Here is a 57,671-nt window from a genome sequence, read left to right as displayed (position 1 = left end):
GTGGGCGCCTTGCCCGGTATGGCCGAAAGCCGCAACCCGCTCACCGTCGGTTCATCGACAAAAGAAACCGTGTTCGATGGATCGATCTGGCCGGACTTGACGAGGTCATGGATCGGCCCGACGCCGTCGCCGCGTTCGATGGCCGCGACGAGTTCGGATGCTTTTGTCGGGTCCTTGACCGCGAACTGGACCTTAAGGTTTGTCGCGCCGAGGGCGGACTGGATCTGGTCGTAGGTTTCCTTCGACACGATGTCGCCCGGCTGGAGCGTGTCCGTGACGGGCGTTTCGGGGCGCTTCTCGAAACCGATGCGCGGCATCTGATCGACGGCCGCGACATGATTGGCCACGATCGGCAGGCGTATGCCAGCCTTGGTCTCGGTCATGACACGGTCGAACGGAAGCGCGCCTTGCAGCGTGACGTGGCCGGCGCTGTTTTCGGCCGGCACGCCGAAGAAATCATGCTGCCCCGGTGCGAGCGTGGCCTCCTTGCCTTTGAGCGAAGGCGTGTAGCTCATCTCGATCACGATGCCTTCACCGTCCGGCGTCGTTCCGACAATGGCAGCATCCAGGGGCTTGGCGTTGTAGCCGCTCGCATCGCTGAACACCGCCTTGCTGGCTACCGCCGAGAGGTCGCTGCTGCGGACCGGCATGGCCGTCTGGTTGGAAACCGGCCAGACGCCGGCCTGAAGGGCCGTGATGTTCCTGTATTCGCGGGCCCGGAAAGACACTACTCCCTGGGTGCCGAGCGCGTCCTTGAACGGTGTCAGGCTGCGCTGGCTGACGCTGTCGACGATCGACCATCCGACAATGCCGAAGTCGGTCTTGGTACCGACGCCGAAGCCAACGGCGGCAACGGTCGGCGAGCCGATCCCGAACGCCTGGCCCGTGTTCAGCCGGACCCGGAAGGTGACGCCGACACGGAAGTCCGGCAGGGTCTCGCGAAGCGGCGTGCGCGGTATCTGGACCCCGTCCGGGCCGTAGCGTTCGGCCAACTCGCGGCTGGAGTAGTAGCTCTTCTCCTGTTCATAGCGGCTCACAAGTTGCTCGGCGGTCAAGCCGTCGAGATAGGCCGATGGGGTCTTCGGATCCTTGCCGCTGGTGTAGACGTAGCCGCTGGTGTCGGGTTGAGGCATGCCGGCAAAGCTGCGTGTCTCAGGGTCCCAGACGAGGCGTACCGACCCGTCCTTTCCTGTTGGCTCACCCGGCACGACGATGGGGTCGCCGTCGGCGGGGTGCGGTGTGCCGGAGGCAGTCGAGCCGTCAGGATCGCGGCCCGGCTGTGCCGTCGAGCCATTGCCGCTGCCGTCATCGGTCTTGATCACCTCTCCTGGGATCACCGGGTGGCTGGGGTCGTGGAAGACCTGCTTTCCTGTTGGCCGATAAACGCCGTCGGCGCCGATTTCGTACACATCCATCGGACGACCCGAAGGGCCGGGTTCCAGCGCCAGTTGCGACGGTCCTTTGCCGCCGGGCGGCTGCTGGAACGGTCCGTCGCCGCCGGGCGGCGGATTGGCATCAGCGCCGGGAGCGTCGGGGTCCTGCGTGCCCGTTCCCGGCCGCATCGTCCGCAGACCATGGATGCCGAGCCCCGTGCCGGTGATGCCGGTGCCGAGACCCGTAAGCGCGTTGGCAAACTGGAGACCGTTCATCTGGTCTCCGTTGGCGGCGAGATCGTAGGCGGATGTTGCCAGTAACGGTGAGCCGACAATCACCGAACCGACATCCATCCCCCACGCCGCCTTGTTCAGTCCGGCGCTCGACTGCATGTATGTGCGGGTTTCGGCTGCCAACGCCCAGTTCGACCGTGTTGCGCCGATGCTGCCGGCGAAGGCGCGGGGACTGGCGACAACGCCTGCCAAGAATGACTCACTCTTCGCCGCCATGCCGATCGTGCGAAGGCCGCTGGAAGCCATGGGCAGAACCGTGGTCGCCGCACTGGCGATGTTCATCATTGACTCGGTATCGTCCCACTCGCCGCCATGGTCGAGGTGGTTCACCTCGTTTATGACGGCCCTCGTTCCAAGATAGGCCGCGCCCGCATAGGCCAGCGGTGCGGCGACCGGCGCGGCCGGCGTGAACGACAAGATGGTTGCAATGCCGGTGCCGATGCCGACCACCGGATCGACAACCTTGTCCCAGACCGAAACATTGCGCGCTTTCACCACTTCGAGCGCGATCTTGCCGTCGGCGCCCGCCTTCATTTCCAGGTCTTTGGGAACGACGAGCTTGCCGCTCTCGCTAAACTGGCTGTTGTTGTCCTGGAAATCGCCGAGGTCGTCGAACTTCTTGCCGGTCGCGTCGACGTAGCGGGTGTTGCCATCACCGTCGCGCACCGCAAACAGCGTGACCTGCTGCGTTCCAACCTGGTCGTCGACATAGAAGATCGGCACACGACGCACATACGGGTTGTCGCCGCCGATGTCGCGGATCTCGTCCGTCACATTCTTTATCGCGTCGCGGCCGTCATCGGTCGAACTGTCCAGGCCGAGCGTTTTGGCTACCGTAGTATCCAGATCCGTGCCGAGCTGTTGGTGGAACTCCTTGTCGTAGCCTCTGTCGAGCAGCTGCTGGAACCTCGGCTGATAGATGGCGTCGAGCGTCTGCTGTTCGTGCTTGTCCAGATAGGTTTTGTCGACAGTGGTGTTGTCATCGGTCAGCAGAGACGGCTCGCTGAGCCGAAGCTCGTGATAGTCGTTGAAGCCCTGTAACTGTCTGCGCAGATCCTGGATTTGACTTATCTGAAGCCTTGTCGCCTCCAGCCTGAGCTTGGCGACCGCCAGTTCGGGATCGACCCAGCGGCCATTGGGGTCGTCATCCTTGGTATCAAGGTCGATCCAGATCGCCTTCCCGCCCTGGGTCAGCGCATCGATCCCATGCTCGTTGTAGTTGCGGGCAACGTCCGGCGTCACCTTGATCGTCTGTCCGCCGACATTGATCTCGACCGGCTGCACGCCGTCGGGCAACGTGCCTTCGGGAGCATCGACCGATCCCGGCTTGTGATGCGCCAGCGCATTGTCGAAATTGGTCTGCAGGGTCGGCAGCTTGGCGTTCAGATCGGCGAGGCTGTCGCCGAGCTGCCGGTCCAGGACGTCGTTGAGGCTCTTTGCCGCCTGCTCCTCGCTGGACCTCACCGATTGCAGGCCATTTGCCGTGCACATTTTTGCGTTGGAGTCGTAGCCGGCCAGCAGCGCCTGCCAGTCCTTGTTGAGTTGGCGATCGCGATATTCGCCCCTGACATGCTTGTCGTTCAGGCTGTAGGTCAGCTGCTGTTCAGTGGTTCCCTCATCGAAATGGTTGACCACCCAGAGCTGGCCGTCACGGATCTCGAGCGACGAGTTCTTGTAGTGCCCGAGGTAGTCGCCATTGATGCGATTGTACTTCTCGTCAAAATTAAAGTTCTGTTTACCAAGATATTCGGTAGCCAGCTTCTGCTCGAGGTCCGTCTGCCGCGCGTTGACCTGTGCGGCATCGGCATGGGCGTCGAAATAGTTCTGGTAGGCCTGGGCCAGTTCGAGCTGGTTGCCTGCCGTCGTCTGCAGGGCTTTGAGGTCCTTGTATTCCTTGGAGTCCGCGGGGACGCCGGCGAGTTCGGCCTGCCCAACCAGGTAGTCGATGGTTAGCTTGTCGCCCTTGCTCAGATGCAGGCCGACCTCGGAAAACAGCTTGTCGACGGCGCTATGGTCGGCGACGCCCTGGTCGTATTTCGGATCAAGGTCGGGAGTGCCCCGCGCTTTGACCGACGGCGCATTCGGATCGCCCAGAGGAGTGAGCTTGCCTTGCCCGGCAATGGCATCCTTGAGGACGCGCCCGGCATTCTCATACTCGCCTCGGGCATCCTGTGCGTTCTGCAGAAGGGTGTTGGCTTTGGTCAGCCGCGCCTGCGCATCGGCGAGGGTGCCCTTGGGTTTCTGCGGCGTCCATTGCAGGCCGTGAGGCTCCAGTGCCTTGTTTATGATGGTTTGCGCGCCGTCGACGGCATCCTTGTAGGCAGGATCGAGCAGATCGACGTTGAACTGCTCCTGCCGCTGGCCTGCCAGAGCCCGCGTCTCGGTGATGCGCGACAGTGCGATGTTCTCATTGATGATGGCCTGGGCGACCTGGGGATCGACCCACCTCCAGACGCCATCTATCTTCATCGGCGTCCATTTTCCCCCGGAGGGTGCGTTGCCCGGGGGTGGATCGCCAAATGGATCGACAACCCTGTTCTGCCCGTTAAGCTTCGGCTTGGCGGGCGTACCCAGGTCGTATTTGTCGATCAGGTCCTGTTTGTCCTGTCCGGCCTTTTCCGCGGCATCGATCAGACTGGGCAGGGTCTCCCCCGCCAACAGCCCCTCGACGAAGGTCTTCACGACCTCGCCCTCTTTTGCCACCTTGGGGTCGCTGCTGTTGGGGTTCACCGCCAGCAGCGTCCTGGCCAGGGCTTCTTGCGTGCTTCCCGCCTCGATTTTCAGGTCGGTGCCGGTGGTGTTGTTGTGCAGCGTCATGCTGCCATCGGGCTTGGTGGTCAGCGTATAGCCGTTGAATGTGACCTCGACCGTCGTGCGGGTGCCGTTGTCGATGGTAATTTTTTCGCCTGTATGGATTGTGCTTGGGTCGCGCGACGAGCCGAAAAGCTCCGGATTCGTCCGCCTGAGATCATCCAGCGTCACGCCATACTGTTGCGCGATACGGGTCAGGTTGTCGTTCGGCTTGACCTCGTACTCGACAGGCTTGCCGCCATTGATCTTCTCGGTGGTGGTCTTCGTCACCCGGCCGTCTTGGTCGGTGACGGTCTTGGTTTCGGTTCCCTTGCCATCGATGGATACCGACGTTTTCTTGCCGTCCGCCGTGGTCGTGACGGTGCGTACGTCGTGCTGATAATCACAAGAGTAGAGGGTCTTGCCGCCGGTGCGCGGGTCGACGAGCTCAACCGACTGCGCGTCGCTGCTGCTGTTCGTCGTAACCTTGTAGCCGGCGGCTTGCAGTTCGGCGATTACCTGCTGGCTGGTGAGGTCGTTCTCCTTCGCGATCTGGTCGATGCTTTTTCCGTCGGCAAGACCGTTCTTGATATCCTGCGTGCTGTCGCCACCTGGATCCTGGGAGGGCTTCAGAATGGTTTTGCTGCCGTCTGGACCGGTGACGGTGGTCACGGGTAGCGAAGGTCCGGCGCCCGGCGTCACCGTTTCCACCAACGCGCCGTTGGGCAGTGACGTCTGCTCGGTGACCGTCCCTGTCCCCAGATCGTCCTCATAGCGTGTCGTTATGGCGCCGGTATCGGAATTGTATGTGCTGGTTTCCTTGCGCCCGAGCCCGTCCCGGGTCGGCGAGTTGGTCACCGCGCCGTTGGGCTGTGCCTGGACGCTCGTATAGTAGCTATCATGCTGGTAGTCGTAATATTGCGTGACGGTGCGGCCGCCGGCATCCGTGATCTTCGTCGTCTGCACGTCGCCGTTGCCGCTCGTCGGGTCGGTGGTCGACACGGCCATTCCGCCGGATCTGAGCGCGGCGATGACCTGTTCGCCCGTCATGTGACGGGCGGAGGCAATCTGGTCGATGCTCTTGCCGCCGGTAACGTCGTTGACGATGTTGCGCGCAGTGGCCGCGGCAGCAGGATCATCCTTGGCCGGACTTCCATCGAAGTCCACCAGTGTCACGGGAGGCGACGCGAGATTGCTGTGCACATAGACGGCCGGCGCCACCGTAACGCCATTGCCGGATGTGCCATTGCCGGCGTTCACGACACCCGGCGTCGCCGGAGCCGTTGCGGGGTTCGGCTGAAGCGAGTTTAGTTGCGTGTTTACCTGAGCCAGTTCCTGGCGGGCCTGCGCCGCCCAATCGCGCTCGCCCATCCTGTTGGCAAGCCTGATCTGCTCCCGCAGCTCCGCTGCCTGCGCCTCCAGCCGCGCAATCTGTGCCGCGTTTGCCTTGGGATCGACCTTTTGCGACTGAAGCGGCGGCTTGGTGAGCGTTATCGGGCGAACCATCTGCACGACCTCCGGAAATCACTGCTACCGGCAGCCCGGCCGCCGTCACGCCCGCCCCGATCGCAACCCTTGCGTGTTATCGAGGCGGCTTCCAATAAATGCCGAAGGCAGCAAGCTGCTCTTCCGACTGCTTCATTCGTTCCGCGGCATCCGTTTCGGACCGCGCCGCCGTCAGCGCAGCCAGGATTTCGACGGCGGCGAACGCCGGCGCCATGCTTCGGAAGAACGATTGCGAGTTTGAGGTGACGATGATTGCTTCCCGCGCGATCCGGGTCAGCGGCGACACGCTGCTGTCGGTGATCGCCACCACGCTGACCCCCTGCCGGGCCGACTGGCGCGCCACCTCCATCGTCATGCGTTCATAGGGCGACATGCCCACAGCAAGGAGCACGTCGCCGCGCCCTGCGTGCTGAAGCGCATTGAGACCCTGTCCGGCAATCTCGCCGACAAGCATCACCTTGCGCTCAGCGCCAGCCGCAAACGACATGATGTGAACGAAATGGCTCGCAATCGCATAGGCTGAGCCTGAGCCGAGACCGAATAGATTGCGCGCTCCCGCAAGCAGCTCGGCGGCGGCGATGAACTGCATGGCGTTGCCGTACTCGCCAAGACTTGAAATCTGGGCAGCAAGAGAGTCCGCAACGACGCCGGCCGTCGAATATCCCGAATCGCCATCCCGTTCGACACTCTGTCGGGCGGGTTCTCCGGCTATCGTCTCACGCAGCGCGCGCGCATAAAGGCTGCGCATGTCCTCATAGCCTTCGAGGCCGAGCCACCGCGCCAGCCGCATCATCGTGCTGTGCGAAACGCCGGCCTGCTGCGCCTGCTCGCGCATCGACATCAGCGCCACGTCCTCGGGATGATCCAGCACGAAACGCGCCGCCACCCGCAGTTGCGGCGGCATGTTCTCAAACCGTTCGACCAACAGCTCCGCCAAAGGACCTTTTTCCATTCCCGTTACCCCATCCAACCCCGTTGGTCAGGCTACTCCGTGAACGCCCGAAACGCAACAGTTGGAACACACAAGCCTCAAATATTCCAAGTGGACTTTCATTTCCGATCGTCCTGCCCTAAGTTGTTATAGCAAAGTCTCGGGCCGCAGGCCTGGGTCCGGGCTTGCTACCTGAATAGCCCTTCAAGGAGACAATGATGGCTGCCACCCCTCCCGTTACGTCCGGCTCTGCAGGGTCGCCGGAACAGAACCTGGACAAGATGATCAAGCAGCAGGAGCGCATGTTCAGCCTGGAGATCACCAAAGAGATGGCGAAATCCCAGCATGACATGCTGATGAGCACCGCCAAGACGCTCGGCGAGTCGGCTGAGAAGGCTTGACGCAGAGATGCTCGAACCCATGCGCCGCCGCGAGCAATCGGCGGCGTACTTGCACGGCGGAAATTATCGAACGCCATCGTCCGGCTGCATTTGAAATCCTCATCGGCGGGGAGATGAAGTGGCATGACCGCTAGTCCTATCGGCAGATATCTGGATGCCGCGCCCGCGCGGCGGCTCCGGTCGATGCTCGCCCTATCGCCGGCAACGGCGCAATCAGTTGCGCTGAGCGTAACCGAAGGGTTTCATGCCGGTGCCGAACTCAGTCTGGTCGAGCCCCTGTACACGATCGGCTCCAGCACCGAATCAGACGTTGTCCTGAGAGATGCCGGCATCGCTCCGATCCACGCAAGGCTGCGGCGCAAGGGCAGCCAGTTTGAAGTCGAAGCCGTCGGCGGCGATGTCGCGCTCGCCACGGGCGAGATCATCCGTCAAGGACAGGGCAGCCGCTGCAGGTTGCCGATCATCCTAGGCATCGGCGATGCCCGTATCCGGCTGGTCAATCCGGAACGCCCCCCGAACCGGTGGTCGATCGGCAACCGACCGGTGCTGGTTGCGGGCAGCGTTGTCTTTGCCGTTTTCGCTGTTTCCGTCGCCGCCAACGGGTTCTCTCTCGCCAAGCCCGACATTCGCGCGCAGACATTTTCCTCCCAGGACGGCCAGGTCAAAGTGGCTTTTGCCGGCGAGCGGGGCCAGGACGTGCTGGACGATTCATCGCCCGCGCAAATTCAAACCGCCGCCGAAGCGGAAAGCCAGCTCAAATTGCGTCTCGATCAGTCCGGCATAAACACGGTGACGGTCCAGCGATCGCCCGGCCGCCTGGTGGTTTCGGGTATGATCCCGAGTGACAAGAGTGGCGTCTGGACGGAAACGCAATCCTGGTTCGACGAAGCGTTTGGCACTCGTGTCCCCCTGGTGTCCAACGTCATGATCGGCAACGCGCCGCAGGCGCCGCGGCTGACGCTGCAGGCGATCTGGTATGGCGATCGGCCTTATGTCATCGCAGCCAACGGTGCGCGCTATCACGAAGGTGCGTTCACGGATGACGGCTGGACCATCAAGCACATTGGCGAGACGGAACTTCTGCTGACCAAGGGCGGCGCTACGGTCGCGCTGAAATATCCGTGAACCGCCGGCTCGAAGGGCCGCGCCTCGATTCGGCAAGGATGGACACTGCCGGCCGTGACGTCCATCAGGCGGAAGGCGTGCGCAACCAAACCATCAGCCGGCGACGGATGAATGGTGTCGACCAGGCCGCAAAGCGCGCCCAGGGGACGAAAGCGGCCGCTGCCGCAGAGAGGCCTGAGACGGCGGAGTTCCAGGCCTCACGAGATGCGGCGGGCGAATCGCTGGATGACATCCTGATCAACTTCGTCATGCCCGCAATTCCGGAGCCAGCCATCCTGCGTCGCTCCGTGCCCATTCTCCAGCATTTCATAACGAACCTGGTCCCTGAGCTCGAGGGCGGCGAGCAACTCAAGACGCTCGCCAGAGCACTGATCGAGGGTGAAATCGAGCGTCATCGCGATCTGCTCGGGCGCATGCAGGAAGGAATCGAAATCTGACCGACCCGCATGACACGGTCCATCTGCTGCATGTCCTGGGCTATCTCTACGGATGTCATGGGCAGGCCAAGCGGGGTGCGACGTACCTGCTCATCGCCGCACAGCTGGCGCCGGAAAATGCCGGTCTCCTGAGGACATTAGCGCACCTGCTCATACTTGATGGCGAAGCGGAAAAGGCGCTGGCCACGATTGCCAGGCTGGAGACCTTGGAAGGAATGGCCCACCCGGCGCTTGCGTTGCTGAAGAGCCGCGCCCTGCTCGTGGCCGGGCGAAAAACGGAGGCTCACAGCGCCTTGCTGCGCTTCCTGTCGCAACGAGGCGTTGAACGACCATGACCGTATCGGAGCGGCTTCTGCAATTCCTTGCCAGGTTGTCGCGCCGCAGCGATCTGGTCATTGCGGTGCTGATGCTCGTCGCCGTGGTGATGATGCTCATCCCGTTGCCGACGTTTCTCGTCGACATTCTCATCACCGCGAATATCGCCATCAGCGTGCTCATCCTGCTGGCTTCGTTCTACGTTTCTCATCCGCTGCAGTTCTCGTCGCTGCCGTCGGTCATCCTCATCGCCACCTTGTTCCGGCTGGCGATCACGATCACGACCACGCGGCTGATCCTGCTGCAGGCCGACGCCGGCGAGATCATTACCGCCTTCGGCACCTTCGTCGTTGGCGGCAGCATTGCGGTCGGCCTCGTCATCTTTCTGATCATCACCGTCGCGCAGTTCATCGTGGTTGCGCGAGGAGCGGAACGCGTCGCCGAGGTGGCCGCGCGCTTCACGCTCGATGCGCTGCCGGGCAAGCAGATGAGTATCGATGCCGAGCTGCGCAACGGCGATATCGATCAGGGGGAAGCACGCCGCCTGCGCCAGCAGCTGGAGCGCGAGAGCCAGCTGTTCGGCGCGATGGACGGCGCCATGAAGTTCGTCAAGGGCGACGTCATCGCCGGGATCGTGATCATCTTGGTCAACCTTATCGGCGGCTTCGCCGTCGGTACGCTGCAGCACGACATGTCGCTGGGCGATGCGGCAGCGACCTACTCGCTGCTCACCGTGGGCGACGGGCTGGTGGCGCAGATACCGGCACTGCTCGTCGCAGTCGCCGCCGGCACGATGGTGACGCGCGTCGGCAGCGCGGACGGAACCGGCGACCTTGGCCGGCAGATAACAAGCCAGCTTCTGCGCGACTCGCGCGCGCTTGCCCTCGCAGCCGTGATCATGGTCGGCCTTGCCATGGTGCCAGGCTTTCCTTCCATCGTGTTCCTGGTCCTTGGCGCCTGCTTCGGCGCGGGCGCCTACGCCGTCAATCGCCGCAATGCGCAGGACTCCGAACCCCAGGACATCGGCCAGATCGCGATGGAGGAACAGCGGGGCAGTTCCGCCTCGCTTTCGGCAATTTCCACGGGAACGCTGCCTGCCACATATCGCGTGGTCGTACGCCTCGGCTCCGAACTGGCGGACGCGATTCCGGAGCCCGAATTCAGCGCGCTCGCTGACGGCGTTCGCCGCGAACTCTTCAGCGATCTCGGCGTCGACGTTCCGGCCATCGGCTTGCAGACCGACGAGATGCTGTCACCACGAAGCATCCGCATTGACCTGGAAGGCGCGCCCATCCTGGACGCTGAAATTCCGGCCGCCCGCTTTCTCGTCGAAGCCGACCTGACGCACCTCGATCTGCTGGAGGTGACTTACGAAAAAGCTGCTTCGATCGCCGGCCAGCGCAAGTTCGTATGGGTCGATGACCGCCACGTCCCGGCGCTGCAAGAAGCCGGCTTCGCATTTTCCACGCCCGCGGAAACGGCCGCGAAGTGGACCGGAAATGCGCTTCGCCTCTATGCCGGGCATTTCGTCGGCATCCAGGAGACACGCAGGCTGCTGTCGGACATGGAGACGGACTATGCGGATCTGGTCAGGCAGGCTCAGGAGATCGTGCCACTGCAGAAGATCGCGGAAGTGTTTCGCCGCCTTGTCGGTGAAAACGTGCCGATCCGCAATCTGCGCCTTATCCTCGAATCGTTGATCGAATGGGGCCAACGCGAACAGGACGTCGTCCTGCTGACGGAATATGTCCGCACATCCCTGAAGCGCCAGATCAGCTTCCGTTCCGCCGGCCGCAACAACATCATCGCGGCCTATGTGCTGCAGCGGTCGGCCGAGGATGTTCTGCGCAACGCTGTGCAAAGCACATCGACCGGGACATTCCTGAACCTTTCAGATGATGATGCGCAGGCCTTGGTCAGCGAAGTCGAGCGGGCACTGGCGCACAACTCCAGCGACGTCTCGCCGGTCGTCCTTACCGCAATGGATGTGCGCCGTCACATGCGTAGCCTGCTCACGCACAATGCGATCGAGCTTCCTGTCCTGTCCTTCCAGGAACTTGCGCAGGAATTCAACGTCCAGCCGCTGGCCACGATCACCGGCCGCAGCGCAAGAGCCGGCGCACGCGCCCAGGCGCTGCCGTCGGCTCAGACGAAAGCCGCGCAGGAGGCAGCCTCATGACGGCAGCCGGACGAATGGGGACATCCGGGGAATCAGGAGAGGAACAGCATGACAATCCACGATACCGCAGCAGGCGTTCGATCCGCCGCTTCCGCCTGGCGGACGGACATGCGCTGGCTCGCTATCGCGACGGTTGGCGTTTTGCTGGCCTTGTTGTTCACGATTGCCGATGCAACGGCGCAGAACGCATCGCCCCTGCCGAGCAAGCCAACGCTCGACCTGCCGGTCGGGCAAGGCCGATTGCTGCGGTTCAATGAGCCGGTCGAATCCGTCCTGGTCGCCGACACCACGATCGCAGACCTCCAGGTCGTATCGCCAAGCATGGTCTATGTCTTCGGCCTCAAACCCGGCCTGACCAATCTCATTGCGGTCACCGCCGACGAGCGGATCGAGGCGACGGCTCAATTCCGCGTCACACCCGATGTCACGCCTGCCTCCGAAGCCAAACATGCGATGCAGCCGAATTCGGCGACAAATCTCCACATTTTCGGAACCCGCATCGTCATCACGGGTGAGGCACGAGGCGTCGATGAAGCAAAGGATCTGGACAATGTCGCACGCACATTCTCGCCGCCGGAACAGCCGCCGTTGAACAACATGACCGTGCAGGGTTCGCAGCAGGTCAACATTCGGGTCCGCTTCGCCGAGGTCTCGCGCACGGAGTTGCAGTCTTATGGCGTCGACTGGTCCGTCGGATACAAGAGCGGCGGTTTCGAATTCAACATGTTCCAGGACAATGGCGTGCCTTCAGGCGGCGACGGGAATTTTGGTCTGAGTCTCGACCAGGCGCACGGCCTCAATTTCGACGTCCTCATCGAAGCCCTGCAACGCAATGGCGTCGTCAAGATACTGGCCGAGCCGAACCTGACCGCTGTGACCGGACAGACGGCGAACTTCCTCGCCGGCGGGGAAATTCCGGTGCCTATCGCGCAGGGATCCGACGTCACAACCGTTCAATACAAGCCTTTCGGCGTATCTCTCGGTTTCACCCCGACGCTCATCGGCCGCAATCGCATCGCGCTCCATGTCCAGCCAGAAGTCAGCTCTCTGTCGGATGCCGGCGCCGTAACCGCCAACGGCTTTGCCATGCCGAGCTTCGTGGTCCGAAGAGCGGACACGACGGTGGAAGTGGCGAGCGGCCAGACCTTTGCGATCGCGGGCCTTTTCCAGCAACGGACCTCGCGCAACCTGGAGAAATTTCCAGTGCTCGGCGATGTGCCCGTGCTTGGCCCGCTCTTTCAATCGCAGCGCTTCCAGCACGAAGAGACCGAACTCGTCATCCTGATCACGCCGTATCTGGTGGCGCCGGTGCGGGACAGTCTCGCAACTCCACTCGATCGCCCGGCTGCCAAGCGGCTCAATCGCAAGCACGCCAAGGACGCGTCGGCGACCGGTCTGATCATCAAATAGCGGGAAACGACCATGACATTGCGCACCGCTTTCTGCTTCGTGCTTCCCGCGCTGTTTCTTGCCGGTTGTGTGAACAGCCCGCAGCAGCGGCAGGAGTATTCGCCCGGCTACAGCTATGTCTCGACCGAATCCGGCGGCTCCGAGAAGGGCGTCAACGGCTCGATCCTAGCTCCCAATGCATGTCTGGCCGAACCGGCCGACGACGACAACCCCGCCGCCAGGACCGACCTCACTATCGTCTCCGGCGTCGGCTCCCATCTGCCGGCGGGCTGCGCCAATGCCTACAATCTTCAGCGCATGGCCGAAAGCCAGCGTGACCTCGTCGAGGGCCGCCGCATGGGGCCGGCGGCCGCGGCGCCGACGGCGCGCGCGGCCCGTCGTTATCTCGATGGCGAGGAGGCCCCGATCGGCGGCGCCAACAGCGCGCCGGTAGCGCCGCAAACGACGCTTCCAGTCGAGTGAGCCGGCGCTATCATCGCTCGTTTAGAGCGTTTCAGCGATTCATAGAATCGCCGGACCGTTCTAACTATTTGTTTTTACGCAATTCCGGACGGAAGACCGTTACACACTTTTCCGGGAATTGCTCTAGTTCCAGTTTGCGCGGCGGGCTTTGCAAAAGAGCACCTCAGGCGCTAGCCGAGGATGGAGCCGAGCGCCTTGGCTTTGGCCTGCGTACTGCCCTTCGACCGGATGGTTCTGGCACGCGCGAGCAAGGTGGCCACCTCCTTGGTCGTCAGACCGATGGGCGGCGAGGCCCTGACCTGATCGGCCTGGCCAAGAAGTCCATAGACCATCACAATATTGCGCTTGTGGTGCAATTGCGCGTTCGGTGCTCCGGCAACCTTCTGCACCAGCGGCAGTGCGGTGGCGGAGTTGTCCTCGAGGGCCGCCGCCAACGCCATGTTGGTCTCGACGTCCAGATCGCCGGGCGCAAGTTTCAACGCCCGGGCGAAGGTCGCCTGTGCTTCGGCAGTCTGGCCGGCAAACGTCTGCGCCACGCCCAATCGGTTGTAAGCGGCGCTGCTATTGACCAAAGGTGCTGCCTGTGCGAGCGCGCGCATGCCGGCTTCGAAATCGCCGGCCTCTATCATCGCCGAGCCAAGCCCGAGCATCGCTGGGCCGTCGTCGGGGGCTTTTGCGAGCGCGGCCTGGTAGGCTTTGGCGGCATCGGCCGGATATCCCGCCCGCATATAGGCGTCGCCCGCCTTGACGAGCGTGCTCGGCTTGGCGTCCGGCATCGCTGCAGCACGCTGGTAGAGCGCTATCGCGGTATCACTTTCCCCGCGCGCATCGATATCGTCGGCAAGCTTGATCAGTCGATCCGACTGCGAGGCCGGGGGTTGGTCCTTCGCGCTGACCGAGCCGGTTTTGCTCGTCTGGCAACCGGACAGCGCCAACGTGATGACGACAGGCAAGAATACGACATGCGACCGCATATCCACCTCTCCGTATTCAAGCCCGCGCTCACCTTACACAGACCATCGACGGACTGGAACCACGCCAGTGCGGTAAGATTGCAACATGGCCGAAGAAGCTGAGGAAAAGAAACTACCGGCTTCCGACAAGAAGCTTCGCGACGCCCGCCGCAAAGGCAAGGTTCCGCAGAGCCGCGACCTCACCTCCGGCTTCACCTTCCTTGGAGCGCTCGGCTATCTCTATTTTTTCTGGCCGACGCTCTTCAAACGCCATTCCGAACTCTTGCAGACCGTAACAGAGCCTGACGGCTCGTTTGGGGATGTCAGCCTGCGCGCCATCCGTAGTTTCTTCTCGCTGCTGATGCTTGCCACGCTGCCGCTGGTTGGGATCGTTGTCGTTCTGACCGCCGCCTTTGGCATGCTGGGGACGTTCGGGCCAGTCTTCTCGTTCGAGCCGCTCAAGCCGCAACTCGACAACATTAACCCGGCCAAGGGCCTGCAGAAGATCCTGTCGCTCCGCAACGTCATCGAATTCGTCAAAGGCGTGATCAAGCTGGTGCTGCTGGCGTGCCTGTTCGTGTTCGTGCTGATCACATGGCTGCAGCCGCTTTTCGACGCACCGGGTTGCGGTCCCTCGTGCCTGGGCCCGATGATCAAGGCGGTCCTGACGCCTCTCGGAATCGCCGCCGGCCTGGCCTTCGTCGTCATCGGCGTGATCGATGTTCCGGTTCAACGTTGGCTGTTCCTGCGCGACATGCGCATGACGACAACCGAATACAAACGCGAGCAGAAGGATCTCGAAGGCGATCCGTTGATCCGACATGAACAGCAGCGGCAGCGGCGCGAGGTGGTGTTGCAATCCGCGAAGCTGGGCGTGAAAAACGCGGTCATCGTCTTCGTATCCGGCGACCTGGCCGTGGCGTTGCGCTACGTCAAGGGCGAAACGCCGGTACCGGTGATCGTCGGCAAGGGCCAGGGGCGCGTCGCCAACGACATAATGGCCCAAGCCCGCCAGGCCGGCATTCCCGTAGTCGAGGATGGCGCCGTCGCCGAGGCGCTCTTCGAGGGTGCGAATACCGGATCCCATATCGGCCAGCACATGTTTTCGCCGGTCGTTCGCCATCTCGTCCGCCATGGCCTCACTTGAGGCCGAGATTGCCCGCTAGAACGCCGCAGATCTCACGCAAGTGATCCAGCAAGCTGCTGCGCTTGAAGATGTCGGTAAGCTCCCCAGGGCCTAGGTGCTGGCGGGGCGCGCAGCAGCCGCTTCATGCCAGGCTTGGTGTGGGCAACCGCGCCAACACCGCAAGCTTACGGCTCAGCGGTTTAGCTTGAAACGATGACGTCTTGCACCACAACATCGGTTTCTTCAAGGTAGAAGCAACGACGGACATCGATGTCGTTGCCGATTGGCCGGAAGGTTAGAGCACGATGCCACTCATGATTCGACGATCGGGAGCCAGGAATCTGGCGCGCCCGGCGCGACGTCTCGGAGATCTGACTGCGATGTTTATCCTGATTGCCAGGCCGCTCGTATTCGGGATTGCCCTCTTGTTGGCTGGTCCGGCACAGGCGCAGGCGCCGGCGACCGTCCCGCCTGACAGGGTCAAACAGCTGTTCGAGCTGCTCGACGATCCGTCAGTGAAGGCCTGGGTGGCCGAACAGCGAAACAAGGACGCCGGGTCAACGGGAGCGCCTGCCCCGGCAGGAGCTTCGCCGGCCGGCGCATCGTCCGACGCCGTGGCCAAGCCGGGCCAGATGAATACGATGGCATCCTCGACGCTCGATCGGATCAAGCATCATATCGAAAGAATCGTGCGGACTCTGCCTTTGCTGCAAGGTCAGTTCGCGCGCGTTCGGACAGAGACCATGGACGACATGTCCAGCAAGGGCTCTGCCGGCGTATTCATGCTGATCGCGATGTTCATCGCTGCCGGCGTGGCGCTGACCTGGGCAACGTACAGGCTCACCCGTCCGTTTCGTCTCTGGATCATCGGGCAGCCGAAGGATACGCCCATCGGGCGAGCCAAGAAGATTGGTGGTCGCACGCTTTATTCCAGCCTGCTGATCGTCTCGTTCGCGCTGGGCAGCGCCGGCGCGTTCATGTTGTTCGACTGGCCAATGCTTATCCGCGAGATCGTGCTGACATTTCTGATGGCTGCAGTCGTTACAGCGGGTGCGCGCATGTACCTTGCAGCCATGCTCGTCCCTTCCTTCATGAAAGTCGAGAACGCCGTCGAGGTTCGTGCTCTGCCGATCACCAACGAAACGGCTGACCATTGGTTTTATTGGCTACCCCGGATCGTCGGCGTCTTCGCCTTCTTCGCCGCGGCGTTTACCCTCCTGCCGGGTCTCGGCATCGATCCGGACGGAATGCTGGTCCTGTCAACGGGTGCCGATTTCGTACTGCTGTTGCTCTTGCTGCTTGCCGTTTGGCGTCGACCAAGAACACAGCGAGACGGCGCGCACCAAACCGGCCACACGGGAGCGACATGGCTGTTGACTGCCTATTTCGTCGCTCTGTTCCTGCTGCGCATCGCCGGCCTCAACATATTGTTCTGGTTTACCTTCGCCGCATTCTTCCTGCCTTTGACCGTCGTGCTGACGCAGCGCGGGGTCAATTTCGTCCTGCGGCCGGGTTCGGAAGAAGCTGGCCGGCCTACGATCCCGGCGGTGACGATCGCTGTCATCGATCGCGCAGTCCGGATGATCTTGATCCTGACGGCGGCTTATCTTCTCGCGCGTGTCTGGGGCCTGGACATGCAGTCCATGCGCGACAGCGATACGACGACCACGCTCGTATTGCGCGGCTTGATCAATGTCATGGTCATTGCGCTCGCAGCCGATTTCGGCTGGTCGATCATCAAAGCTCTGATCGAACGAAAGCTGGGCATCGAAACGCCGCACGCAGTGACCGACGACGAGGAGGTCCCGATCCTCGATCCCCAACAGGCACGGTTGCGCACGCTCCTGCCGATCATCCAGAACATTCTGCTCGCCGTGATCGTCGTGATGGCGGTGCTGATGATGCTCGCCTCAATGGGTATCGAGATCGGCCCGCTGATCGCCGGCGCCGGCGTCGTTGGCGTCGCTGTGGGATTTGGAGCTCAAACCATAGTCAAGGACGTCATTTCAGGCGTGTTTTTCCTGCTCGATGATGCGTTTCGTGTTGGCGAATACATTACATCCGGCCGTTACGTGGGAACGGTGGAGAGCTTTTCGCTGCGCTCGGTGAAGCTGCGCCACCATCGTGGCCCGCTGTTCACAATACCTTTCGGTGAACTCGGAGCAGTCCAGAACCAGAGCCGTGACTGGGTCACCGACAAATTCAACATTACCGTCGGTTACGACACCGATATCGACTTCGCTCGCAGGCTGATCAAGCGGATCGGCCTCGAACTGGCGGAAGATCCCGAATTCAAACATTGGGTGCTCTCGCCGATCAAGATGCAGGGCGTGCAGGAGTTCGGCGAGTACGGCATCGTGTTGAGGGTCAAGGTCACAACCAGACCGGGAGGCGCCTTCAATATGAAACGCAAATTCTATGTACGCCTCCGCCAAGTCTTCAAGGAGCAGGGCATCGAACTCCCATTTCCGACCGTCCACGTCGAGGGGCTGCAGCATGGGGCAGAGAATGCGCCGTTGGCGATCACCCCCGAGCTAAAAATGGCCGTCGCGCAGTCGCACACCAGTCGGCGCAGAAAAAAAACCAGCACAACGGAGTAGGAAGCTGTGGTATCCGCCGGTCACAGTGCGGCTTTCCAGGCATCGCCAGTGGCGGGGATACTCTCTTATCTTCAACCATTTAAGACGAAAGAGTACCGTTTTCACCGACCGGCGCGAGCGCTTCGCGCGTCGGCGCATTGTGCGTTGGAGCCGATGAACGCGCGGATGGTGAGGCGATGTGCCGCCTCTTGGGTAATACAAATTGAAAATTGCGCCCTCATGTTTCAAAACAGGTCGATAGCCCCAGGATGGTTTCGAAGCCTGCGGGGTCGCCCACGGTCCTCAAGGCAAGATTTTTTAAAAGACGTTCAACAATGACCCATCACGTACAAGATGCTCGAATTCTTATGTACAGCCACGACACGTTCGGGCTCGGCCACCTGCAGCGCTGCCGAACGATCGCGCATTCGCTGGTCGAGGATTTCCACGGACTTCAGGTGCTTATCATTTCGGGTGCTCCCATCGCCGGTGCTTTCGACTACCGTGCCCGTGTCGACTTCGTGAAGATCCCCAGCGTCATCAAGCTGCGCAACGGCGAATACACCTCGCTGGAAAAGGATATCGATCTGCATGAGACGCTAAGGATGCGCCAGTCGATCATCCGCCATACAGCCGAGACCTTCCGGCCGGATATCTTCATCGTCGACAAGGAACCGCTCGGCCTGCGCGGTGAGATCGAGGACACGCTTTCCTACCTCAAGACGCGGGGCACCACGCTCGTGCTTGGCCTGCGCGAGGTGATGGATGCGCCGCATCTGCTCGAGGCAGAGTGGGCACGCAAGGATGTGATGCGCAAGATAGGCCTGTTCTACGACAAGATCTGGGCCTATGGTCCGCCGGATTTCTACGATCCGTTGACCGGCTTGGATGTGCCGCCGGCGGTCAGGGCAAAGATGAGATTCGTCGGCTTCCTGCAACGGAGCCTGCAGCGGAACGAGTTGCCCGGCCACCGGCCCGAGGGCGACTATATCCTCGTCACTACCGGTGGCGGCGGAGACGGCGCCGAACTGATCCACGACGTCATCGATGCCTATCAGCAGGATCCACAATTGCAGCACAGGGCGCTGATCGTGCTTGGGCCTTACATGCCGGCGCGCAAGCGCAACAAGCTGCTCAAGAAGGGGGCCAAGATCCCCTACATCAAGATGATCGAGTTCGACAACCGCATGGAAGACCTAATCGCCGGCGCCAAGGCGGTGGTGGCGATGGGCGGCTACAACACCTATTGCGAGATCCTGTCTTTCGATAAGCCGGCGCTGATCGTGCCGCGCGTCGAGCCCCGCGAGGAACAGCTGATCCGCGCTCGGCGCGCAGCCGAACTCGGCCTCATCGAGATGCTTTTGCCGGAAGAAGCCAAGGATTCCCAGCGGTTTGCCGATGCACTGGCGGTGCTGCCGGACCGGCCCCGCCCATCACAGAGCAACCCGCATCTGACGCTGGAGGGGCTGCCCCATATTTCCGAAATCGTCGCGGAACTGCTCGACCGGCGGGCCGGCCATCACCTGTCGGTCATTGAAGGAATGAACTGAGTTGCAACATCGCAAGATCGTCGTGGTTCTGAAGGGCTATCCGCGGCTGTCTGAAACCTTCATCGCGCAGGAACTGCTCGGTCTGGAGCGTGCGGGGTTCGACTTGATACTCGTCGCGCTCCGGCGGCCGACCGACGCAAAACGCCACCCCGTGCATGACGAGATCAAAGCGCCGGTCCATTATCTGCCGGAATATCTGCATGACGAGCCGCTGCGCGTGATCCGCTCGCTGTTTGCTTATCTGCTGCGGCCGGGCTTCTGGCGCGCGCTCGGATCGCTCGCGGCCGATCTCCCCCGCGACTTTACGCGCAATCGCGTGCGCCGCTTCGGGCAAGCGCTCGTGCTGGCGGCCGAGTGGCCGGAAGGCGCGGGATGGCTGCACGCACATTTCGCGCACACGCCGGCATCGGTGACGCGCTATGTCAGCCAGCTTCGCAGCCTGCCCTGGAGCTGCTCTGCCCATGCCAAGGACATCTGGACTTCGGCCGACTGGGATCTGGCTGACAAGCTGTCCTCGGCGCGCTGGACGGTCACCTGCACGAAAACCGGCTTCGACCGTCTGAAGGAACTCGCTAACGGCAGCTCGTCCGTGCATCTGAGCTATCATGGGCTCGACCTTGATCGCTTCGGCAGTTTCGGCGAGGCGCGAAACCAGCACGACGGCTCGGCGCCGGACAAACCAGTTATCGTTCTGAGTGTCGGGCGCGCCGTCGAAAAGAAAGGTTACGATACCTTGTTGAAGGCCCTTGCGCTCTTGCCTAGCGATTTGGCGTGGCGTTTCGAGCATATCGGCGGCGGCGAGGAACTGGAACGGCTCAAGGCGCTGGCGCACAAGCTCGGACTGGATGGGCGCGTCTCCTGGAAAGGCGCGCTTGCGCAGCAGGAGGTGCTTGAACACTACCGCCGCGCCGACATCTTCGCCCTAGCCTGCAGGATCACCGCAAATGGCGACCGGGACGGTCTGCCGAATGTTCTGGTGGAGGCGGCCAGCCAGCGGCTTGCCTGCGTGTCGACCGATATTTCTGGCGTGCCGGAGCTTTTATCGCCGGATGAAACCGGGCTGCTGGTTCCGACGGAAAACCCGACTGCCCTGGCACAGGCGCTGGAGCGCCTGATCCGCGATCCCGTGCTGCGCGGCCGTCTCGGCGACGCCGCAGAGTGGCGCGTGCGCGGCAATTTCGATCATTTGGCAAGCATTGGGCAGCTCAAGGAACTGTTCGAGCGCGAGTGGCGGGTCGCCGATTGACGCGCGTCTTCCTCTACGTCCAGCACCTGCTCGGTATCGGCCATCTCGCGCGCTCCAGCCGCATCGCAGCGGCTCTGGTCGATGACGGGTTTGACGTAACCGTCGTGACCGGCGGAGCGCCGATCGCGGGGTTTCCGGGACCGGGGTTAAGATCTGTAACCTTGCCGCCCGTCACCTCCGGTGATGAAGGATTTTCCGGACTTGTCGACCTGCAGGGCAAACCCATCGACGATGATTTCAGGAAACGGCGTTCGGAGATGCTGCTGCAGGCATTCCGGGATTGCAGGCCTGAAATCGTCATTATCGAGGCGTTTCCGTTTGGACGCCGGCAGATGCGTTTCGAACTCTTGCCGCTGATCGAGGCCATCGAAGCGACGTCGCCCAGACCGATGCTGGCGACGTCCGTCCGCGATATCCTTCAGGAGCGCGTCAAGCCGGGCCGAAACGAGGAAACGGTCGATCTGATCAACAGGCATTTCGACCTTGTGATGGTCCACGGCGATCCGGCTTTCGCAACCATCGACAGGACATTTCCACTGGCTGAGGCGATCAGGGCCGAGGTCACCTACACAGGGCTCGTTGCCGCGCCGCCATCGCCCGTGGCCTCCGAGCGCTTCGACGTTCTGGTGTCGGTTGGCGGCGGGGCTGCCGGAAAGAGCCTCGTCAGCTCCACCATCGCGGCGGCGCGCAATACCGGCAATGGTTGGAGATGGTGTCTGATCACCGGCCCAAACCTGCCGAAAGACGAGTTTGACGCGATTGCTGGCGATGCCACGCCAGGCCTGTCCATCTTCCGGTTCCGCGAGGATTTCGCCAGCCTGCTGGCCGGCGCCCGCCTGTCGGTCTCGCAGGCGGGCTACAACACGGTCTGCGATGTCCTGCGCGCGGGTTGTCGCTCCCTGCTCGTTCCATTTGCTGCCGGTGCGGAAACCGAACAGACGGTTCGCGCCCTGATGCTCGAAGAACTCGGTCTTGCAACGGTGCTGATGGAAAAGGACCTGACGCCAGAACGTTTGGCGCAAGCGATCGAACAGGCGCTTGTGGGACCGGCACCATCCGCGCATCGTCTCGATCTGGAAGGCGCGCGTCACTCGGCGCAAATCCTGCGCGAGCGGTTTCGAACATGGTCCCTGAAAATGAGGCCCGGTTTCGGAAAAATATATGATCAAACTGACGATGGATCCTAAAGCGATCCACGCCGAAGCGAATTCAGGCGACGCGCTTTAAGCCTTGTCGTTGTCCCGCTACGCTTTTGGGCGAACTGCATCAAACAGTTCCAATCAGCATGAAGCGCGTATATTTTTTTGTCGGAAGTTCGCCGGAGAACCGCACCTCCCGCAGCGCCGCCTCTGCTTCGAAGGCTGCCAGCGAAGCCATGCAGTTGATGTGCGTCGGCTCACTGAAATAATCGTTGGATTGCAGCAGTACGTTCGTGCCCCGCGGAAGCAAAGCAAGCCAGGCGCGCAGATCGGCTATGTGTTCGCAGCTCGTATTGACTATCAGGTCGGATCGCCCGGCCGCATAGTCGAGTGCATACATATCCGCCGTCAGCGCCCGGAACCGGTCGCCGGCATCGCGGTTGAGGGTCTGGGCGACCGGGGCAACTTCGGGATCGATGTCGATGCTATCGACCGCCGCGATGTCGAAGCGGGCGTCGTTGAAAAGCATTGCCGGCAAAACGCCGTACCATCCACCCAGGACCCATATGCGGCCGAACCGGCCGCCGCAGCTTTCGAACAGCCTGTCGAGCGCCCACATCTTGCAGGCGACCTGCTTGTGGTTGAAGGCGTTGGCAATGTCGGCCTGAGGATGCTTGGCGATAACGCGCGCCAGCCCTGCCACGAGAGGGTCTTTGACATAGGCGGCAATTCCGCGCGTGAGGTCCAAGGCCTGCTCGTGGCCGTCCAGGCCGGCATTGCGTGGTTGCGTGACATCCATCATATTCGCCTTGTATGTTGGGATTTCGGGCGACACAACGCAATCTTTGCCTCCCCAAAGCCGCCTCGCAGGCTTCGAACGTGTCGCCGGCGATGATTGCCGATGCGCTGTCCACTGGCAGATGCTTTTTGCTTTGTTCTTTGAACTGAAGGTCCACAGTCGCATATGGAACCCAGCCTAGCCCGCTATATCTGGAAGCACACCAAGAAGCAGCAGGTCTGGATATTGATCATCGTCTTGCTTTCGATGATCCCGTATTTCATGTCCTTCGACCTGCCGAAGCTGATCGTCAACGGCCCGATCCAAGGCAAAGGCTTCGGGCAACCGGGCGCGACCCAGCCATTCCTGAGGCTGCACTATGACCTGCCGTTCTTTGGCGAGGTCCAGTTCTTCTCCGGTTTTCAGCTCGACCGCACGGCGACGCTGTTTGCCCTGAGCCTCGTGTTCCTCTTGCTGGTCGTCGTCAACGGCCTGTTCAAACTCTACATCAACACCTACAAGGGCCGCCTCGGCGAACGCATGCTGCGGCGTATCCGCTTCGATCTGGTCGATCGCGTGCTGCGGTTTCCGCCGTTTTACTTCAAGCGGGTGAAATCCGCCGAAGTGGCGACCATGGTGAAGGACGAGGTGGAGCCGCTGGGCGGCTTCATCGGCGATGCCTTCCTGCAACCGGTGCTGCTCGGCGGCCAGGCGCTGACGGCCATGCTGTTCATCGTGGTTCAGAACTTCTGGCTCGGAATGATAGCGGCCGTGATCGTGCTGATCCAGATCGTGCTCATCCCGCGAATGCGGCGCAGGCTGATCGTGCTGGGGCGCGAACGGCAATTGACGGCGCGCGCGCTTTCGGGCCGGGTTGGCGAAATCGTCGACGGCATCGGTACGGTTCACGTCCACGATACGTCAAACTACGAGCGCGCCGACATAGCCGCCCGGCTCGGACTCATCTTCAAGATCCGCTTCGACCTTTACCAATGGAAATTCATGGTGAAGTTCCTCAACAATTTTCTCGCGCAGGTCACGCCCTTCCTGTTCTACATGCTCGGCGGGTATCTGGTCATCCAGGGGCGGCTGGACGTCGGCCAGCTCGTAGCCGTGATCAGCGCCTACAAGGACCTGCCTGGACCGATGAAGGAACTGATCGACTGGGATCAGGCGCGGCAGGATGTCCAGGTCAAATATCAGCAGGTCGTTGAACAGTTCTCGGTCGAGGGTGTCATCGCACCGAGCATCGGGGCATTGACGATGGACAATCCCGATCCGATGACCGCGCCGCTGTCGGCGATCAGTCTGTCCATGGCAGACGACGGCGGTGCAATGCTGCTCGACCGCATCTCCCTCCAGGTCAATCCGGGTGAGACGGTGGCGCTGGTCAGTACCGCAACAGGTGGAGCGGAGGCGCTTGCAGAAGCCTTCGCGCGGCTGAACTGGCCCAACAGCGGGAGGATCACTTCAGGCTCCGACGACCTGCTTGAACTCCCCGAAGCAGTGACCGGCCGGCGCATGTCCTATGCCTCCTCGGATGTCTTCCTGTTCCAGGCAAGCCTCCGCGACAACCTGCTCTACGGCTTGAAGCATGCGCCGCTGAATCCGGCGAGTTATGACGGTGAAGCGGCAGACCAGCGCCGCTGGAACGTCAACGAGGCGCTCCGGTCGGGCAATCCGGATCTTGATACCCGCAGCGACTGGATCGACTATGCTTCCGCCGGCGCTACCGGCCCGCACGACCTCTTCGAAGCCGTGCGCCGGGTGCTCGACGCAGTTGTTCTGTCGCGCGACATTCTGGATCTTGGCTTGCGCTCTTCGGCCGACCTCACGCGGCACACGGAGCTTGCCGGGCGGATCGTCGAACTGCGCGCGGCGCTGCGAACCCGACTGGAACACGAGGGCCTAAGCGGACTGGTGGTTCCTTTCGAACCGGGCGCCTACAACAAGGAAGCAACGATCGGCCAAAACCTGCTCTTCGGCGCCGCCGCAGGCCCCGAACTGGCCGACAGGGCGCTGGCGGCCAACCCCTATTTCGCTTCTGTGCTGAGGCAAGCCGGCCTCGACCGCACGCTCTACGAAATGGGCATGGAGATTGCCAAACAGACGATCGAGCTGTTCGCCGACCTGCCGCCCGATCACCAGTTCTTCCAGCAGCTCGCCTTCATGAGCGCCGAGGAGATACCCGCCTACGAAACCTTGCTGCAACGGCTCAAGAACCGTCCCTACGAGGCGGTTTCAGAGAACGACCGCGCGATGATCGCCACCTTGAGCTTTGCCTATATCGAGCCCCGGCACCGCTTCGGCCTGCTGAGCGACGAACTGATGAGCAAGGTCGTCGCTGCGCGCAACCAGTTCTATGAAAACCTGCCGCCCGAGCTGCAAAATGCGGTCGAACGATACGATCCTGCCAAATACATTGCTGCGGCCACCGTCATGGACAATGTGCTGTTCGGGCGTGTGGGCGCCAACCATCCCGACGCTCCTGACCGCATACGCTCCATTGTCTATGACATTCTCGACGAACTGGGGCTCTATGCCGAACTTCTGAATGTCGGCCTGGACTTCAACGTCGGCGCCGGCGGCAGGCGGCTGACCAGTGGACAGCGACAGAAGCTCGATGTTGCCCGGGCCCTGCTGAAGCGTCCCGATTTTCTCATTCTCAACCGGCCGCTGTCGGCGCTCGACCAGCGCGTGCAGGACAAGGTGATGCAAAACGTGCTGGAGGAATCCAGGCGCGACGGCCATTCGCCGGCAATTGTGTGGGTCGTGACGAATCCGGCAATGGCGATGATGTTCGACCGCGTTGTCGTCTTCGACTCGGGTCGTTTGGTGGAAGACGGAACACACGAGACACTTTTGGCAGGGAACGGCACTTTCAAGGAACTGCTCTCATAGGCATTGGACATTGAGATGGGATCATTCTGCCGGTGGGAACTTGTTGCGACGTCAAGGGATTAAGGTTCCGGCTGATCGGGCTCGCCACCTCTCGCGTGGTTCGTTTCGCCATCGCCAAACAGAATTTATTCCATCTGGGTGTCGGTTGTTCTAGTCTCGCAGGCGTGAATTTGGGGAAGGTTTGCGACAATGCTGCTCAAGGATGAGGTTGGAATGCTGCAACGCGTTCCCTTGTTCTCCGGCATAGAGCCGGCAAAGCTGAAGCTTCTTGCGTTCACATCCGATCGCGTGAGCTACGGCGCCGGCGAGATCCTTTTCCGGCAAGGCGACGAGGGAGATGCCGCCTATGTCATCCTTTCAGGCAGGGCGGATATTCTGGTCGATTCCGACAGCGGACCGATAAAAGTTGCCGAATTGGTGCCGAATTCGATTGTCGGCGAGATCGCCATATTGTGCAACAGCTCCCGCACGGCGACCGTCAGAGCCGCAAGCTCGCTGGAAGTCCTGAGGATCCGCAAGGATCATCTCCTGAGGCTTATGAAGGAGTTCCCGGAAATGACCATCGAGATGGTGCGGGTTCTTGCCGATCGCCTGAGCCATACGACCGCGGATCTGATCGACGCACGAAGCGCCAAGTAACGAGTGACATGCGCTCAAACCTCGCCGTCGTGATGGCGCCGGCTACCATGGGCGACTGGACTGCGAAGGGGTAGCATGGACGACGACGTTTTCCTGGTCAGGTTTTGGGGCGTTCGCGGCAGCATTTCGGTATCGGGGCCAGAATTCTCTCGCTATGGCGGCAACACAGCCTGCATCGAGATGCGGTGCGGAAAGCATACGCTTCTGTTCGACGCGGGCTCTGGCCTGCCGCCGGCCGGCGGAGCGCTTCGGGCGTCCGGCGTGACCGATCTCGATCTGTTTTTCACCCATTGCCATTACGACCACATCATCGGGCTGCCAGCTTTTAAGCCGATCTATGACCGGAGCTTCACGATTATGCTCTGGTCCGGGCATCTTGCAGGCCGCATGACGACCCGGCAGATGGTCGATGAATTCATGCGGCCGCCGTGGTTTCCGGTGAGGCTCGATATCTGCAAGGCAAGCCTCGACTACGGCGATTTCGTATCCGGAGACGTGCTTCGGCCACGCGAAGGCGTGGTGGTCCGGACCGGCAGTCTAAACCATCCGGGCGGCTGCATAGGCTACCGGGTCGAATGGGGCGGCCGCGTCGTGGCAGTGATCACAGATACCGAGCACGAGCCGGGCAAACTCGATCAGGCGGTGCTCGGCCTGATCGAAGATGCCGACCTCGTCATTTACGATTGCACCAACACCGAGGAGGAAATGGAATGCCGCCGCGGCAACGGGCACTCGACATGGCAACAGGGCGTCAAGCTCTGCGAGGCGGCCGGCGCGCGCCGGCTTGCACTGTTCCACCACGATCCGTCACGCACCGACGAGGAACTGGACGAGATCGAGAAACTGGCCAAAGACAGATTTGCCGGCGCTTTTGCCGCCCGGGACGGCCAGACGCTCGAATTTCCAGTCCCATCGCACAAAGCGCGCTGAGCTATTCTCCTCTATCTCCTTGTTTTGACGCCATTCCGGACGGAAAACCGCTCACACTTTTCATGGACTTGCTCTGCCGGCGCTGCGCTCGATCAATGTCCTGATCGGCAGCCATGAGCAGGCCTCGGTCTGTGCGGTGATTGTGAACAGCCGTTCGAGGAAAAGCCAGGCCGATTCATCGTGGACGAGATGGTGGGTAAGCAAGCCGACCGGTTCGCCGCCGTCGAATGCATGCCGCAATTGCGCGATGATCGCCTGAACCAACAGGCCATGATCGCGGCAAGCGCGCGTGCCATGCCAATCCATGATGTCGACATTGCTGTTGATGACCGCCAGCGAAGCCGGCTTCGGCGGCCCGTAGACCGACAATGCGGCAAATCCTATCGATCCAAGGTCGGGTACCAAGCCGGCGTCGATCCTGTTCCAGGGCGGCACCAGCATCGGAACGGCACGTGCGCCGTGCAGGCCGGTCACGCGCGACAGCCCGCGAGCCAGATCATCCAGCACCGCCTGGCGTGGGCGATGCGGGCCGAGCTCCTGCTTTTTCTGGTCCCCAGGCGCATGATTTCGGTGCGCCCAGCCATGGATGGCGACCGTGGCATGCGGCGCCCCGTCAAGCTGGGCGACAAGCTTCTCATCAGTCAGGGCCGGAATGACGGCCAGGGTGACCGGAACCGCGAATTCATCGGTGAGGTCGAGCAGCCGATCGAGCGCGGGCGTCGGATCCACCGCGTCATCGTCACGCAGCCAGAAGTCTGCCTTACGACCCGCCCGTTGCCAGCGCGCCAGTTCTTCCACTAGGGGTTGCCAGACCTGATCGGATGTCATGAAACCGGGATCTTCGCAAGAAGCTCGGCCAGACGTGCCGCCGCGGCGCCGAGGGACCGTTCTTCGAGGATGAAGCGTCTGGCCTCTGCGGCCATGACGGTTCTTTCGTCGTTACGGGCCAGAAGCCTTTCAATGGCGGACGCGAACGCCGCCACATCGCCCGGCGGGGTGAGAAACCCGGCCTGGCCATCCCGCACGACCTCCGGCACGCCGGCGATGTCCTGAGCCACCACTGGAAGGCCGGCGGCCTGTGCTTCGAGATAGGCAATGCCATAGGCCTCGCCGTAACCCGGCCAGACGTATATTCCCCCACCGTAGAGGACATCCGGCACGGCGGCCGGCTCAATCGCGCCGAGCCATTCGATACGGTCGGCGGGCAAGCCGGCGAATTGCGCCTTGACCTCGTCACGGGCAGGCCCGTCGCCGACCACCGACATAGTCCAGGGCAAGTGGCCGATCGAACCGAGCGCCTGCGCCAGCATGCGATAGCTTTCGACTTTGTCGCCCGGGCGCATCATGGCGACCGTGACGAGGCGCGTCGGACAACCCCGTGCCGGCGTTTCCCGGAATGCCGATGTGTCGATGAAAGGCGCAAGCATGCCGAGCACGGCATCGGGTATCGCGTCGGCCAGTCCCTGACGATCCCTTTGCGTGAAGCAGATGTTCAGCGCCGCCTGATCAACGGCTCGCGCCACCAGCGCTTGCGCATCGGCCCACAAGCCAGCGTTGCGCCGCCGCGAATAGGAAGCTTCCGCTGTCACATAGGGGACGGCAAAGGCCGACGCCAGCTCGGGCCCGATCAGGTCCGGCGCCTTATAATAGGGATGATAGGAGAACCACAGATCGGGCTTGCCGTCACGATCCCAAAGCCTTGTCAGCCGCGCGGCTTCCTCTTGGGCCTCGATCTTGAGCGCATCGAAACTTTTCGGCTCCGGTTCGCGTAGATATAAGCGCAATTCGGATGCCAGTTCGACGCTATGCCCTGCATGCTCCAGCGCCTTGATCAGCGTCCGTGCCATCTGGCGGTCGCCGGAGGCAACCGGATGATTTGGTGACTTCAGCGGCGCGTAGAAGGCAATTCGCATCGCCGGACCCTATCATCGGAAAGCCGGCGCAAGTCAATTTCGAAGCACGATCGACTTCACCTGCAAGCAGTGGAATGTGCTATCTGATGCTCATGGAAACAGCTGCCGCGTCCGACCCGTTTGTCGCTTCCCTGCCGGTCTTCGCAAAGTTCGAGAGCGTTGCCGATATCGACAACTATCAGCCTCTCCCCGATGGCTGGGCGCTGGCCACCGCCGACATCGTCGGCTCGACCAAGGCGATCGAGGCTGGGCGATATAAGACCGTCAATATGGCCGGCGCCAGCGTCATTTCGGCGCTGCTCAATGCGCTGGGCCGGCAAGATCTTCCCTTTGTCTTCGGCGGCGACGGCGCGGTCGTGGCGTTTCCCGGCTCGGCGCTGGAGATCACCCGTAACGCGCTGGCGGCTGTCCAAAGATGGGTGGCGGACGAGCTGAACCTGACCTTGCGCGCTGCAATTGTGCCGATAAAGGACATAAGAGCGCAAGGCCTCGACGTTCGCGTGGCGAGGTTCCGGGCCTCCGAAGCGGTCTTCTATGCCATGTTTGCCGGCGGTGGCGGCAGCTGGGCGGAAGCCGAGATGAAAGCGGGGCGCTACCGCATCGAGCCTGCGCCGGCCGGCGCGCGGCCGGATCTGACCGGCCTCTCGTGCCGCTGGAACCCGCTCGAAGCCCGGCATGGCGAAATTGTCTCGATCATAGCCATACCGGGGGCGTCGCGCGACTTGCGCGGTTTCCAGTTACTGGTTTCCGACGTCATCGCCCTTGCCGGCAGGCAGGAGCGCGATGGCCACCCGGTGCCGGCGAGCGGGCCGAGCTACAGTTTGCTGCCCGCCGGTCTCGATATCGAGGCGCGGGCCGTGGCGCCGGCCGGACGGCGGTGGCTGGCGAAGCTGTGGGTAATATTCCTGATGACGCTTACGGCCATCACCGATCGATGTGGCTGGACGATCGGCAGGTTCGATCCGAAGATCTACAAACGCGACGTGGCCAGCAATTCGGACTTCCGGAAGTTCGACGACGGCTTGAAGATGACCATCGACGTCGAGGCGGATGTGTCGCAACGGATCGAGGACCGGCTGAAACAGGCGGAAGAGGCAGGCATCTGCAATTATGGCCTGCACCGCCAGAAATCGGCGTTGATGACATGCCTTGTCGCCTCGCCGCTGCAGCGCGATCACCTTCATTTCATCGATGGCGCGGCCGGCGGCTATGCGATGGCTGCCGCAAGCCTGAAGGCGAAGGTGCCGGTCTGACGACGGCTGGCCCGAGACACGGTGGTGAAGGCCTGACGGCGTCCGAGCCGGCGCAATTTTTGCCAAATGTCAGGATGGAGATTGCACTTCGCCGGCAGCCTCGCCACATAACGCCACAAGACAGAGATGCAGTTACGCCTGTTCCTTTGGCTGCACGGACAGTAATCGCGGAAATTCTTCGCCGCTTCTGCCGCTGGAGCCGACCTCGTTGACTTCTTATCTTTGGGTCGTTGGCGGACTGTGTTATGGCGGATCAAACGATAGTGGCTCCGTCTTCGACGGGTTTTGAGATAGCATGAGCGCAGCGCAAGCAGAAATTTCCACCATTCTCATGGACAAGGTTGCCGATTGGCTGAACCAATCGGCGCTGGCGGGTCACGACCTGGAGACATTGATAAAAGGCTTTTGCGAACGTCTGGCTGCCGCCGGCCTGCCGCTGAAGCGGGTGCATCTGAGCTTTTCGATGCTTCATCCGCTTTATGATGCGCTTGGATTCACCTGGTTTCGCGGCGAGGGCATAGAAGTGGAAAGCTTCCGCAGCAAGCCCGGCGTGCTGTCTGACAGATTCGCAACCAGCCCATACTACCATCTGCTCAGCAACAAGCTCGACCATCTGCGACGCCGGCTCGACACGTCGATGCCGTCGGAATTTCCTGTTTTCGATGACCTCAGGCTTATGGGCGTCACCGATTACATGGCTTTCGTGCTTCCCTTCAGCGGCAACACCAGTCAGGGCATGATGGGGTCCTGGTCGACTGACAGTGCTGCCGGCTTCAGCGACAGCATGATTTCGGCGCTGCTGCGCATCCAAAGCCATCTCGCTATCGCAACCAAGATGGCGGTGCTCACCAAGCTCGCCGACAACATGATGACCACTTATCTCGGCGGCGACGCCGGCAGGCGCGTGCTTGACGGTCAGATCAAGCGCGGCGAGGGAGACACAATCCGCGCCGCGCTGGTGATGGGGGATATGCGCGGGTCGTCAAAACTTGCCGAAACCTCTGGCCGCGAAATCTACATCGACACGCTCAACCAGTTCTTCGACGCCGTCGCCGCACCTTTCAATCGCAAGGGCGGGCAGATCATGAGTTTCATAGGTGACGGCTTCATTGCCGTCTATCCTTGCGAAAGGCACCGCTCGCAGTCCGAGATCGCCTGCCAGGCAGCTCTTGCGGCAGCGCACAAGGCCACGGCGCGCATGATGGATCTCAACCTGCACAGAAAGGAAAAGGGGCTGTCCGATATAAAATTCGGTATCGGCCTGCATGTCGGCAATGTGATGTTCGGTAATGTCGGGCTTACCGACCGACTCACATTCTCGGTCTTCGGCTCGGCTGTGAATGAGGTCCAGCGCCTCCAGACGCTGACCAAGAAATATCCGCACAGCGTTCTCGCCAGCAAGGACTTCGCCAGCTATTGCGGCGCCAACAGCTGGCTGACGCTTGGCAACGAGGAACTGATTGGCATCAAGCAGAAGCTTACGGTGCTTTCACCCGATCTGTCGGGTACTCTTGGTCTCGATGAAGACGGTGCGCTGGAGCCGACTCACGGCCGAATATCGGACGCCGAGCAGGTCATGCTGCTTCATCGCGAAGCCGCACGCATGGCGGCGGGCGACCCGCGGAAGATCCAATAGTCGGCACGATCTGATCCCAACGCCTGTAGCAGGGAGTCCGGTCGCCGGTTCCGCCCACTGGCGACCGTTTCGAATCCAAGTTGCTCTAAGCTGGCAATGCGCTAGTCTCGCTTTCTGGGACCCGCCAGAGTGGGGCTGGTGTGAGAATGAATTTGGGTGTTGATCTGCTGCGGATCGAAGATGTTGGCATCTCCTTTGCCATTATCGGGGGACCGTTGCATGCCGTCAGGCGCGCAAATCTTCGTGTCCTGCCCGGCAAGGTTACCGCGCTTGTGGGCGAGTCAGGTTCCGGAAAATCGGTTCTGAGCCAAGCAGTGATGGGTATTTTGCCGAACACAGCCCGTGTTCGCGGTCGCATCCTGTTTTCCGATCCTGAAAAGCCCGGCACGACGCAAGATATCCTGCAGATGTCGCGTGACGGGCCCGAGATCCGGGCGTTGAGAGGCAGCCGCATCGGCAAGATCTTCCAGGAGCCGATGACGTCGCTGTCGCCGCTGCACACGATCGGCAACCAGGTCAGCGAATCCCTGCAGATTCATACGCCCATGGCTCGTGCGGAGCGCAAGGCGCGGACCGAGGAAATGCTCAGCCTTGTCGGCTTTCCTAACCCCAAGCGCGCCTATGACATGTATCCCTTCGAACTTTCGGGAGGGTTGCGTCAGCGCGCCATGATCGCCATGGCGCTTATCTGCCGGCCAGCACTGTTGATCGCCGACGAGCCGACGACGGCGTTGGACGTCACCATCCAGGCGCAGATCCTGCACTTGCTGCGCGGGCTTCAGACCAAGCTGAACATGGCGATGCTGCTGATCACGCACGACCTCGGCGTGGTCGCCAATGTCGCCGACGAGGTGGTGGTCATGTACCATGGCGAGATCATGGAGGCGGGACCTGTCGAGGCAATATTCCGCCGGCCAGGCCACCCTTACCTGAAGGGGCTGATGGCGGCCGTTCCGCATTTCGACCTGAAGCCTGGCGAAAGGCTAAAGGCGCTCCGCGAGGTGTCGGTGAATGTCGGGAACCTGCTCGGCGAGCAGACGACGCCGCCATCGAAGGGGCCGAACGACATCCTGCTGTCGGTCAAGGATCTGAAAAAGACCTTCACCATCCGCAAGTCCGGATGGTTCGGCGGGGATCATCAATCCACTGTTCGCGCCGTGGACGGCGTGAGCTTCGATATCAAGCGAGGTGAATGCCTGGGCCTGGTCGGCGAAAGCGGCTCCGGCAAAACCACCGTCAGCAAGATCCTCATGCGGGCTGTCACTCCCAGCGGCGGTTCTGTGATCTTCAACGGCCGCGACGGACCGATCGACGTCTTGCAAGGCGAGGCAGACGCCCTGCGCATGCTGCGCGCGAAAATCCAGATGGTTTTCCAGGATCCGGTTTCGTCGCTTTCACCTCGCATGACGGTGGAGAACATCTTGAGCGAGCCGCTGGAAATCCATCAACGCGGCAATGCCGCGTCCCGACTCGCCATGGTCAAGAACCTGATGCAGGCAATCGGGCTCGATCCGCGCTTCATCAAGCGTTACCCGCACAGTTTCTCCGGCGGGCAGCGTCAGCGTATCGGCATCGCGCGCGCGTTGGCGCTGGGGCCTGAACTGCTGATCTGCGACGAGCCGGTTTCGGCGCTTGACGTCTCTGTCCAGGCGCAGATCCTGAACCTTCTGAAGGACCTGCAGAAGGAACTGGGACTGACCTACCTGTTCATATCCCACAACCTTGCGGTGGTGGACTACATGGCAGACCGCATCGCGGTGATGTGCGGCGGGCGCATCGTCGAGCTTGCGCCGCGCGAAATCCTGCTCAGGAAACCGATCCACCCCTACACGCGCTCACTGGTCGCCGCAGTGCCTTTCCCCGATCTCGACAGGCCGATGGATTTCAAGACGTTGAAGCTCAGCGGCGCTTCCGACACAAGCGCATGGGGACCGCAATTCCGCGACGATGGCGACGGGGGCATGCTGTCGCCGCTCGATCTTGGCGGCGGCCACCTCGTGCTGGCCCGGCGTTCGGCCGATTTCAGCGAGTTGCGCCATTGATCAGCCGGCGCACCGTCCTTGGACTCATGGCTTCGGCATTTGTGCCGAGCACGTTGCGCGCCGGCGATCTGGAGCCGGAATTTCTTCAGCCGCTGCTGAAGGCCCTGGCGCTGCCGGCACTCGCCAAACGCTTGCCCAAGAGCCCGCGCGTGGTGAATCTCGCTGCGATGGGCCGACAGCCCGGCCAGTATGGCGGAACGCTGCGCACGATCATCGGCACCCAGAAAGATATCCGACTGATGACGATCTATGGCTATGCTCGCCTGGTCGGCTATGACGAAAAGCTCAAGCTGCAGCCCGACATTCTCGAGAGTTTCGACGTAGCGGATGATCGGATCTTCACTTTCAAGATACGGGAAGGACATAAATGGTCTGACGGCAGCCTGCTGACGCCGGAGGATTTTCGCTATTGCTGGGAAGATGTCTGGCTGAACGATGAGCTTTCGCAAGGCGGGCTCGCCCCGGCCCTGCTGGCGGACGGCAAGCCGCCGCGCTTCGAGATCGTCGATCCGTTGACGGTGCGCTACAGTTGGGATGCGCCCAATCCCGACTTCCTGCCCAAGCTCGCTGCCGCTTCGCCGCTATCGCTTGTCCTGCCGGCCGCCTATCTCAAGCAGTTCCACAAGAAATACCAGGATCCGTTCCGGCTCGCCGGCCTGATGGAGGAGAACAGGGCCAAGAAATGGACGCTCCTGCATATTCGCATGTCGCGGCAGTATCGCCCGGAGAACCCGGAACTGCCGACGCTCGATCCCTGGCAGAACCGGACCAAGCCGCCGGCTGAGCAGTTCGTCTTCGAGCGCAACCCGTTCTTTCATCGAATAGACGAGAATGGCCGGCAACTGCCGTACATTGACCGGGTTGTCATGAATGTCAGCTCGTCGGCGATCATTTCCGCCAAGACCGGTGCGGGCGAGAGCGACCTGCAATGCATGGGCATCGACTTTGCCGACTACGCCTTCCTGAAGGACGCGGAGAAGCGCTACCCGGTGAAGATGCATCTGTGGAAACGCACACAGGGTTCGCGGCTGGCGCTGCTGCCCAATCTGAATTGTGCCGACCCGGTGTGGCGTGGCCTTCTTCGCGACGTACGCGTGCGCCGCGCGCTTTCGCTCGCAGTGGACAGGCGCGAGATCAATTTGGCCGTGTTCTACGGATTGGCTCAGGAAAGTGCCGATACGGTTCTGCCGGAGAGCCCGCTCTACCGGCCGGAATTCGCGAAAGCCTGGGTCGCGCACGATCCCGACCGGGCCAACGCCCTGCTCGACGAGGTCGGGCTTAAGACGCGCGACGATGACGGTCTGCGGATCCTTCCCGATGGACGCCCGGCGCAGGTCATCGTGGAAACGGCCGGCGAAAGCACGCTGGAAACCGACGCGCTTGAACTCATCACCGATCACTGGCGGCAGGTCGGCATCGCCCTGTTCGTCCGGACTTCGCAGCGAGACATCTTCCGCAGCCGCGCGCTTGGTGGCGAGATCATGATGTCGATTTGGTCGGGCATCGACAATGGCGTGCCGACCGCTGACATGAACCCGTACCAGTTGGCCCCCACCATCGACGACCAGTTGCAATGGCCGCTCTGGGGTGCCCACTACTTGTCTCACGGCACGGTCGGCGAGGCGCCCGACCTTCCGCCTGTGGTCGAGTTGATGGCTTTGCTCAAGCGCTGGAACGAATCGACCGAAGCCACGGAGCGCGCCGAAATCTGGAATTCAATGCTGTCGATCTACACCGATCAGGTGTTTTCGATCGGCACGGTGAACGGAACGCATCAGCCGGTTCTAGCGTCCTCGCGGCTGCGCAATCTGCCTGACAAGGCGCTCTACGGCTACGACCCGACCGCCTATTTCGGTGTCTATATGCCGGACACATTCTGGCTTGGAGAGTCCTGAGCGTGCTTCGATATATTGTCTGGCGCATCGCCGTGATGGTTCCAACGCTGCTGATCATATCGGCGCTGGTGTTCACGATCATCGAACTTCCCCCAGGCGACTATTTCGACAGCTATGTTTCCGAGCTTCGGGCTCAGGGCGAAGCGGTGGATTCCGATCGCATCCAGATGATGCGGAAGGAGTATGGTTTCGACAAGCCGCCGGTCATTCGCTACTTCTACTGGGTCGGCGGAATGCTGCACGGCGATTTCGGCTATTCCTTCGAATATGAGCTGCCGGTTCGCGATGTCATCGGTGACCGAATGTGGCTCACCGTGCTGGTTTCCTTCGTCACGATCATCTTCACCTGGCTCATCGCCTTTCCGATCGGCATGTACTCCGCCACGCATCAATACAGCTGGGGCGACTACGGCCTGACGTTGTTCGGCCTTCTAGGCCTTGCCATTCCAAACTTCATGCTCGCGCTGATCCTGATGTATTTCGCCAACATTTGGTTCGGCACGTCCATCGGCCATCTCATGGACCAGCAATATCTCGGCGAGCCGATGAGCTGGGCCAAGGCGAAGTCGATCCTCGCCCATCTCTGGATCCCGGTCTTGATCATCGGCACCGGGGGCACGGCAAGCATGATCCGGCGGCTGCGCGCCAATCTGCTCGACGAACTTCACAAGCAATATGTCGTGACCGCGCGCGCCAAAGGCCTTCACCCCTTCAAGGCGCTGGTCAAATATCCGCTGCGCATGGCGCTCAATTTCTTCATTTCAGACATCGGCTCCATCCTGCCGGCCATCATTTCCGGCGCCGAAATCACGGCGATCGTGCTGTCATTGGAAACGACCGGGCCGATGCTCATCAGGGCGCTGCAGAGCCAGGACATGTATCTGGCAGGGTCGTTCCTGATGTTCCTCGCCTTTCTGACGGTCATCGGTGTCCTGATTTCGGACCTGGCGCTGGCGCTGCTTGATCCGCGAATTCGTTTGCAGGGCGGCAGCACCAAATGAACACGACGTCGCCGCTGCCCGCTCCGGGTGCTCCACTACAACACTACGTTTCCATCGCGCCCTTCGACCTGCAGTCGGTGGAGGCGATGACGGCGGAGCAGTCGAAGGTCTTTCAGGCGTCGCAATTGCGGCTGATGTGGTGGAAATTCCGACGGCACCGGCTTGCCCTTATATCCGGCATATTCCTGGCAGCGCTTTATCTCGGGATACTGATCTGCGAGTTCCTGGCGCCCTACAATCTGCACACGCGCAACATGGACTACATCTATTCGCCACCGCAGCGGGTGCATCTTTTCCACAACGGCCAGTTCGTCGGGCCGTTCGTCTATGGCCGCCGGATGACGCTGGATATGGACACGCTCAAGCGGAACTACATCGATAACCAGGATGATGTTCAGCGGATCCGTTTCTTCTGCAGGGGCGACAGTTACCGGTTCTTGGGCCTGATAGAAGGTGACAGGCATCTTGTCTGCCCGGCCGAAAACGGCCAGCTCTTTCTGGCCGGCACCGACAGGCTGGGGCGCGATGTGCTCTCGCGCATCATCTATGGCGCGCGCATTTCACTGACGATCGGCCTCGTCGGCATCGCTTTCAGCTTCCTGCTCGGCATAGTCATCGGCGGACTGGCCGGCTATCACGGCGGTATCTTCGACCTGATCGTTCAACGCATAATCGAAGTTCTGCAATCTATTCCCAGCATTCCGCTATGGCTGGCTCTGGCGGCGATCATGCCGATAACCTGGAGTCCGATCCTGATCTATTTCGGCATCACCGTCATCCTCGGGCTGCTCCACTGGACCGGACTGGCGCGGGCCGTGCGTTCAAAGCTTCTGGCGTTGCGCGAGGAGGATTATGTTCTGGCCGCGCAATTGATGGGCGCCAGCAGCGGCCGCATTATCCGGCGGCACCTCATTCCCGGCTTCATGTCGCATCTGATCGCGACGGCGACGATCTCCATACCCGGCATGATCCTGGGCGAGACGGCGCTGAGCTTCCTCGGGCTCGGCCTGAGGGCGCCGATAACCAGCTGGGGCATCCTGCTCACCGAGGCGCGCAGCGTCAGCGTGATCGCGTTCTATCCATGGCTGCTTTTGCCGATCCTGCCCGTCATTCTCGTGATCCTGGCATTCAACTTCCTCGGCGACGGCTTGCGGGACGCCGCGGACCCCTACAAGTGAGATCGCCATTCCGCCGCATGCCGGGCCGCCCCCCTACCCCGGTATGATCTTTGCCGGCAGGCTGTCCGGCTGTTGCAGTGCCGCTCTATCTCTTTGTTTTGACGCAATTCCGGGCGGAAAACCGTTTCACACTTTTCCTGGAATTGCTCTATATGCGGCGAGGCTCGATCGGGGTTACTACGTCGCTCCCGGGTTTCACCCGCGAACCGTTCCGGTCGCGGGCATTGCCGATCCCATGAGCTGGTTCAGGACACAAACGCATATGTCTCGCCTCGAGAGTTTCATCCGCAGGCTGACCGCACAGCGCGACATTCTCGATCAAGTCTGCGTGGAGGTGGCCAAGATCGAAGGCCCCGTGATCGAACTCGGCCTCGGCAATGGCCGGACGTTCCATCATCTGCGCGAGCGCCTGCCCGGACGCCGGATCGTGGCGTTCGACCGCGCATTGGCCGCGCACTCCAGCTCGATTCCCGAACCTGAAAACCTCGTGCTCGGCGAGATACGCGAGACGGCGAGCCGGTTCATTGGCATCGATGCCGCTCTTGTCCATGCCGACATCGGCACCGGCTATGAAGACCGCGACGCTGTGACCTCCACCTGGCTTCCCGATCTGACCGCGCGCCTGCTTCGCGTCGGCGGCATTGCGGTCAGCGGCACACCGCTCGATCACCCGCAGCTGCAACGCCTCCCGCTGCCGCCTTCAGTGCCCGCCGATCGTTATTTTGTCTGCAGGCGCGTGTGAGGGCCGACCCAAGTCTTCAGGGGATCGTATAGACTGCTATCTCTCGCTCGATGCCGCGCAGCGAGACCTCGTGCGGAACGGGCGTCAGCGCGTTCCTGTGCAACAGATCGGCGGTGAGATTGTCCTCGACCACCGCACGCGTGGCGAAGATCGCCTGTGCGGTGGCAAGGTTCTGGACCCGCGAAGCAATGTTGACCGTCTGGCCGAAATAATCCTGTCGCTCGTTCATGGACACGGCGATGCAGGGGCCGGCATGGACCCCGATCTTGAGCAGCAGATCCTCGCGCCCGCTCTTGTCGTTGAGCGCACGCATGGCTTCGCGCATCCTGAGGGCCGCAGCAATCGCTCGATCAGGCGTCGCGAAGGTCGCCATCACCGCATCACCGATCGTCTTCACCACCGCGCCTGCCTCCGCAGCGACGATCTCGTGCAGAACCTGGAAATGCGCGCGCACGAGATCGAAGGCCAAAAGGTCGCCCACCCGCTCGTAAAGCGCGGTCGATCCGCGCAGGTCGGTGAACAGGAAGGTCAGGCTGGTGATCTTCAGGCGCTGGTTGATGTCGAGCGTATCCGTGCGATAGAGGTCGCGGAACGTCTGGTTGGTGAGCAGGCGCTTGGCGGTGACGAAGGGTCGGCGTTTGCCCGGGAAATCATGCAATGCCTTGCCGGCGATGAAAACGGTCGGCAGCACGCGGGTGTCGGTCCTGTTTTCCAGCGAAATGCGCAACGGGCCGGGTTGCATCTCCAGCGTCTGGCTCTGGACATGCTCGCGGTCGAAGACCAGAGAGAGGCTTCGGCGCTCCTTTGTCGGTTCGCCCTTCACATCGATGAACTGCGCTGAATGGGTGACCGGCTCGAAGACGATGACGAATTCGGACGGAAGCTGTATGGGCAGAACCGCCTTTTCGCCGGGCTCAAGCTCGATATCTTCCAGCGAGAACGCTTCCATCGTTTTGGCGAAATCCTCATCCTGCAGATCGACGCCAGACGCCCAGTAGATCTGGCGGAAATATTCAACCATCGGCAGTTCGTGCGGATTATGGGCGGCAATCCTGCGCATGCGGGGACTGACGGTGAATGTCACCTCGACCATCTCGTCGAGGGTCGGCGAATAACCTGAGGAGCACAGCGCGCAGGTGTATTCGTCCTTCTGCAGCGTTTTCAGCGTGGCGTTGGTGTCAAGCACGCCGCCGCAGCCGGGGCACAGAACATTCCAGGAAATGTCGAAGATGCCTACCCGCGCAGCATGGAGAAAGGCGCCTATGACGCGCTCCTCGTCGAGACCGTGCTTGCTAGCGAAGGCCAGCGCATTAATGCGGCAAAGTTCGTGGTCCTCGCCCTCCGCGATGGTTCGCTTGATCGCGTCGACTGCCAGTGGATCGACATCGGCCGATTGCCGCAGAAGCGAGAACAGATCCTGAGTTTCGTTCATCGTGCAGGCTCCGGAAAATGCGCCTCCGAGGCGTGTTGACCGGACCGCTCTCTGGTCCGAAGATTCCATTTTACTTCCAAACAGATCATACGGCCATTCGAATAGACGGGCCTGGTGACAGGTCAATCTCCATTCGGCAGATTTTCACCGGCCGCAAGCGGCACTATGATGGTCCATGGGCATTCATCTTTGGGGCTCTCTCCCATGCCGACATCCGACAACCCGCCATTTCCCGCGGCCCTGCGCCTTTTTTCCGTGGTGGTCATCATCGTCCTGATCGTGGGCGCCGGGCTGTTTTTCGCGCCTGTGCTGGTCAAGCCGCGCTGGCCCTGGGCCGTCACGCCGTTCAATGCCCGCTTCCTCGGCGGCTTCTACACCGCCGAAATGGTCGTGATGGCGGCACTGCTGTTCTGGAATCGCTGGTCGCCCGGCAGGCTGGTGCTCGTCATGGCCTTCATCTTCACCGTCATCGTGTCGGCGGCTTCGTTCATCAATCTCGGCTATTTCAACTTCGAGCGCAAAGCGCCCTGGCTCTGGTTTCTGGTTTATCTTGCGTCGGTCGCGGTATCCGGGCTGTTCCTATGGCGGGCCAGTGATCGTCCTTCCGCAAAAGGCGTGATCTTAAGCCCCGCATGGCGCGGCTACATGCCGGTGGAATCGGCGATCCTCGGGGTCTACGGCGTTGGCCTGTTGTTGTTTCCCCTGACATTCAACAACTTCTGGCCATGGCCGGTCGATGCCTTCCACGCTCAAGTCTACAGCGCCATCTTCCTCGCCGGGGCGGGCGGCATTTATCTTGTCTGGAGAAGCGCGCCGCGCGAGGAACTTTTGGTGCTCGGCCTGGCACAGTTTCTGGTTGGCCTGCTTGCCATCCTTGGCCTCGTCATCACCGACGCTGCGGTGCACCGGATCGCCTGGACGGCGGCAGGGACGTTATGCTGGCTCGCCCTTTTCGCCTGGATCGGCATCAGCGGCGTCCTCAAGCTCTACGCCGCCTCCCGATATTTTGGCGCGCAATCGGCATCATAGGGTGCAGAGACGGCTGGATTTTCAGGTGACGTCCGGTGCATCGTGACGGCCGATTGCCTTCGCCGGGAAACGCCATGACCAGCACGACCTCGCCATCCTCCAAAAAAATCCAGCCGCAGCTCCGATCCGTCCGGCCAAGCGATGCGGAGGCGCTTTGCGCCATCTTCAACATGCCGGGCTTCCGCTGGGGCACGTTCAGGATGCCTTTCGAGATGGTGGAGCAGGTGGAGCGGCGCATCGCCAAGTCCGGCCAGGAGACCACCTGGATCGTTGCGGAGCTGGACGGCAAGGTTGTCGGCCACGGCCGCCTGGAGGTGCAGGGTTCGCCGCGCCGCTCGCATATCGGCGAGATCAATATCGGCATTGACGATGCCTTTGTCGGCAAAGGCATCGGTTCTGCCATACTTGGCGCGCTGCTTGACGTGGCCGACAACTGGCGGGCCCTGAAGCGGGTCGAATTGACCGTCTATGCCGACAACGAACCGGCCATCCGTCTCTACACAAGTCACGGCTTCGAGGTCGAAGGCCGGCATGTGAAGGCCGGTTTTACCGACGGGCAGTATCGCGACCTCCTGAGCATGGCCCGGCTGCGGTTCTAGGATCCGCTGAGGGCCGGCCGCGCCCCGCAAGTCTGGCCTCCCTTGGCGTTTGCACCGCAAGCGGCTAGACGAGACCGATGACCGCCGTCCTTGATCCAAGCCCTACGCCTCCGGCGGAAATTCTGGCCGTGCTGTCGCTGCTCTGCCCGGAAGTCGTTCGCGACATCGAGCAAAACTGGACTGCACCCGTTTCCGATTACGCCCGCCATCTGTGGCGGCCGGTGGCAAGGCCTGTATCGGGTCCGGCGATCGCTGCCCGTGCGATCCTGCGCGACGTCCTGCATCAGCGCCTTGGTGCGATCATGCAGCCCGAGGAGATCGGCAAGGCCCTCGAAGAGTTCGAGCACAGACCGGTGATTCAGTCCGGCCTGCACTGCCTGCTGCTGATGGACAGGATCACCTTCGATGCCCTCCTGCTCGCCTGGCTCGGCGCGGTCGAAAACGGGCTGTCGGCCTTCGTCGGCTTCATGGGAACCACGATGACCATGGAGACAGTCGGCCGGGAGGGGCCGGGATGGCTCGATCTCGGCGACGACAAGGTCAACCTGTTTGGCATGGGGCGCCACAAACTGTGCCGTAAAAGCGCCTGCGCGGCCGGTCCCGTCTCCCTCAATAAGGGCGCGCTCGAAGCGGTGGGTGACGAAACGGATGCCAGCCGCTGGCTGGGCACACTGCTGGCCAGCCGGGACAAGGTGTTTGGAACCGCCGCCGATGCGCTGACAGCCCTCAACGAGGATCTGGTCGCCAATTGGGATCGTTCCGGCATGGCCCTGCCGGTTTTCATCGATGACCGGCTCGCGGCGGCTGCCGCGGCGCGGCACCTGGAACATGACGGCAGCCTTCTTTGCAAGCTGCTCATTGAACCCGCAAGACGCCAGCGTCTCGACCATGCCCTGCAAGAGGCCGCGTCGGGTCCATTTGGCAGATTCCTGCCCAATGCCACGGACTATTTCTGGGGCATCCGCGAGGAACGCGTGCGCAGGCTCGTCCTCGAGAACGGGCACCTGATCGAGCCTGACAGGCCGCTTGGTCTTTCCATCCCGTTCGAGCGGCCGCATCTCAAGCAGGCGTTGGCGGACGGCGTGCTGCTGCCGAACTTGTTCCTGATGTTCCTCGTCCTTGCCATATTGCCGCGGGTGCGGGTTGTCGGCGGCCTGAGGCAGATTGGCTATGTCGCGCTTTTCCACTCAATCCTGCTGGCTGCGCTGGACGAAAACGCGCCGGAAGAGCGCGATCTGGCTGCGGAGCTGCAGGTTCGGGAAAATGCCTGGGGCACGCGGGTCATCGATGAGAAGATCTCCGTCCGCGAGCAGCTTGCCGCCCTGCCGGAAGGGGCGCTCTTCCCGGACCTGCATGGGCGATACAGATTGCGGACATTGGCCGAGACGACCGACGACCTGAAATTGGTTCGCGAAAACGCCCGATGGCGCAAGATCGGCCGGGCAGAGATCAAGGCGACCTGAGCCTCACGGCGACTATCGGTCAGCCTCCAGCGACTGATCCAGCCGCTTCATTCGAGCACGGCCTCGACAATGGCAACAAAGTCGTCGAGCGAGCGATCCCCGCGAATCTCGATGCGCGGAAGGTCGATGAGATCGCAATCGAGGCCAGCCGGACCGTGTCTGCCGCCGAAGCCGGTCCGGTAGCCGCACTCCTTGGCAAGTCGGCCAAGCCGTCGGTCGGTGACGGAGAAAGGCGCCGCGAACGCCGTGGTCGGCCGACCGGTCCAGCGTTCGATGAACATACGAGAGCGCAAGAGCTCGGCGGCCAAGTCAGAGCTCGACAGACCATCGATTGCGCGATGCGTCGCCATATGGCTTCCGAAGAACGCGCCTTCGCCGGCGAGGCGTCGCACCGTCCCGGCGTCCATAAGCGGGGTCGGCGGACCGCTGACCGCATCCCATCGTGCGCTTTCACCCACCAGGTCGGTCACCAGGAACACTTCCGCGGTCAGGTCGTTCGCGCGCAAGATCGGCCAGGCATGGTCGGCAAAATTCTGGAAGCCGTCATCGAAGGTAATGAGCACCGGGCGGCCAGCGAAGGGCTGGCGGTTGGCGATGAACCATTCCAGCTGCTCGGAATTGATCGCGTGAAAGCCATTGGCGCGCAGCCATGCCATCTGGCTGCCGAATGCGGCGGGCGCGCACCGATAACGGGCGAGCGCGGCGGGACCGTCATCGGCGACGCTGTGATACATGAGGACAGGGATACGCTGCCGCCGCTCGCCGCGTGCGACGTCGCGGCGCAGGGCCCGCGCCCCTCCCCAGACGATCTTTCGCGCGACCGAGATTTCGACGGGCGCGCGGATTGGCACATGATCAATCATCGGCTCCGTCGCCACATCGTCTGGCGACAGGCGGCGGAAGCGGTCTATGCGATAGAGCTCGGTCTCGATCGATCGCTCGAGGACGAGGCCTTCGGTCGCTGCCAGCGTCTCTGAGATCGCTTGCGCGCCAAATGTGTTCCAGTCGAAGCCCGTCCTTTCGACATTGTCACCGAGCACGAATGCGTGTGCGCTGATGATACTGCCGCCAGGCGCCAACGCCTCAACGAGTTTCTTGGCGACGCGCTGCAACTCGGCGAGATCATCCAGGTAGTAGAGCACTTCCGAGCAGACGATCAGATCCATCTCACCCGGCAGCGTGTCCGCAGAGAGATCCAGTACGCTGAACTCGACATTCGGCTGATCGCCGGATCGCTCGCGCGCCCGCCCGATGGCTACGGCGGAGATGTCGGTCGCGGTCAAATGGCCCACGCGCGGCGCCAGTTGCCGCGTGAAGTGGCCCTCCGCGCACGCCAGTTCAAGCGCCCGCCCGATAGGACCGGCAGGAAGAATTTCGAGCTGCCGCTCGTATTTTTCCTGCTCATAGGGCGAACCGTATTTCCAGGGATCCTCGGTCGCGAAATGGTGATTCCAAAACGATGTGCGATCATCGTCGCGGTCGCCAGCGGCCGGTTTGCGGCGCGGCGCGGCAAGAGGCTCTGCCGGTTCGGCGCTCGAGCGAACCAGCCTCTGCGCCTCCGCTGCCAATCGCGCAAGCTCGCCGAAATGGCTGTTCGGATCAGACCGGTGTCCTGCCATGGACAATGATGCCTCGGCTGCAAACATGTTTGATGTGTCGGCACCGGCGCCCAGTGCAAGCCGCTCAGGAGGCACGACATCCAGGATCAATTCGATCCAATGACGCCTTGTCACTGTGCCCAGCGCGGCGAACTGCACGCGAGCCTCGATCTGGCCATCCATCATCAGATAGGCATAGATTTGATCGATCCCTTCAGGCAGTTCGGCCGAGGTCGGATTTCTGGCGTCGACGCGAATTCCGAGTGTCCGCGCCAGTCTGCGCGGCGCGGCAAGGTCGTCGCAGTCGAGAAGCATTTGCTCAAGGTGATACTGGGCGCGGCGACCCGCTACGGGGTCCCCCCAGACATTGCCGAGTTCGATGATCAATTCGGCGAGGGAGCCGCCGAACCTGTCCCACCTGGCGGCCAGTTGCGCCGGCACCGACAGGCTTCCCGCCATAAGGCCATCGAAGACCACCTTGGCGATCTCTCGCGCCCACTTACGCCCCACCGGGAGCGCACGCAGGGACTGCGGGTTGATCGAGCGCGAGCCGCGGCCGCAATCCGACGCGGCGTTCCACAACGCGAACCACGCGAGCGCTTCTGAAGCGGTGCACCCGTTCGCGTCGATCGCCCCGTTGGCGTGAACCGATGCCGGGTGTTTGACCCTGGGATCAGGAGAAAAGCCGCGGGCGATCACGATTTCCGCATCTGCGAGCATCTGCGTCGAATTGCGCGAGAGCGAGTTGGGGCCGACCCGATAGAAAGCGAGCGCCTCGTCGACCATCACCCAACGTCTGCCTAGACGCGCGAGGCGCTGCCACAGATCCCAGTCCTCGCAGGTGCGCAGCGACGCATCGAAACCGCCCAACCCGACAATTGTCTCCCGGTCGACCAGCAGCGCGTGAGTGCGGATGGCGCACCGGCGGGCGAAAGTCTCGAAGGGCTGGATCGCAACCTCGGTTGCGATGCTCGACGGGGTAAGTTCGCCATCGGGCATCACGCACCGAGAACCGCAATAGGCGGCCACTGCATCGGGAGCGGTCTTCAGCGCGGCCAGCATTTTCGCAAGGAAGCTGGCATCCACCCAATCGTCGGCGTCCAGAAACATGAGCCAGTGGCCGCGCGCTGCGGCAATCCCGCTGTTGCGCGCGCCGGCGGCGCTGTGCGCGCAGGACCTCAACGTCCGAAATCGGGCATCGCGATCGACATAGTCGGTGATGATCGCAGGGGTGCGGTCCGTGGAGGCGTCGTCGACGATGATCGCCTCCCAATCGCCTAACTCCTGATCGAGAAGGCAATCGAGCGCGCGCGCCAGCGTTGCCTCCGCGTTGCGCGCAGGAACCACGATTGAAACCAACGGATTATGCGCCACGCCGTCTTACCCGTGCCTGCTTCGTCCGGCTTTGAATATCGGTACCACAGCGCCTGCGGCAGCATTGTCCTCTATCATCGAGCTTTCGTTTTCTTCGGCAAGAGTCGGCGAATGTCAAAACGGATGACGGCATCGGATGGCAGCGATGCTTTTGTCAAGATCGGGGCGAATTGGGGGCAGGCAAAGAGAACTTGAAGACAGGCTGAACGGCCAGCGCTCATGCCCGACGGCTGAGATCCGAGGTCGTTGCGCCGAGGCTCACGATTTGCGCTCGAGACCCCTTTTGTGCTGCCGCTTGCCCGTTGACGGCTATCGGTTCATCCTTGTGCGCAACCTGGTCGTGAAGTGCGTAGCGACATCACGCCGTCACGCCCGCTAGCGAGGTCTGTTCCATGGACTGTTCGGGCTGTGGTTTCGAGGTTGAGGCCGGTTACGCCTTCTGTCCGAGGTGTGGCAGGCGCCAGCCAGTGCCATGCGCCAGTTGCGGCTACCTCTGCGCACCCGATTTCGAGTTCTGTCCGAAATGCGGGGCAAGCGTCGGTGCGCCCGCAAAGGCCGCCGCACGGCCTGCTCCGACACCGAGCCGGACCATCGTGCCGCCTCCCCGAACCGCGACGCCGCTTTCGAACATCGAAAGCGAAGAAGGGCCGCAACCCGTCTCTGACGCCGATCGCCGGACGGTCACGGTGCTGTTTGCCGACCTTTGCGGCTTCACGACGCTCAGCGAGCAGCTCGACCCAGAGGTGATGCAAGCGCTGCAGAACGACCTGTTCAAGGAATTGACGGCGGCGGTGCGAAGCTTCGGTGGCTTCGTCGACAAATTCATCGGCGATGCACTGCTCGCCTTGTTCGGTGCGCCGGTCGCCCATGAGGACGATCCGGAACGCGCGCTTCGCGCCGCTCTCGACATGATCGCCCGGACGGCGCGGCTCGGCGAGCGCACCCCTCACTCCGGTTCGCCTCTGCTGCTCCACATCGGCATAAACACGGGTCCGGTCGTTACCGGAGGATTGGGCATCGGCACCGCCAAATCCTATTCGGTGACCGGCGACACAGTGAACACGGCGCAACGCCTGCAATCGCTGGCCGCACCGGGTGAGGTGCTGGTGGGCGAGCTCACCCACAGGCTAACCCGGCATGCCTTCTCCTATGAGTCGCTGGGTGATGTCGCGCTTCGCGGCAAGGCCGGCAGCGTGCTCGTCCATCGATTGGATGCACCGCTTGCGGCGCCGCGCGCAGCGCGTGGGCTCGAGGCGCTCGGCCTCAGTGCGCCGATCATAGGTCGTGGTGCGGAGCTCAATAGGATGCTGGCGAGCCTTGACCAGGCGTGCGCCGGCTCGGCCCAACTTGTCCGCCTCGTCGGAGAAGCCGGTATCGGGAAATCGCGGCTGGTGAAGGAATTCGTCGCGCGCGTCGGCGACGAGGATCGTTTTCGCAACGTCGCCGTGCGGCAGGCCACCTGCTCACCGCTGGGCGAACAATCATATGGCACCTTGGGCGCGGTGGTGCGCAGCGCTGCCGGAATGATGCAAAGCGACAGCGGGGACGAAATGCGGGAGAAGCTCGCGGGCTTGCTTACCGATCTCGGCCTGCAGGGCGAGGAAGCGACGCGGCTGATGCCTTTGCTCTACCATGTGCTTGGCCTTGGCGACCCCGATGCCACCTTGCAGCATGTCGAGCCCGAGCAGCTGCGGCGGCAAATTCTCTACGCGGTCCGCACGATCGTCGAACGGCGGCTTGCGTTGTCGCCGCTGTTGATTGTCGTCGAAGACCTGCACTGGGCCGACGCCGTGTCGCTCGAGGCGCTGCGTTTCGTGATGGACAGGCTGGAACGCACGCGGTTGATGTTGCTGGTCACGCATCGTCCGGCGCCGGACAACGATCAGCTCGACTCAAGCCGCGTCAGTCACACGGCGCTCAGGCTTTCGCCGCTCAACAGTGCTGACGGGCGCAGCCTGCTGGCGGCGCTTTTCGGCGACAGCTGGGTAAGCTCCGCCGGAAGGCTTGTCGACCAGATCCTCGAGCGCGCGGGCGGCAACCCGCTTTTTGTAGAGGAGATCGTTCGCGGCCTTATCGACCGTGGTGTGCTGATGCGCGAGGGCCAGCGATGGCGGACTGCGGCAGGCGAAATCGCAACTGGCATTCCCGCCACTATCCAGGCAATGTTGCTTGCTCGCGTCGACCGGCTGCCCCAGGAGGTGCGCCGGTTGGCCCAGGAAGCCGCTGTAATCGGCCCGCGCTTCGATGCCACACTTCTGAAAACCGTGACAGCCGACCCCCGCCACCTAGAAGCCGGCTGCGAACTGCTTTGCGATGCCGAAATCATCGAGGAAGTTGCCGGATCAGGCTCGGTCTCGTCGCAAAGCTTCCGCTTTACGCAAACGTTGCTGCAAGACGTGATCTACCAGAACCTGCTCCTGCAACGCCGAACCGACATCCACGGGCGGGTCGGTGCCGCCTTGGAGCAACTGTACGGCGACAAGCCGGAACGGCTCGAGGATTTGACCGTGCTCGGTCATCATTTCGCGCAGAGCGCCGAGCGGGAAAAGGGCGCGCATTACCTGCAGGCGGCGGGCGATCGCGCGCGCATGATATATGCCAACGACGACGCCCTTCGTTTCTACGAGCGAGCTCTGACCGCGCTGGACGCGATCGGGCAAACACCGCTCAAACTGGCAATTGCGGAGCGCATTGCCGATTTGAGCGGCCCGGCAGGCCGCCGCGACATCGCGCACCACCACTACGAGACGGTGCTGCAGGCATACCGCGCGTCGGCCGATCGTGTCGCTTCGGCAAGAGTCTTGCGCAAGATCGGTCGGCTGCTCTGGGATGTCGGCAAGCGGGGCAACGCAGAAGCCCGCTATGCTGAAGCGGCAGCGCTCCTCGATGGAGCGGATGCCCCAATCGAGCAGGCGCATCTCTGGCAAGAACGTGGCCGGCAGGCGTTCCGCAGCGGAGATCACGCGCTCGCGGCAAAATGGGCAGACGCGGCGCTGGATTGCGTACGCGCCCTGACAACGGAGCATGCCTCCGAGGCAGGGCGAGATGCCACTCTTGTGACCGCCGAGGCACTCAATACCAAGGCTGTTGCGTTGGCTCGCCTTGGGCGAAACCGTGAGGCCGTCAGCCAGGTTGAGCGTAGCATTGAATTGGCCGAAGCCGCCGGCCTGCTGGGCGCGGCCTGCCGCGGCTACACCAATCTCGGCGTGCTTTACACGACCATCGATCCGGCAAAGGCGATGGAGGTCTGCCGGCGCGGTCTTGAAGTGGCACGCCATATTGGCGATTTGGGTTTCCAGGCGCGCCTGCTCGTCAATCTGGCGGTCGCCTGTTGCACCTTCACGGATCGCTGCCCGACGGAGGGCGTGCCTGCCGCCGAGAAGGCCATCGAGATCGACCGGGCGCTCGACCAGCGCGAGCACCTGCCGGTGCCGTTGATCGTGCTTGGGCAGATCCACCAGTGCAATGGCCGTCCGGAACTGGCGGTTGGCTTGTTCCAGGAAGCACTGGATGTAGCCCGCGAAACGGGCGAACCCCAACTGCTGTTTCCGTGCTATGATGGTCTTGCAACGCTCAATCTCGACCTCGACAATCTGGCCGAGGCCGAACGCTACTTTTCCCTGGCGCAGGGTATATGCGCCCAGCACGGGCTCGACCCGGAAGCGCTCGTGGTGCTGCCCTTTCTCGACTAGCCGGGGTGGGAGGTTGGAAATGTCCGCGCGTAGTGACTTGGTGCCGCTTCAACCGGGCGATCGTGCACCAAACGTGGTACTCGACGCCATTACCCAGGAAGGCAAGATCGCGCTTGACGATTTTCGCGGACAAAAACCGGTACTGGTCGGCCTGTTCCGAGGTCTGCATTGCGCATTTTGCCGACGCCATATCGCCGCCCAGGCGCGGCTTGCTCCGGAGCTGCGCGAAAAGGGCGTGGGGAGCCTGACGGTGGTCAACACGCCGATCGAGCGGGCGCGTCTCTATTTCCGCTACCACCCGATGCCGAATTTGCTTGCCGCCTCCGACCCTGAACGCGCTTCGCATCGCGCTTTCGGACTGCCCAATCTCGAATTCACCGAAAACGAGACGAACTGGCCGTACAAGGTCTCGATGGCAGCGGTGATGGATATGCGGGTCGACATGCCGAGCGAGTTGCCCGGCCCCATGAATCCAATTGCGGCTGGCGAAATTCTCGATAAGAGCGACCACTACGAAGTGACTGAAGCCGACCAGCAGATGATGGCGACGGGACACGGACAACTGATCGGTCAGTTCCTGCTGGATCGGCAGGGGATCGTCCGCTGGAGCTTCACGGAGGTTCCAGAGGGAGGGCGGTATATGTTTAAGGCGCCAAGCCCGCAGGAGCTGATGTCAGCCGTGTCCCAAGTCGCCCAATAAGAAGACCTGCGGACAAGGTGAGCATGACGCTGAACAAAAAGCGGCAATGCTTTCTGTCGCCTATGGACCAGCGATGTCCTCCCTGAATGGCTCCTGCATCGTGGGGTCGCTGCGACAGCAGCCTTTCCAAGCGTCAGAATGCCGTCCGCGGCAGCGGGGGGAGCCGCTCCACCCATCTGATTTTGGTGATGGACCAAACCGCAGGAATGACTGAAAATTGTGCCAATTGAAGGACTTCGCTTGAACGGACAAGTTCGTACACGCTATTCTCCATGTGGGGCGCTGCGGTCGAATCTGCCACACCGCCGCAAATCTGAAGTCAGCGCCGCCTGACAAACAGCATTGGCCTCGTGATGGAAGCAGTCCCAACCCGTAAGCACCCCTCCGCGCGCACCAGGACGAATGATCCGGAGCGCACGAAGGCGGAGTTGCTGGCGGTGGCGACGGAGGAATTCGCCGAGTTCGGCTTCAGCGGCGCGCGCGTCGACGCAATAGCTGAACGCACGCGCACGTCAAAGCGGATGATCTACTACTATTTCGGTGGCAAGGAGGGCTTGTATCTGGCGGTGCTGGAGAAGGCCTATGCCGATGTCCGCGCCATTGAGGCCGGCCTCAATCTGGATGCCTTCGACCCCGAAGAGGCGCTCCGTCATCTGATCGAGCACACCTTCGAGTATGATGACACTCATGTCGAGTTTGTGCGTCTGGTGGCGATCGAAAACATTCATTACGCCAAACACCTCGCCGAAACGGCATCGCTCAAACAGATCAACCTGCGCGCCATCGAGGTGATCGACCGAATTCTCGTGCGCGGCCAAGCGACCGGCACCTTCCGTGATGACCTTGAGGCGGTCGACGTACATATGGCAATCAGCGCGCTGTGTTTCTTCCGGGTTGCCAACCGCTACACATTCGGCGAGATCTTCGGAATCGACCTTGCCGAGCCGGAACGGCGCGCACGGCACAAGAAGATGATCGCGGACGCCGTGATCGCCCTGCTCCGCAAGCCATAGGCCTGCATTGCAACAGGCTCGGTTGGGCTCGAAAACGGGCGGGCGCCAAAGGCGCCTGCCCTTTCGCAACAGCGCGATCTACTTTCGGCCGAGCTCGTTCATGGGTGTCTTGTAGGTCTCGCGTGCCGTCGCGGCGGCCAGCGCCGCGATGATGGCCGTCGCCGTGGTGAAGGCGGCGACGGGTACCCAGCCAGTGGGGCCCTCTCCGAGGAGCGCCGCGCTGATGGTTGGCGCGAACCCGCCAAGGGCGAAGCCGATCTGGGTGCCGATCGCCATGCCGGAGAGGCGCACCCGCGTATCGAACATCTCGCCATAGAGAGCCGGCCAGATGCCGTTCGCGGCGCTGTAGACGACGCCGGACAAGAGGATACCGAGAATGAATATCATCGTGAGATTGGCCTGGCTGATCGCCCCGGTATAGGGCCAGATAAGCACGGCACAGCCGAGCGCGCCAAGGATGAAGACGGGCTTACGGCCAACGCGATCGGCAAGCATCGCCCAGGCGGGAATGGCCGCAAGCGCCACCACATTGGCGAGGACGAGGACGGTCAGCATCGTCGCCCGATCGATATGGATCGTGTTGACGGCGTAGGACAGCGTGAACACGCTGAAGATCGTGCTGACCACCGAAATAAGCGCTGCGAAGATGATGCGCAGCACCTCCGGCCAATAATCCTTGACCAAGGTGGCGAACGGAAGCTTTGCGGTCTCGTGTTTCTTCGCCTCTTCGAGAAACACCGGCGTCTCCGGCAGTGACCGCCGCACCCAGAAGCCGACGGCAACGACCAAAGCGCTCAGAAAGAAGGGAATGCGCCACCCCCAAGACAGGAGATCTGCCTCGGGCAATTTCGAGACAGGGATAAAGACAAGCGTCGCGAGAATGAGTCCCGCCTGCGTACCGCTCAGCGTGAAGCTGGTGAAGAAGGCCCGTTGGTGGGGCGGCGCATGTTCCAGCGTCATCGAGTTCGCGCCAGCCTGTTCGCCAGCAGCCGAGATACCTTGGAGGAGACGCGCCAGCACCAGGAATATCGGGGCCAGTATGCCCGCCTGGTCGTAGGTCGGCAGGCAGCCGATGAGGAAGGTCGAGAAGCCCATCAGCAGCAGCGTGAACATCAGGACCCTCTTGCGGCCGAACTTGTCCCCGATATGGCCAAGAACGATCGCACCGAATGGCCGCGCGATGTAGGCGACGCCGAAAGTGGCGAACGACGCGATGGCGGCGGCCTGCGGGTTGGCGGCCGAGAAGAAGATCTTCGGAAAGATCAGCGCCGCAGCCGTGCCATAGATGAAAAAGTCGTAGTATTCGACGGCACTTCCGATCCAGCTCGCGAGCGCGGCTTTCTTCGGCGCCTTGATCCCTGCGGATTCAAGGCTATGCGCCCGTGATGTTGATGAATATTCTCCTGTAGTCGCCATTCACGTCTCCTCCGGTCGTGGGTTCTTGGTTGCAATGGTTCAGGCTCCGGCTGCGCTCCTCACCGCAGCCGAGCCGAGTTCGCCAAAGTGGCGCAGCATGCGCTCGGGATCCGGCGTCACGCCGGTGAACAGGCGGAACGCCTCGACGGCCTGGAAGACCGCCATGCCGCCGCCATCGAGGGTGCGGCAGCCGAGATGGCGCGCCCTGCGCAGGAGTTCCGTTTCGAGCGGGAAATAGACGATCTCGGCTACCCAGAGTTCCGGGCGCAGCAGGTTTTCCGGCAAGGGCAAGCCTGGATATTTGTCCATTCCGGTGGGTGTGCAGTGAACAAGACCGGCCGCTGAAGCCATGTCGGCGGCCAATTCTTGCGAAGCGCGGGCACGACCAACGCCGAAGCGCTCGTTAAGCGAGGCTGCAACGATTTCCGCGCGCGACGGGTCGACATCGGACAGGACGAGCTCAACGACACCCAGCGTCATCAGGGCGTGTGCGACAGCCGCGCCCGCGCCACCAGCCCCGAGTTGCACGACGCGGTCGAGGGATGCGCCAGGCAACGCGCGGCGGAAGTTTTCCGCAAAGCCCCACCAATCGGTGTTGTGTCCGGCGCGTCGCCCATTTCGCAGCACGACGGTATTGACCGCGCCGAGCGCGGCTGCATCGGGCGAAAGCTCGTCAAGATAGCGAATGACGGCCTGCTTGCAGGGGTGGGTGATGTTCAGTCCGGCAAAACCCATGCGTTCGGCCGCCACCAACAACTCCGGAAGAGCCTCGGCGCCGAGTGCCAAGCGTTCCAGGTCAATCTTCTGGTAGACGAGCCGAAGGCCCTGTTCATCGGCTTCGCGCTCGTGCATCGGCGGCGTTCGGGATGCCTGGATACCGGAGCCGATCAGGCCAACGAGGAAGGAAGGCTGGAGCCTGGTCATGCGGGAGCCCTTCCGAGGAGGCTGGCGAGGCGGCGCAGCGCCAGGGCGTAACCCTCGATGCCGCAGCCGCAGATCACCGCCGAGGCGACCTCAGAGACATAGCTGTGATGCCGGAAGGACTCGCGGCGATGGATGTTGGTGATGTGCACCTCGATGATCGGGCAGGAGCAGGCCGTCAGAGCGTCCATGATTGCGATCGAGCTATGCGAATAGGCGGCCGGGTTGATCACGATACCAGCGGCATGCTCACGACCGTCGTGAATCCAGTCGATCAGCTCGTGCTCGGCATTGCTCTGCCTGAAATCGATGGCGATGCCGAGCTCGGCGCCAGAACGTCCGCACAGGGCTTCGACATCCGCCAGCGTCTCGCTGCCATAGATCTCTGGCTGGCGTTTGCCCAGCATGTCGAGATTTGGACCGTTGAGAATGAGAACCGAGTCCGTCACAGCGGGACTCGCGGAGTGGTGCGTGGCGTCACGCAAGCGCTGACGCGCATGCAATCTGGCTGCATGTCCTCCTCCCCAGGTATTTTTCCTCTGCCTTGGGCGTTGGTTCGCCCTGTAGTATTTCAATTGACTCATAATGTACGAACTAGTACGTTCATGTCAAGAGGCATTGAGCCGACTGCGAATTTGTGGCGGTCGCAACAGTCAAGGGCCCGGCAAAAGCCGGGATGGAGGAGGCCTCAAGGGATGAGGAAATCGATCGCGACCGTGTCGCTGAGCGGCACGCTTATAGAAAAGCTGGAGGCGATCGCCGCCGCCGGCTTTGACGGCGTCGAGATCTTCGAGAACGACCTTCTTTTCTACAATGGGCCGGTCCGCGATGTCCGGCGCTATGCGGCCGATCTGGGGCTGTCGATCGATCTCTTTCAGCCTTTCCGTGATTTTGAGGGCGTCAGCGACGAACAACACAAACGCAATCTCGCCCGGGCAGAGCGCAAATTCGATCTGATGGGTGAACTCGGCGCGCCGCTGATGCTCGTCTGCTCGAATGTCGGTACGGATGTCTCGGATGATGATGCGCGGGCCGCGGCGCAGCTCTACGAACTCGCCGAGCATGCCGCGCGACACCAGCTCAAGATCGGCTATGAGGCGCTGTCCTGGGGAACGCGGGTACGCACTTTCGACCACGCCTGGCGCATCGTGGAGACGGCCAATCATCCGCATTTGGGCCTCATCCTCGACAGTTTCCACACGCTGGCGCTGCCAGATGACTGGTCGTCACTGGCAGGCTTGCCGGGGCAGCGGATATTCTTCGTCCAGCTTGCCGATGCGCCGCGGCTCGGGATGACGCCGCTCACCTTGAGCCGGCATTTCCGCTCGTTTCCCGGCCAGGGTGATTTCGACGTCCCAGGCTTCCTGCGGGCGGTGCTCGCCACCGGCTATGCAGGGACGATCTCGCTTGAGATCTTCAGCGATGAGACACGGTCCGCCCTGCCGCGCCTGACCGCCGAGGACGCGTTTCGCTCTCTCCGGTTCCTCGAGGAGCAGGTGCGCTCCGAACCGGCGCGGCAAGGCAACACCTCGGGGATGATGCGCCGGCGTGTCGAACTGTTCGATCCGCCGCCACCCCCTGTCATCCGTGGAATTCGGTTCGTCGAGTTTGCGGTCGATCAGCGAAACGAAGAACCCTTTGCTGTCCTCCTCGGCCAGCTTGGTTTCCGACGCCTTGGCCGGCACAGGTCAAAGGAGGTGAGCTTGTTTGGCCAGGGAGACATCCGGATTGTCGTCAATCGTGAGCCGGATTCTTTCGCCGAGTCCTATTTTCTGATGCACGGGCCGTCGGTCTGCGCCCTCGCGCTCGAGACGAACGATGCGCTGGCGGCGCTCGGGCGCGCGGAGGCCTATGGAGTGGCGCGTTTCGACGGCCGAATTGGGCCGAACGAGCTCGCGATTCCCGCCATCCGCTCGGATGCGGGAAGCCTGATCTATTTCAGCGACCATGAAATCGCCGCCAATTTCGAGACCGATTTCGAGGTCGAACCGGAGGCGGCATCGCGGTCGCCACTCCTCACGCGGATCGATCATATCGCTGAGGCACTTCCCGATGGCCGGCTCGACTCTACGGTGCTGTTCTATCGCGCCGTGCTCGGCCTGGAACCTGAAGCGTCAGTCGTTCTCGCCGACCCTTACGGGCTCGTCCACAGCAAGGCGGTCTCGAATTGCGAGCGAACACTGCGGATGCCGCTCAACATCTCCGAGAGCCGCAACACGGTCACGGCTCGCTCGGTCTCGAACTATGCGGGCGCTGGAGTACATCACATCGCGCTCGCGACGGACGATATTCTTGCCGCCGCAGACACGCTGAAAATGCGCGGCGCCGAGATTCTACGCATCCCGGTCAATTACTACGACGACATCCAGGCTCGCTTCGGTCTCGATGACAAGCGTCTCGACGCGTTGCGGGACGCCAACATTTTGTACGACCGTGACGGCGACGGCGAGTTCTTGCACTTCTACACAATGCCGTTTCAGGATCGTTTCTACTTCGAGATCGTGCAGCGGCTCGGCGGCTATGATTCTTACGGCGCGCCGAATGCGCCCGTGCGCATGGCGGCTCTGGCGGCGACCCGGATGAGCGCCAGGGATCTCGCAGAACTCTAACGCGGGCTTCGCGCTGCACGACGCAATCCGATGCGACCGGCAGCGCGAAAGAGCGCCGTCGGCACGCAAAACGCTGCCCCGCCTGCTCGCAAGCCGTGATTTACATGAGGGAAGACCCCGCAATGGACCCGGTCGTCATCACCGTCGCCATCACTGGCTCCGTGCCGCGCAAGAAGGACAATCCGGCTGTCCCGATAACGCCGTCCGAGCAGATCGAGTCAACGCACCGGGCGTACGAGGCCGGCGCCACGCTCGCGCATATCCATGTGCGCAATGACGACGAAACCTCCTCATCGGATCCGGAGCGCTTCGCAGCCGTTCAGGCCGGGATCACCAAACACTGCCCCGGTATGATCGTGCAGTTCTCGACCGGCGGCCGGGGGCGCGATCCGGGCACGCGTGGTTCGGCGCTTTACCTCAAGCCCGACATGGCCTCGCTCTCGACCGGCTCCGTCAACTTCCCGACCATCGTCTACGAGAATCACACCACGCTCGTGACGGACCTTGCCAGCAAGATGCGCAACAACGGCGTCAGGCCGGAAATCGAAATCTTCGATCTGTCCCATCTGCATGGGGCGCGCCGCCTCGTGGAGGCGGGCTTGATGGACGATCGGCCGCACGTCCAGTTTGTAATGGGCGTCCAGAACGCCTTGCCGGCCGACGAGCACCTGCTTGATCTGATGCTCGGCGAGCTCCGCGGGGTTCTGCCCAGGGCCACCTGGACCGCGGCCGGCATCGGCCGTCACCAAGGCCCCGTCATGGAATGGGCGCTCCAGCGGGGTGCCGATGCCGTGCGAACCGGACTGGAGGACAATATTCGCGTCAACAAGGACCGGCTTGCCGCGAGCAACGCCGAACTCGTCCAGATCGCCGCCGAAACCGTCGCGCGCCATGGACGGCGCGTCGCAACAGTGGCCGAGGCGCGCAAGCGCCTGGGCCTCCAAAAGGCCCGTCTGTCGGCTCCGGCCGATGTCGGCGCTCCGTCTTGAGTTTCTCCGCACTCGATTCCCCAGCGCCGCCCTCGGTGATCGTCATAGTCGCGCTCGGCCCGCTGCTGTCGCACATCGGGCGCCGGCAGAAGGCGCTGGGCATCGCCAAATA

General features: G+C 62.1%; 40 protein-coding genes (1 of these 40 cut by a window edge). 29 read left to right on the top strand and 11 right to left on the bottom strand.

Annotated elements, in window-relative coordinates:
- Both EN853_RS07760 and EN853_RS07755 read right to left on the bottom strand, forming a co-directional pair.
- Positions 1-5,963 carry the 5' portion of a LysM peptidoglycan-binding domain-containing protein gene (locus tag EN853_RS07760; RefSeq protein ID WP_127858950.1) on the bottom strand. The gene continues 3,919 nt to the left of window position 1, outside the view, so the window shows 5,963 of its 9,882 coding nt (coding positions 1-5,963); its start codon is at positions 5,961-5,963; its stop codon lies off the left edge, out of view.
- Positions 5,964-6,039: 76 nt separating this feature from the next.
- The gene (locus tag EN853_RS07755) at positions 6,040-6,888 is read right to left on the bottom strand and encodes a MurR/RpiR family transcriptional regulator (protein WP_245516852.1); all 849 of its coding nucleotides are present in this window, start codon (positions 6,886-6,888) and stop codon (positions 6,040-6,042) included.
- 224 nt (positions 6,889-7,112) lie between these two features.
- Here EN853_RS07755 and EN853_RS07750 point away from each other — a divergent pair, with 224 nt between their 5' ends.
- From EN853_RS07750 to EN853_RS07720, 6 genes are all read left to right on the top strand, one after another.
- On the top strand, positions 7,113-7,295 hold the full coding sequence (locus EN853_RS07750; protein ID WP_127858948.1) for a hypothetical protein: 183 nt from the start codon (positions 7,113-7,115) through the stop codon (positions 7,293-7,295).
- Between the two features lie 183 nt (positions 7,296-7,478).
- Entirely contained in the window at positions 7,479-8,420 is a 942-nt protein-coding gene (locus EN853_RS07745) for an EscD/YscD/HrpQ family type III secretion system periplasmic domain-containing protein (protein WP_168247745.1), read from the top strand.
- Positions 8,417-8,857, top strand: coding sequence for a hypothetical protein (locus EN853_RS07740; RefSeq protein ID WP_245516851.1), 441 nt, complete (start codon positions 8,417-8,419; stop codon positions 8,855-8,857). Before EN853_RS07745 ends, EN853_RS07740 begins: the two co-directional genes overlap by 4 nt.
- Positions 8,858-9,188: 331 nt before the next feature.
- Entirely contained in the window at positions 9,189-11,351 is a 2,163-nt protein-coding gene (sctV, locus tag EN853_RS07730) for a type III secretion system export apparatus subunit SctV (RefSeq protein WP_127858946.1), read from the top strand.
- A gap of 48 nt (positions 11,352-11,399) precedes the next feature.
- A complete protein-coding gene (locus EN853_RS07725) occupies positions 11,400-12,761 on the top strand; it encodes a type II and III secretion system protein family protein (protein ID WP_127858945.1) in 1,362 nt (453 codons plus the stop codon).
- 12 nt (positions 12,762-12,773) lie between these two features.
- Entirely contained in the window at positions 12,774-13,223 is a 450-nt protein-coding gene (locus tag EN853_RS07720; RefSeq protein WP_127858944.1) for a hypothetical protein, read from the top strand.
- Between the two features lie 170 nt (positions 13,224-13,393).
- Here the strand turns inward: EN853_RS07720 and EN853_RS07715 are convergent, their stop codons facing one another.
- Positions 13,394-14,197 (bottom strand): tetratricopeptide repeat protein, encoded by an 804-nt coding sequence (locus tag EN853_RS07715; RefSeq protein ID WP_127858943.1) that lies wholly within the window; start codon positions 14,195-14,197, stop codon positions 13,394-13,396.
- 85 nt (positions 14,198-14,282) lie between these two features.
- On the opposite strand from EN853_RS07715, the gene EN853_RS07710 reads away from it, so the two are divergent.
- The 5 genes from EN853_RS07710 to EN853_RS07690 all read left to right on the top strand — a co-directional run bounded on the left by EN853_RS07710 (position 14,283) and on the right by EN853_RS07690 (position 21,864).
- On the top strand, positions 14,283-15,323 hold the full coding sequence (locus EN853_RS07710; protein ID WP_127858942.1) for an EscU/YscU/HrcU family type III secretion system export apparatus switch protein: 1,041 nt from the start codon (positions 14,283-14,285) through the stop codon (positions 15,321-15,323).
- A gap of 359 nt (positions 15,324-15,682) precedes the next feature.
- Positions 15,683-17,902, top strand: coding sequence for a mechanosensitive ion channel family protein (locus EN853_RS07705; RefSeq protein WP_127858941.1), 2,220 nt, complete (start codon positions 15,683-15,685; stop codon positions 17,900-17,902).
- Positions 17,903-18,216: 314 nt separating this feature from the next.
- Positions 18,217-19,431, top strand: coding sequence for a glycosyltransferase family protein (locus EN853_RS07700; protein WP_127858940.1), 1,215 nt, complete (start codon positions 18,217-18,219; stop codon positions 19,429-19,431).
- Between the two features lies 1 nt (position 19,432).
- A complete protein-coding gene (locus EN853_RS07695) occupies positions 19,433-20,677 on the top strand; it encodes a glycosyltransferase (RefSeq protein WP_127858939.1) in 1,245 nt (414 codons plus the stop codon).
- A complete protein-coding gene (locus EN853_RS07690; protein WP_245516850.1) occupies positions 20,674-21,864 on the top strand; it encodes a glycosyltransferase family protein in 1,191 nt (396 codons plus the stop codon). The genes EN853_RS07695 and EN853_RS07690 overlap by 4 nt, the downstream gene beginning before the upstream one ends.
- Before the next feature lie 79 nt (positions 21,865-21,943).
- On the opposite strand, the gene EN853_RS07685 is transcribed toward EN853_RS07690, so the two are convergent.
- Positions 21,944-22,615, bottom strand: coding sequence for a class I SAM-dependent methyltransferase (locus EN853_RS07685; RefSeq protein WP_127859071.1), 672 nt, complete (start codon positions 22,613-22,615; stop codon positions 21,944-21,946).
- Between the two features lie 165 nt (positions 22,616-22,780).
- On the opposite strand from EN853_RS07685, the gene EN853_RS07680 reads away from it, so the two are divergent.
- The 3 genes from EN853_RS07680 to EN853_RS07670 all read left to right on the top strand — a co-directional run bounded on the left by EN853_RS07680 (position 22,781) and on the right by EN853_RS07670 (position 27,064).
- Complete coding sequence (locus EN853_RS07680; protein ID WP_127858937.1) at positions 22,781-25,495, top strand: ABC transporter ATP-binding protein; 2,715 nt, start codon at positions 22,781-22,783, stop codon at positions 25,493-25,495.
- Between the two features lie 189 nt (positions 25,496-25,684).
- Entirely contained in the window at positions 25,685-26,134 is a 450-nt protein-coding gene (locus tag EN853_RS07675; RefSeq protein ID WP_127858936.1) for a cyclic nucleotide-binding domain-containing protein, read from the top strand.
- Positions 26,135-26,209: 75 nt separating this feature from the next.
- The gene (locus tag EN853_RS07670) at positions 26,210-27,064 is read left to right on the top strand and encodes an MBL fold metallo-hydrolase (protein WP_127858935.1); all 855 of its coding nucleotides are present in this window, start codon (positions 26,210-26,212) and stop codon (positions 27,062-27,064) included.
- A gap of 60 nt (positions 27,065-27,124) precedes the next feature.
- Here the strand turns inward: EN853_RS07670 and EN853_RS07665 are convergent, their stop codons facing one another.
- Both EN853_RS07665 and EN853_RS07660 read right to left on the bottom strand, forming a co-directional pair.
- Entirely contained in the window at positions 27,125-27,892 is a 768-nt protein-coding gene (locus tag EN853_RS07665; RefSeq protein WP_127858934.1) for a polysaccharide deacetylase family protein, read from the bottom strand.
- On the bottom strand, positions 27,889-28,977 hold the full coding sequence (locus EN853_RS07660) for a glycosyltransferase family 4 protein (RefSeq protein ID WP_127858933.1): 1,089 nt from the start codon (positions 28,975-28,977) through the stop codon (positions 27,889-27,891). The genes EN853_RS07665 and EN853_RS07660 overlap by 4 nt, the downstream gene beginning before the upstream one ends.
- A 92-nt stretch (positions 28,978-29,069) precedes the next feature.
- Here EN853_RS07660 and EN853_RS07655 point away from each other — a divergent pair, with 92 nt between their 5' ends.
- The 7 genes from EN853_RS07655 (at position 29,070) to EN853_RS07620 (ending at position 38,724) form a co-directional block, all read left to right on the top strand.
- Positions 29,070-30,230 carry a DUF3095 domain-containing protein gene (locus EN853_RS07655; protein WP_127859070.1) on the top strand — a complete coding sequence of 387 codons (1,161 nt, stop codon included), beginning with the start codon at positions 29,070-29,072 and terminating at the stop codon, positions 30,228-30,230.
- A 295-nt stretch (positions 30,231-30,525) separates the two neighbouring features.
- A complete protein-coding gene (locus tag EN853_RS07650) occupies positions 30,526-31,866 on the top strand; it encodes an adenylate/guanylate cyclase domain-containing protein (protein ID WP_127858932.1) in 1,341 nt (446 codons plus the stop codon).
- A 146-nt stretch (positions 31,867-32,012) separates the two neighbouring features.
- Positions 32,013-33,908, top strand: a complete 1,896-nt coding sequence (locus EN853_RS07645) for an ABC transporter ATP-binding protein (RefSeq protein WP_127858931.1) — start codon at positions 32,013-32,015, stop codon at positions 33,906-33,908.
- Positions 33,905-35,803 carry an ABC transporter substrate-binding protein gene (locus EN853_RS07640; protein WP_127858930.1) on the top strand — a complete coding sequence of 633 codons (1,899 nt, stop codon included), beginning with the start codon at positions 33,905-33,907 and terminating at the stop codon, positions 35,801-35,803. The genes EN853_RS07645 and EN853_RS07640 overlap by 4 nt, the downstream gene beginning before the upstream one ends.
- A gap of 2 nt (positions 35,804-35,805) precedes the next feature.
- Positions 35,806-36,804 (top strand): ABC transporter permease, encoded by a 999-nt coding sequence (locus EN853_RS07635; protein WP_127858929.1) that lies wholly within the window; start codon positions 35,806-35,808, stop codon positions 36,802-36,804.
- Positions 36,801-37,982 carry an ABC transporter permease gene (locus EN853_RS07630; RefSeq protein WP_127858928.1) on the top strand — a complete coding sequence of 394 codons (1,182 nt, stop codon included), beginning with the start codon at positions 36,801-36,803 and terminating at the stop codon, positions 37,980-37,982. Before EN853_RS07635 ends, EN853_RS07630 begins: the two co-directional genes overlap by 4 nt.
- 262 nt (positions 37,983-38,244) lie before the next feature.
- The gene (locus EN853_RS07620; RefSeq protein WP_127858926.1) at positions 38,245-38,724 is read left to right on the top strand and encodes a class I SAM-dependent methyltransferase; all 480 of its coding nucleotides are present in this window, start codon (positions 38,245-38,247) and stop codon (positions 38,722-38,724) included.
- 16 nt (positions 38,725-38,740) lie between these two features.
- Here EN853_RS07620 and EN853_RS07615 read toward each other — a convergent pair whose 3' ends face one another.
- Positions 38,741-40,156, bottom strand: coding sequence for an adenylate/guanylate cyclase domain-containing protein (locus tag EN853_RS07615; protein ID WP_127858925.1), 1,416 nt, complete (start codon positions 40,154-40,156; stop codon positions 38,741-38,743).
- A gap of 204 nt (positions 40,157-40,360) precedes the next feature.
- Here EN853_RS07615 and EN853_RS07610 point away from each other — a divergent pair, with 204 nt between their 5' ends.
- The 3 genes from EN853_RS07610 (at position 40,361) to EN853_RS07600 (ending at position 43,247) form a co-directional block, all read left to right on the top strand.
- On the top strand, positions 40,361-41,185 hold the full coding sequence (locus tag EN853_RS07610; protein ID WP_127858924.1) for a hypothetical protein: 825 nt from the start codon (positions 40,361-40,363) through the stop codon (positions 41,183-41,185).
- A gap of 74 nt (positions 41,186-41,259) precedes the next feature.
- Complete coding sequence (locus tag EN853_RS07605; protein ID WP_127858923.1) at positions 41,260-41,784, top strand: GNAT family N-acetyltransferase; 525 nt, start codon at positions 41,260-41,262, stop codon at positions 41,782-41,784.
- Positions 41,785-41,861: 77 nt separating this feature from the next.
- Positions 41,862-43,247 (top strand): hypothetical protein, encoded by a 1,386-nt coding sequence (locus EN853_RS07600; RefSeq protein ID WP_127858922.1) that lies wholly within the window; start codon positions 41,862-41,864, stop codon positions 43,245-43,247.
- Positions 43,248-43,294: 47 nt separating this feature from the next.
- On the opposite strand, the gene EN853_RS07595 is transcribed toward EN853_RS07600, so the two are convergent.
- Positions 43,295-46,219, bottom strand: a complete 2,925-nt coding sequence (locus EN853_RS07595) for a trifunctional glycosyltransferase/class I SAM-dependent methyltransferase/polysaccharide deacetylase (protein ID WP_127858921.1) — start codon at positions 46,217-46,219, stop codon at positions 43,295-43,297.
- A gap of 392 nt (positions 46,220-46,611) precedes the next feature.
- Here EN853_RS07595 and EN853_RS07590 point away from each other — a divergent pair, with 392 nt between their 5' ends.
- From EN853_RS07590 to EN853_RS07580, 3 genes are all read left to right on the top strand, one after another.
- A complete protein-coding gene (locus EN853_RS07590; RefSeq protein WP_127858920.1) occupies positions 46,612-49,911 on the top strand; it encodes an adenylate/guanylate cyclase domain-containing protein in 3,300 nt (1,099 codons plus the stop codon).
- A 19-nt stretch (positions 49,912-49,930) separates the two neighbouring features.
- Entirely contained in the window at positions 49,931-50,611 is a 681-nt protein-coding gene (locus tag EN853_RS07585) for a peroxiredoxin-like family protein (protein WP_127858919.1), read from the top strand.
- A gap of 353 nt (positions 50,612-50,964) precedes the next feature.
- Entirely contained in the window at positions 50,965-51,624 is a 660-nt protein-coding gene (locus EN853_RS07580; protein WP_127859069.1) for a TetR family transcriptional regulator, read from the top strand.
- A gap of 78 nt (positions 51,625-51,702) precedes the next feature.
- Here the strand turns inward: EN853_RS07580 and EN853_RS07575 are convergent, their stop codons facing one another.
- Genes EN853_RS07575 through aroQ form a run of 3 tightly spaced genes read right to left on the bottom strand, consistent with a single transcriptional unit; the run spans position 51,703 to position 54,410 of the window.
- Positions 51,703-53,040, bottom strand: coding sequence for an MFS transporter (locus EN853_RS07575; protein WP_127858918.1), 1,338 nt, complete (start codon positions 53,038-53,040; stop codon positions 51,703-51,705).
- 39 nt (positions 53,041-53,079) lie between these two features.
- Positions 53,080-53,964 carry a shikimate dehydrogenase gene (locus EN853_RS07570; protein ID WP_127858917.1) on the bottom strand — a complete coding sequence of 295 codons (885 nt, stop codon included), beginning with the start codon at positions 53,962-53,964 and terminating at the stop codon, positions 53,080-53,082.
- On the bottom strand, positions 53,961-54,410 hold the full coding sequence (aroQ, locus tag EN853_RS07565; RefSeq protein ID WP_210234789.1) for a type II 3-dehydroquinate dehydratase: 450 nt from the start codon (positions 54,408-54,410) through the stop codon (positions 53,961-53,963). The genes EN853_RS07570 and aroQ overlap by 4 nt, the downstream gene beginning before the upstream one ends.
- A gap of 267 nt (positions 54,411-54,677) precedes the next feature.
- Here aroQ and EN853_RS07560 point away from each other — a divergent pair, with 267 nt between their 5' ends.
- A complete protein-coding gene (locus EN853_RS07560) occupies positions 54,678-56,570 on the top strand; it encodes a sugar phosphate isomerase/epimerase and 4-hydroxyphenylpyruvate domain-containing protein (protein WP_245516849.1) in 1,893 nt (630 codons plus the stop codon).
- Positions 56,571-56,692: 122 nt separating this feature from the next.
- Positions 56,693-57,559, top strand: a complete 867-nt coding sequence (locus EN853_RS07555) for a 3-keto-5-aminohexanoate cleavage protein (protein ID WP_127858915.1) — start codon at positions 56,693-56,695, stop codon at positions 57,557-57,559.
- The last annotated feature ends 112 nt before the right edge of the window (positions 57,560-57,671 follow it).

This window comes from Mesorhizobium sp. M1C.F.Ca.ET.210.01.1.1 (assembly GCF_004791585.1).
GTDB lineage: Bacteria > Pseudomonadota > Alphaproteobacteria > Rhizobiales > Rhizobiaceae > Mesorhizobium.
The sequence above is the reverse complement of the archived record's forward strand: the minus strand, read 5'-3'. Positions and strand labels throughout refer to the sequence as shown.

What these genes read in the sequence shown, in the direction of transcription:
- EN853_RS07750 (WP_127858948.1), top strand. Translation starts at nt 7,113, where the DNA reads ATGGCTGCCACCCCTCCCGTTACGTCCGGCTCTGCAGGGTCGCCGGAA.
- EN853_RS07745 (WP_168247745.1), top strand. Translation starts at nt 7,479, where the DNA reads ATGCTCGCCCTATCGCCGGCAACGGCGCAATCAGTTGCGCTGAGCGTA.
- sctV (WP_127858946.1), top strand. Translation starts at nt 9,189, where the DNA reads ATGACCGTATCGGAGCGGCTTCTGCAATTCCTTGCCAGGTTGTCGCGC.
- EN853_RS07725 (WP_127858945.1), top strand. Translation starts at nt 11,400, where the DNA reads ATGACAATCCACGATACCGCAGCAGGCGTTCGATCCGCCGCTTCCGCC.
- EN853_RS07720 (WP_127858944.1), top strand. Translation starts at nt 12,774, where the DNA reads ATGACATTGCGCACCGCTTTCTGCTTCGTGCTTCCCGCGCTGTTTCTT.
- EN853_RS07715 (WP_127858943.1), bottom strand. Translation starts at nt 14,197, where the DNA reads ATGCGGTCGCATGTCGTATTCTTGCCTGTCGTCATCACGTTGGCGCTG.
- EN853_RS07710 (WP_127858942.1), top strand. Translation starts at nt 14,283, where the DNA reads ATGGCCGAAGAAGCTGAGGAAAAGAAACTACCGGCTTCCGACAAGAAG.
- EN853_RS07705 (WP_127858941.1), top strand. Translation starts at nt 15,683, where the DNA reads ATGTTTATCCTGATTGCCAGGCCGCTCGTATTCGGGATTGCCCTCTTG.
- EN853_RS07700 (WP_127858940.1), top strand. Translation starts at nt 18,217, where the DNA reads ATGACCCATCACGTACAAGATGCTCGAATTCTTATGTACAGCCACGAC.
- EN853_RS07685 (WP_127859071.1), bottom strand. Translation starts at nt 22,615, where the DNA reads ATGGATGTCACGCAACCACGCAATGCCGGCCTGGACGGCCACGAGCAG.
- EN853_RS07680 (WP_127858937.1), top strand. Translation starts at nt 22,781, where the DNA reads ATGGAACCCAGCCTAGCCCGCTATATCTGGAAGCACACCAAGAAGCAG.
- EN853_RS07675 (WP_127858936.1), top strand. Translation starts at nt 25,685, where the DNA reads ATGCTGCTCAAGGATGAGGTTGGAATGCTGCAACGCGTTCCCTTGTTC.
- EN853_RS07670 (WP_127858935.1), top strand. Translation starts at nt 26,210, where the DNA reads ATGGACGACGACGTTTTCCTGGTCAGGTTTTGGGGCGTTCGCGGCAGC.
- EN853_RS07665 (WP_127858934.1), bottom strand. Translation starts at nt 27,892, where the DNA reads ATGACATCCGATCAGGTCTGGCAACCCCTAGTGGAAGAACTGGCGCGC.
- EN853_RS07660 (WP_127858933.1), bottom strand. Translation starts at nt 28,977, where the DNA reads ATGCGAATTGCCTTCTACGCGCCGCTGAAGTCACCAAATCATCCGGTT.
- EN853_RS07655 (WP_127859070.1), top strand. Translation starts at nt 29,070, where the DNA reads ATGGAAACAGCTGCCGCGTCCGACCCGTTTGTCGCTTCCCTGCCGGTC.
- EN853_RS07650 (WP_127858932.1), top strand. Translation starts at nt 30,526, where the DNA reads ATGAGCGCAGCGCAAGCAGAAATTTCCACCATTCTCATGGACAAGGTT.
- EN853_RS07645 (WP_127858931.1), top strand. Translation starts at nt 32,013, where the DNA reads ATGAATTTGGGTGTTGATCTGCTGCGGATCGAAGATGTTGGCATCTCC.
- EN853_RS07630 (WP_127858928.1), top strand. Translation starts at nt 36,801, where the DNA reads ATGAACACGACGTCGCCGCTGCCCGCTCCGGGTGCTCCACTACAACAC.
- EN853_RS07620 (WP_127858926.1), top strand. Translation starts at nt 38,245, where the DNA reads ATGTCTCGCCTCGAGAGTTTCATCCGCAGGCTGACCGCACAGCGCGAC.
- EN853_RS07615 (WP_127858925.1), bottom strand. Translation starts at nt 40,156, where the DNA reads ATGAACGAAACTCAGGATCTGTTCTCGCTTCTGCGGCAATCGGCCGAT.
- EN853_RS07610 (WP_127858924.1), top strand. Translation starts at nt 40,361, where the DNA reads ATGCCGACATCCGACAACCCGCCATTTCCCGCGGCCCTGCGCCTTTTT.
- EN853_RS07605 (WP_127858923.1), top strand. Translation starts at nt 41,260, where the DNA reads ATGACCAGCACGACCTCGCCATCCTCCAAAAAAATCCAGCCGCAGCTC.
- EN853_RS07600 (WP_127858922.1), top strand. Translation starts at nt 41,862, where the DNA reads ATGACCGCCGTCCTTGATCCAAGCCCTACGCCTCCGGCGGAAATTCTG.
- EN853_RS07590 (WP_127858920.1), top strand. Translation starts at nt 46,612, where the DNA reads ATGGACTGTTCGGGCTGTGGTTTCGAGGTTGAGGCCGGTTACGCCTTC.
- EN853_RS07585 (WP_127858919.1), top strand. Translation starts at nt 49,931, where the DNA reads ATGTCCGCGCGTAGTGACTTGGTGCCGCTTCAACCGGGCGATCGTGCA.
- EN853_RS07580 (WP_127859069.1), top strand. Translation starts at nt 50,965, where the DNA reads ATGGAAGCAGTCCCAACCCGTAAGCACCCCTCCGCGCGCACCAGGACG.
- EN853_RS07575 (WP_127858918.1), bottom strand. Translation starts at nt 53,040, where the DNA reads ATGGCGACTACAGGAGAATATTCATCAACATCACGGGCGCATAGCCTT.
- EN853_RS07570 (WP_127858917.1), bottom strand. Translation starts at nt 53,964, where the DNA reads ATGACCAGGCTCCAGCCTTCCTTCCTCGTTGGCCTGATCGGCTCCGGT.
- EN853_RS07555 (WP_127858915.1), top strand. Translation starts at nt 56,693, where the DNA reads ATGGACCCGGTCGTCATCACCGTCGCCATCACTGGCTCCGTGCCGCGC.